Here is a 57671-nt window from a genome sequence, read left to right as displayed (position 1 = left end):
TGCTTGTCGACGCCGATCTGGAGCGATCCGTCATCGCCCGCCTGCGCGAAAATGGCGCGCTGCCTCGGGATGTGGCAATCGTCGATATTCGATCGCATCGCCGCAGTGGGCTCGCCACAGTGCATGCCCTGAGAGCCACGCGATTCGCAGCCGCGCTCATCGGGGTCGGCGCCTTTCACTCCATCGATGATCGAATCGCGTTGCTCGATGCCGGCGCAGATCAGGTCCTACACGGCCCGTGAGCACAGCAGAACTTATCGCCTGGATTCGATCATAACTTCGCCAGACGAGGACCAGACGGCCGGGCGCGCGGGAGGTGAGCACTGCTGATCTTCTCTTGCGAGGGGACCAACCTCCCCCAAGGTCGTTCGACACTAGCACCAGTTCGTGAACACCGGCAATAGCCGATGCCCCTGAAAAGCACATGCAGCGCAGGGCAGTACGGCGCTATACAGGAGATCGCGCACGCCTGCCTGCGCCGAGGAATGGAGAAGTAGTTGCCCACGAATGCCGCACCGGATCCGATGACCCTGCATCCCGTTTCGGGTCAGCCTCGGGTGGTCCTGCTGAAACCTCTGATCGAGAATCCACTGATCGAGGTCGGGGAGTACAGCTACTACGATGATCCCGAGTTCGCGGACGAGTTCGAAACGCGCAATGTCCTGCACCATTACGGGCCGGACCGGCTGATCATCGGCAAGTTCTGCGCGTTCGCGACCGGGACGACGTTCATCATGAACGGCGCAAATCATCGGATGAGCGGAGTCTCGACGTTCCCGTTTCCGATCATGGGCGGGTCGTGGGCCCAGCACGCCGATCTGCTCGCGGATCTACCGTCGCGGGGCGACACCGTCGTCGGCAACGACGTGTGGATCGGAGGCAACGCGACGATCATGCCTGGCGTCCGCATCGGGCACGGCGCGATTGTGTCGACCGGTTCGGTGGTGACGCGGGACGTGCCGGACTATGCGGTCGTGGGCGGGAATCCGGCCGTCCACATCAAGGACCGCTATTCGGAATCCGAGATCGCCGCACTGGTGCGGATCGCGTGGTGGGACTGGCCGATTTCCGTCGTCACCGAACATGTGCGAACCATCGCTGCAGGCACAGTCGAGCAACTTCAGGATGTCGCCGACAGGCTCGGCTGAATCAGCCACGCGCCGCCTGCGGTGCTTCGGCGTCGAGGTCGAGTTCGCCGTCGTCGGCGAACACGAGGCGTCCGTCGTCGAGAGCGACGGCCCAGCGGTGCACGGGCGCCCAATCACGTCCGAGGAGTCCCTCCGACTGGGACAGGTCCGCGAAATCCTCGATCACGACACCGGGCGCGGGAGCGTCGGAGTCGCGGCGGACCCGAACGCGAGCGCCGACGACGACGTCGGGGCTGTGGGGCTGGGCGGCACTCTTCTGATCAGACATGGGTTCATTCCGCTTTCTGCAGGGTGATGCCAGGGCAAGGGATCATCCGGGCCCGCTGCCGAGAACTCACTACAGACGATTGGCAAATTTTGAGCAAGCCTTGGGTCGCAGTTGTGGGGATCATCACCGAGGCCTTGACGCCCGAAGAACTGCCCGGCCGTTGTCCACAATTTGTACACCAGAGGCATTGACGTCAAGAGGTTACTTCGACATGATTAGGTGTAACTGCTGGTCACACTGACATGGAGGATTTCATGGCACGCTCGACGCTCGCTCTCCGCAATCCAAAGATCACGGATCGCCAGGACACCGGCGCCCGGCTTCTCCAGTCCTCCGCACGCATGTCGTACGACCCGACCGTCGAGGTGGACTGGGACGCACCGGTCCCCGACGATTTGTACGGCCTCACCCCAGAGTGGTCCTCGCTGTACGGCACGCCGATGTGGGACGAGATGACGTTCGAACAGCAGATCACGCTGACGAAGCACGAGGTGTCCTCGATCATGGGCACCGGAATCTGGTTCGAGATGATCCTTCAGCAGATGGTCATCCGGGACATGTACGCCAAGGACGCATCGCAGGCCCACTTCCAGTTCGCGCTGACCGAAGTGGCCGACGAGTGCAGGCACTCGGTGATGTTCGCTCGCACCGCCGAGAAGTTCGGATGCCCCTCCTACGTTCCGCGCAAGTCGGTGGTCACCCTGGGCCGCGGGTTCAAGGCGCTCGCCTCGGGAGAGGTCGCGTACGCCGGCATTCTCGTCGCCGAAGAGATCCTCGACGTCATGCAGCGCGACTGGATGAAGGACACACGCGTCCAGCCGATCGTCCGCGTCACCAGCAAGATTCACGTGGTCGAAGAAGCCCGGCACATGCGCTTCGCCCGGGAGGAGACCCTGCGACGGGCCCAGGGCATGAGCAAGGCGCACCGTGCTGCGAGCCGCGCCTGCATCGCTATCGCGTCCAATCTGATCGTCTCCAGCATGATCAATCCCGCCGTCTACGCGGCAGCCGGACTGGACACCGAACGCGCGCTCCGCGAGGCGAAGAACAACCGATTCCGGGCCGAGAAGATCCGCGAGAGTTCGCAGCCGCTCATGCGGTTCCTGGACGACGCCGATCTGCTGGGCGGTCCTTCCCGGCACCTCTACAAGCGCGTGAACATGCTCTGAGGCGCTCCGCACCCGTGCGCCTTTCTGGTAGCACCCACTACCAAAAAGGCGCACGGGCGGCGAAGCCGCCTACCCACGCAACCGCGGCGCCAGATCCCGCTCGAAGAGTTCCAGGAACCGCTTCTGATCGTGGCCGGGAGCGTGGAACACCAGGTGGTTCAACCCCGCATCGAGATACGGGCGGATCTGCGCCACCGCCTCATCCGGATCCGACGCCACGATCCACCGCTTCGCCACCTGCTCGATCGGCAACGCATCCGCTGCCTTCTCCATCTCGATCGGATCATCGATGCTGTGCTTCTGCTCCGGCGTCAACGACAACGGCGCCCAGAACCGCGTGTTCTCCAGCGCCAACTCGGGATCCGTGTCGTACGAAATCTTGATCTCGATCATCTTGTCGATCTCCGCCACATCACGGTCGGCCTTCTCCGCCCCCTCCGCGACCGCAGGCATCAACTTCTCCGTGTACAGCTCCATGCCCTTCCCGGACGTGCAGATGAACCCGTCACCGCTCCGACCGGCGTACCGGGCCACCACCGGACCACCGGCCGCGATGTACACCGGAATCCCACCCTCGGGCACGTCGTAGATCGACGCCCCCTTCGTGGTGAAGTACTCCCCCTCGAAATCGACCCGATCGCCGAGCCACAGCTCACGCATCAATCGGACCGCCTCCCGCAGCCGCGCGAATCGCTCCTTGAACTCCGGCCACTCCCCCGCGAAACCCGTCGCGATCTCGTTCAGCGCCTCTCCGGTGCCCACCCCGAGCATGATCCGCCCCGGGTACAGACACCCCATCGTCGCGAACGCCTGCGCCACCACCGCCGGGTTGTACCGGAACGTCGGCGTCATCACCGACGTCCCCAACTGCAACCGCTCCGTCCGCTCCCCGACCGCCGTCATCCACGCCAACGAGAACGGCGCATGACCACCCTCGTGCCGCCACGGCTGGAAATGGTCCGACACCGTCGCCGAATCCATACCGTGTGCCTCCGCCAGAACACCCAGCTCCACCAACTCCCGCGGACCGAACTGCTCCGCGGACGCCTTGTAACCGAGCTTGAGTTCGTGGGCCACCGTGTACTCCTTCGTCTTCACGTCCGGTTCGCGAGATGCAAACCTCTTCTGCAGGTTAGAGCGCAGCCACCAGGCTGGCGAGCGCCGCTCCCAGTGCCACCACCGTCAGTGTCACCGCGAACAGCCACAGCTCGTGGGGCGGCGGCATCGGTGCGCCGTCGCGCAGGGCCTTCTCGACCTGCGACCACCGCCGCATGCCGACGAGGGCCGCGGCTGCGGCGAGACCGATCAGGATCAGGCCGAGGGTCGTCCGCACCCACCCCGTGCTGAATTCGGGGACCAGGTGGATCATCGCGATGCCACCGGCCAGAAGTGCAAGCGAACTCCGCATCCAGGCGAGGAACGTCCGCTCGCTTGCGAGGGTGAAACGTTCGTCGGGCCGGTCGTTGTCGGTCACCGAATCATCTTTACACCGGTTCGCTGGAACCGCACCAAGCAGGTACCCCGCAGACCTAGATTGGAAGGGCAGGCCACAGCCAGGGGGCGTCCATGCGAACGTTCGAAGCTCTGCGATCCTCGATCTCTCTGCGTGTACTGGCGGTGATACTGCTGGTCGTATCCGTGTGGGCGGTGCTCGGCCCGCCGTCGGCGTCCGCCGAGCCCCGCATCACCAGGGTGGACGTGTATTCGGAGTCGATGGGCCGGTGGGTGGCCAACGACGTCATCTCTCCCGCATCGGGCGCTCCGGCGCCCACCTTCTACCTGCTCACCGGGATCGGCGGCGGGTCGGACGGGATCTCCTGGTTCAACAACACCGGTGTGCGGGACTTCTTCGCCGACAAGCACGTCAACGTGGTAATGCCGATCGGCGGCCAGTACAGCATGTACACCGACTGGGATGCCGACGACCCGGTCCTCGGCCGGAACAAGTGGCAGACGTACCTGACGACCGAACTCCCCGCCGCCATCGACAGCCGCTTCGCGACCACGGGGGCGAACGCCATCGGCGGGGTGTCGATGGCAGGCGGCGCGGTACTCGACCTCGCCATTCAGGCTCCGGGTTTCTATCGTGCCGTCGGCTCGTACAGCGGGTGTGCCGCGACGAGCGGACTGCTGGGCCAGGCGATGGTGCGGTCGATGGTGGAACTGCGGGGCGGCGGCAATGCGGCCAACATGTGGGGCTCCGCCATGGATCCGCGGTGGCGGGTACACGACCCGATTCTGAATGCCGAACGACTGCGCGGCACAGAATTGTTCGTCTCGAGCGGCAACGGGCTTCCCGGCAGCATCGACAACCACGACCCCGTGCTGGTGGTGCCCCAGACGATCGGCGGCAGCGTCGTCGAGATGGTGACCAACGTGTGCGCGGCCGCGTTCCAGTCGCGGCTGCACTCGCTGGGGATTCCCGCCACGTTCGCCTATCTGTCGCAGGGCACGCATTCGTGGGGGCTGTTCGAGACCGAGTTACGGGAGTCCTGGCCCGTCATCGGCAGTGCGATCGGGGCGTGACCCCAGGGAGCGCTCCAGGATCGGCCCGATGACCGCGAGGGCTTCCGGTGTGGTCATCCGCAGGTGGTCGCACTCCACCTTGTGTTCGACGATCACGCCGGTGATCGCGGGCTGCCAGACACTCGGCGACGGCCGTTCGCCTTCCTCCCCGTCGGCGGACTGCGCGGCGCTGAAGAACAACAGGTCGCCGTCGAACACTCGCGGCCGGTATCCGGTGGAGATCTGCTTCGAGTTCTCCAGGCCGGTGCTGATGCGACCGAGGAGGGTAGACGCGAAAGCGGGGTCGCGGCCGAAGGATCGTCCGAGCATCTCGACCAGTTGCTCGCGGTACGACATGCCGGTGTCGCCCTCGCCCTCGAACTCGACACCCAGCCCGTGCAGCCACTCCTCGGCGTTCACCTCGAGGTCACCGAAGTTTTCGCCCTCCGCGACGTAGCTGTCCATCATCGCGAGTGTGCCGACCTCGGCGCCGGACTCACGGAGTTCGACGGCGACGGCCTGGGCGATGACACCGCCGAGGGACCAGCCCAGCAGGTGGTAGGGCCCCTGCGGCTGCACCGCGCGCATCTCGACGACGTATCGGTGGGCGAGCTGCGCCATCGACTCGAACGTCGTTCCGCCACTGAGGACCGGCAGCTGCAGCCCGTACACCGGGCGGTCGGGCGAGACGTATTTCATCAGTCCGGCGTATCCCAACGCGAGTCCGCCCGCCGGGTGCAGGCAGAACAGCGCGGGTTGCGCACCGGACGCCCGGAACGGAACGACGACGTTCAGCACGTCGTCCGCCGGCATGCTTCCGAGCGCCGACGGGTCGACGATGCGGCGAGCCAGGCCCTCCGGGGTGGGGTTGCGGAAGATCCATTGCAGCGCGACGTCGGTGCCGAGCAGGTCGCGGAGCGCGGACGCCACCCGGGTCGCGACGAGCGAGTTCCCGCCCAGTTCGAAGAAGTCGTCGTCGGCTCCGACGCGTTCGATGCCGAGGACGTCGGCGAAGACCTCCGCCACCGCCTCCTCGACCGGGGTGGCGGGTGCCCGGAATTCTCTGGGCGCGAGCACCGGTGCGGGTAGCGCTCGCCGGTCGAGCTTGCCGGTGCGGCCGACGGGCAGCCGGTCGAGCACCACCAGCTGGGCGGGCACCATGTACGGGGCGAGGTGGGATCCGGCGTACCGGAGTACCCCGGCGGTGTCGATGCTCGCCCCGGCTTCGGCGGTCACGTATCCCACCAGCCGGTCGCCGGTGCCGCTGTGCACGGTGACCGCCGCGCGGCCGACGCCGTCGCAGCGGGCCAGCACCGATTCGATTTCACCGAGTTCCACCCGCTGGCCCCGGATCTTCACCTGGAAGTCGTTGCGTCCCACGTACTCCAGTCTGCCGACCTCGCTCCACCGCACGAGGTCGCCGGTCCGGTACATGCGGGAGCCGGGTTCGCCGAACGGGTTCGCCACGAAGGACGCGGCCGTCAGCGCCGACCGCCGGTGGTAGCCGCGCGCGAGCCCCGGCCCCGCGACGTACAGTTCCCCGATCACCCCCACCGGAACGGGCTGCAACCATGTGTTCACCACGATCACGTCGACGCCCCGCCCCGGGCCTCCCACGTTCACCGGTTCGTCCGGCGACAGCACCTCGCTGATCGTGGTCTGCACCGTCGCCTCGGTGGGTCCGTATCCGTTGAAGACGAATCGTCCCGGGGTCCAGCGGTCGGCCAGTTCGGGTGGGAACCGCTCGCCCGCGACGGCGAGAATCCGCAGGGACGGAACGTCCTCGGGGCGGAGGGTGTCCAGGATCGTGGGTGTGAAGAATGCGTGCGAGACGTGTTCGCTCGCGAGGAGTTCGGCCAGTTCCCGTCCCCCGAGGACCGTCGGTGGCACGACGACCAGTGTCGCGCCGACGGCGAACGCCATCAGCAGTTCGAACAACGACGCGTCGAAGCTCGGTGACGCCAGATGCGACACCCGCGCACCGTGCATGGATGCGAACCGTTCCCGTTCCTCGACTGCGAGATTCGCGAGTCCGCCGTGCGTGAGCACGACCCCCTTCGGTGTTCCCGTCGACCCCGACGTGTAGAGCAGGAACGCGGCGTGGTCGACTCTCAGCGGACGCGGACGGTCGGCGTCGGTCACCGGGTCGCTGGAGTACCCGTTCGCCACCTCGGGATCGTCGAGCAGCAGCCACGGCACCACGCCGGGCAACCGGTCACGGTGCGCCGTCACCGTCAACCCGACCACCGCGCCCGAATCCTCGAGCATACTGCCGGTGCGCGCGGGCGGCAGGGCGGGATCGACCGGCACGTACGCCGCCCCCGATTTCGCGACCGCCCACACCGACAGCACCCATTCGAGCGATCGCGGCACGCCGATCGCGACGAAGGCGTCCGGTCCGGCACCCCGACGGATCAGCGCCCTGGCCAGTCGGTTCGACCGCTCGTCGAGTTCCCGGTAGGACACGGTGACGCCTTCGCACGACACTGCGGTCGCCCCCGGTGCGAGCGCAGCGCCCGCGGTGAGGACGTCCGGGAGCGTGCGTTCCGCGGCCGCGGGAAAGCCGCGCATGGGTACGAGTTCGTCCCGTTCGAGGGCGTCGAGGATCTCGAGGTCGCCGACCCTGATCGACGGGTCGGTGACGGCGGTGTCGAGCATCCGGACGAACCGGTCGGCCAGGCCGGCGACGGTTTCGGCGTCGAAAAGGTCGGTGGCGTAGGTGAAACCGGCCGTGATGCCGGCCGGTGTTCCGTCGTCCGTGTACTCCTCGGACAACGTCAGCTGCAGGTCGAACCTGGCGATCGTCGCACCGAGGTCGATGCCCTCGACCTCGACGCCGGGCAGCGAAAGGTCGGGGCGCTCGACATTCTGGAACTCGAGCAGCACCTGGAACAGCGGTGAGTGTGCCGTCGAGCGGGGCGGATCGAGCGCTTCCACGACCTTCTCGAACGGCACCTCCGCGTGGGCGTACGCACCGAGATCGACGTCGCGCACCTGCTCGAGCAGTTCGGAGAACCGGCTCGCGTCGGAGACGACGGTCCGAAGCACCACGGTGTTGACGAACATCCCGATCACGTCGTCGAGGGCGGCCTCGCCGCGCCCGGCGACCGGGGTGCCGACGGCGATGTCCTCGGTACCGGACATCCGCGCGAGGAAGGCGGCCAGGGCGGCGTGCGCGACCATGAACACGGTCGACTGGTGCGTGGACGCCGTCGCCAGCAGCCGGCGGTGCAGAACGGCGTCGATCTCGAATCCGACCCTGCTCCCGTCGGGTGTGCGTTGCATCGACCGCGGGCGGTCGGCGGGCAGGTCCAGGGCGGCGGGGAGGCCGGACAGCGTGGTGCGCCAGTAGTCCAGTTGCTGCGACACCATCGACTGCGGATCGTCCTCCGACCCGAGGAGCTGACGCTGCCAGAGCGTGAAGTCGGCGTACTGGACCGTGGGCGGGTGCCACTCCGGGGTGTATCCGGCCGCCCGCGCGGTGTACGCCACCATCATGTCGCGGGCGAGCGGGACCATCGACACTCCGTCCGCAACGATGTGGTGGACCACGACCAGCAGCACGCGATCGGTGCCGGAGATCTCGAACACGGCGGCCCGCAACGGGATCTGCGCAGTGACGTCGAACCCCTCCGAGACCGCCGCCGACAGCCGTTCCCGCAACTCCTCGTCGCTCGGCACCGGTGTGACGGGCAGGTCCGGCACCGAATCAGCAGCAGGGAGGATCACCTGCACCGGTTCGTCGCCGGCCATCGGGAAGCGGGTGCGGAGCGATTCGTGGCGCTTCACCACATCGGATACCGCGGCCCGCAGTGCCCCGAGGTCGAGTGCGCCGGTGAGCCGGAACGCCATGGCGATGTTGTAGGCGGGCGAAGAGGTGTCGAACTGGTTGAGGAACCACATGCGGGTCTGCGCCAGGGACAGGGGAATGCGTTCGGGGCGCGGCGCTGCCCGCAACTCCGGCCGGTGCGTCAGCACACCCGCTTTCGCCGCGCGCGCGGCGAAAGCCGTCACGGTCGGTGCCTCGAACAGGGCGTGCACGCCGACGTCGACGCCGAGAGCGGCATCGACCCGGGCGACGACCCGGGTGGCCGACAGCGAGTCTCCGCCCAACCGGAAGAAGTCGTCGTCGGCACCGACGCAATCGACACCGAGGACGTCGCCGTACACCTCGGCGACAACGGACTCGAACGGGGTTGCCGGAGCGCGGAATCGACGCGCCGGAGCTTCCGGTGCGGGGAGTGCGGCACGATCCAACTTCCCACTCGCCGTCACCGGCAACTCCCCCAACACCACCACCACCGACGGCACCACACCCCCCGGCAACACCGACCCCGCAAACTCCACCACCACACCCGGATCCACCCGCACCCCCACCTCCGGCACCACATACCCCACCAACCCACCACCCTCACCCACCACCACCGCAGCAGCCACCACCCCCGGACACCGCACCAACACCGACTCCACCTCCCCCAACTCCACCCGCTGACCCCGCACCTTCACCTGAAAATCAGCACGCCCCACAAACACCAACGACCCCAACCCATCCCACCGCACCAAATCCCCCGTCCGATACAACCGCGACCCCACCACCCCGAACGGATTCGCCACAAACGACCCCGCCGTCAACCCCGCCCGCCCCAAATACCCCCGCGCCAACCCCGCACCCCCCACATACAACTCCCCCACCACACCCACCGGCACCGGCCGCAACCACCCGTCCAGCACCACCACCTCCACACCCACCGCCGGACCCCCCACCGTCACCACACCCCCCGCCACCAACGCACCACTGACCGTCGCCTGCACCGTCACCTCCGTCGGCCCATACGCATCGAACAACTCCCGCCCCGGCGCCCACCGCGCCACCAACTCCGGCCCCAACACCTCCCCCGCCACCACCAACACCCGCACCGACCCCAACACCCCCGACTCCACCGACGCCAACACCGACGGCGTCACAAAACAATGCGTCACCCCCTCCACCTCCAACCACTCCCCCAACGCCGCACCCCCGAACACCCCCGCCGGCGCCACCACCAACCGCGCCCCCACCGAAAACGCCATCAACCACTCGTACACCGACGCATCAAAACTCGGCGACGCCACATGCGACACCCGACACCCCGACCACAAACCAAACCGAACCCGCACCTCCTCAACCAAATTCGCCAACCCCCCATGCGTCACCACCACCCCCTTCGGACGCCCCGACGACCCCGACGTATACATCACATACGCCGCATCCCCCACCCACAACCGCCGCACCCGATCCCCATCCGACACCCCCACCCCCGACACCCCCACCACCACACCCGGATCATCAACCCGCAACCACTCCACCACCGACGGCAACACCACCCCCGACACCGACAACCCCACCACCGCACCCGAATCCACCAACAACTCCCGCACCCGCACCTCCGGCAACCCCGGATCCACCGGCACAAACGCCGCCCCCGACTTCACCACCGCCCACACCGCCACCACCAACTCCACCGACCGCGACACCCCCACCCCCACCACCACCCCCGGACCCACACCCCGCCCGATCAACACCCGCGCCCACCGATTCGACCACTCATCCAACTCCCCATACGACAACTCCACACCCCCACACGACACCGCCACACCACCCCCACCCAACCCCACACCCCCCGCCAAAATCTCCGGCAACAACCGCACCCCCACACCAGCCCTACCCCGCACCGGCACCAACACCCCCCGCTCCACCACACCCAACACATCCACACGAGCCAACGGTGTATCCGGATCGGAGGCCATCACCTCGAGCACCCGGGTGACCCGGCCGGCCATCGCGTCGACGGTGGCCCGGTCGACGAGGTCGGGTCGGTAGTGAAACGTCATGCGCAGCTGCGTGTCCACCGAGAAGGCGACGCTCAGCGGATAGTGCGTGGCGTCGACGCCGCTCACGTCGACCACCCGGATGCCGGCGAGGTCGGTGTCTTCGGTCAGGCCTCCCCGGTCGATCGGGTACGACTCGAAGACGGTTGCCGTGTCGAAACCGATGTCGGGGCCGGCTGCTCGCTGGATGTCGGCGAGACCGAGGTGGTGGTGGTCGAGGAGGGCTGCCTGTTCCGCTTGTGTCCGGTCGAGCAGCCGGCCGAGCGTTTCCCGGGGGTTCAGCGTGATGCGTGTGGGCACGGTGTTGACGAACAACCCGATCATCGATTCGACGCCGGACAGGTGCGGCGACCGTCCGGACACGGTGCTCCCGAACGTCACGTCGTGGCGGGACGTCGCTGCGCCGAGCACGATGCCCCACGCCACCTGCGTCACCGTGTTCAGTGTCGTGTTGCGGGTACGCGCGAGGGTGGTGAGGTCGGCGGTCAGTTCCTCGGACACAGCGTACCGAGCACTCTCGGGAGGAGCCGACAGCGGCCGTCCCCGTGCGTCGGGAAGGAGCAGCGTCGGACCGTCGACGCCGGCGAGCGCGGTCGCCCACGCCACTCGCGAGTCCGCAGGGTCCCGGCGATGCAGCCACGACAGGAAGTCTCGGTAGGGCCGGGGTCGCGGCAACGCCGAAACATCGTCGTCTCCGACCACATAGAGCGCGAGCAGCTCGCGGATCGCCAGCGGCATCGACCATCCGTCGAGGAGGGTGTGATGATTGGTCCACACGAGCCGGGATTCGTGGCTGCCGGTCGTCACGAGCACGAACCGCACCAGTGGTGCCCGGGACGTGTCGAACGGCGTGGCCCGGTCGGCGGTCAGGACCCGGTCCAGTTCGGCGGACCGCGCGGCCTCGGGCAGATCCGTGAGGTCGATCTCACGGAACGGGAGGTCGACGTCCGCGGGTACCACCTGGACGAATGTTCCGTCTCGGGCGGGAACGAACGCCACCCGCAGATTCGCGTGCCGATCCAGCAATGCGGTGGCGGCCCGGCGCATCCGGGCCGGGTCGACGGCACCCTTCAGGTGCAGTGCCACCTGGACGGTGTACGCGTCGATCGACGGTTTCGCGAGCAGGGCGTGGAACAGCAACCCGGCCTGCAGGGGTGCGGGCGGCCACACGTCGGTGAGCGCGCCGAAGCGCTTCTCCCACGTGTCGAGGTCGCCCTGGGTCACGTCGACGAGGGGGACGTCCGACGGTGTGAGTCCGCCTGCGTCCCCACTGTGCGCGTGGGACACCAACGCGGACACACACTCCCGCCACCGTTGTGCCAGCCGCTCCACGTCGGCGTGCGCGAGCAGAGTGTCCGGGAAACCGAACCCGACCCGGAGTCGTCCGCCGATCACGATCGCGTTGACCTCGACGGCGGCGGACGCCGGCATGTCGGGGTCCGGGACGTACCGCAGGTCGCCGAACCCGTCGGCGGGACTCCAGCCGACCGCGGTGTCACCGTCCGCCGAATCCGGAACCTGACCGAGATAGTTGAAACTGATCTGCCCCGGTTCCGTTCCCGGCAGGCTGCCCGCGGTGTCCGGGTTCAGGTAGCGGAGCAGTCCGTAACCGATGCCCATGTCGGGGACTTCCCGGAGCTGTTCTTTCACGCGCTTCACGGCGCTGCCGATGTCGTGGCCGCCGACGAGTGCGTTGTCGAGGTCGATGCCGCGGAGATCGACGCGCACGGGGAAGACCGTCGTGAACCAGCCGACCGTGCGGGACAGGTCGGCACCGGGCACCACCTGCTGCTCCCGGCCGTGCCCTTCCAGCCGGATCAGCATCGACGTTCCCGGGATCCCCCGCTCCGCTCGCCACCTCGACGCCGCCACCGCCAGCGCCGTCAGCAGGACGTCGAGGACACCCCCGTGATACAGCTCCGGGAGGCGTGTGAGCAGAACGGACGTGTCGTCGCGGGAGGTCTCGACACTCACGTCCTGCAACGCGGTCGCGAGGTCCAGGCCCGGATCGAGGGGGCGTTCGGTGATCAGCGGGTCGGGTCCGGCGACGACGTTCTGCCACCACCCCAGCTCGGCGGCCCTGTCGCTGCGGACGGCTTCTTCGGCCAGCGCGTGCGCCCACCGGCGCATCGACGTCGCCGGTTCCGGGAGGGCCGGTACGCTCCCGGAACTGATCTGATACCAGGCAGCTGCGAAGTCGGGCAGCAGAATCCGCCACGACACCCCGTCGACCGCGAGGTGGTGTGCCACCACGATCAATCGTCCGGTCCGTGCCGGGTGCCCGGCGGCGGACTCCGGGTCGAGCCAGACGAACTGGACGACCACCCCGTCGGACGGGCGCAATCGCTCCACGGCCGCTTGGTGCTCGGCCGCGATCAGGTCTGCCAGCGTGCCGGGATCGGACCCCGGGTCGACGACGATGCGACGGACCAGTGAGTCGGTGTCGATCTCGGTCGCGGCACGAGTCTCCATCTGCCACTGCCCGTTTGCGTCCTTACAGAGCCGTGACCGCAGCATGTCGTGTCGCGCGAGCACCGCGGTGACGGTCGCGAGGAGCCGGCCCGAGTCGATGCCGCCCGGGAGGTCGAGCAGCACGCTCTGGCTGAACCGCTCGAAGTGCCCGCCGCGCTCGATCAGGTACCGGACCACCGGGGTCGGCGGGAACGTACCGATGCCGCCGCCCGCGAGTTCGGCGAGCGTAACTGTGGTCTCAGCGTCCGCGATCGCCGATTCCGCCGCGAGCGCGGCCGCGGTCCGGTGCTCGAACACCTGCTGCGGCGTGAACACCAATCCTCGTGCCTTGGCACGGGACACCAGCCGGATCGACAGGATGCTGTCGCCGCCCAGCGCGAAGAACGACTCGTCCAACCCGACCTGGTCGAGCCCGAGGACTTCGGCGAACACCGACGCCAGTGTGTGTTCCGCAACTGTTCGTGGCGCGCGGTGGGGTCCGCGCGCCACGACGGGTGCGGGGAGTGCGGCACGATCCAACTTCCCACTCGCCGTCACCGGCAACTCCCCCAACACCACCACCACCGACGGCACCACACCCCCCGGCAACACCGACCCCGCAAACTCCACCACCACACCCGGATCCACCCGCACCCCCACCTCCGGCACCACATACCCCACCAACCCACCACCCTCACCCACCACCACCGCAGCAGCCACCACCCCCGGACACCGCACCAACACCGACTCCACCTCCCCCAACTCCACCCGCTGACCCCGCACCTTCACCTGAAAATCAGCACGCCCCACAAACACCAACGACCCCAACCCATCCCACCGCACCAAATCCCCCGTCCGATACAACCGCGACCCCACCACCCCGAACGGATTCGCCACAAACGACCCCGCCGTCAACCCCGCCCGCCCCAAATACCCCCGCGCCAACCCCGCACCCCCCACATACAACTCCCCCACCACACCCACCGGCACCGGCCGCAACCACCCGTCCAGCACCACCACCTCCACACCCACCGCCGGACCCCCCACCGTCACCACACCCCCCGCCACCAACGCACCACTGACCGTCGCCTGCACCGTCACCTCCGTCGGCCCATACGCATCGAACAACTCCCGCCCCGGCGCCCACCGCGCCACCAACTCCGGCCCCAACACCTCCCCCGCCACCACCAACACCCGCACCGACCCCAACACCCCCGACTCCACCGACGCCAACACCGACGGCGTCACAAAACAATGCGTCACCCCCTCCACCTCCAACCACTCCCCCAACGCCGCACCCCCGAACACCCCCGCCGGCGCCACCACCAACCGCGCCCCCACCGAAAACGCCATCAACCACTCGTACACCGACGCATCAAAACTCGGCGACGCCACATGCGACACCCGACACCCCGACCACAAACCAAACCGAACCCGCACCTCCTCAACCAAATTCGCCAACCCCCCATGCGTCACCACCACCCCCTTCGGACGCCCCGACGACCCCGACGTATACATCACATACGCCGCATCCCCCACCCACAACCGCCGCACCCGATCCCCATCCGACACCCCCACCCCCGACACCCCCACCACCACACCCGGATCATCAACCCGCAACCACTCCACCACCGACGGCAACACCACCCCCGACACCGACAACCCCACCACCGCACCCGAATCCACCAACAACTCCCGCACCCGCACCTCCGGCAACCCCGGATCCACCGGCACAAACGCCGCCCCCGACTTCACCACCGCCCACACCGCCACCACCAACTCCACCGACCGCGACACCCCCACCCCCACCACCACCCCCGGACCCACACCCCGCCCGATCAACACCCGCGCCCACCGATTCGACCACTCATCCAACTCCCCATACGACAACTCCACACCCCCACACGACACCGCCACACCACCCCCACCCAACCCCACACCCCCCGCCAAAATCTCCGGCAACAACCGCACCCCCACACCAGCCCTACCCCGCACCGGCACCAACACCCCCCGCTCCACCACACCCAACACATCCACACGAGCCAACGGTGTATCCGGTGCCTCGACCGCGGCGGCGAGAATGTGGGAGAGGCGCTGCGCGTCACCGGGACCGTGCACGTCGACGGTCCAAGAACCGTCCCGGTCGTCGACCTCCACGAACACCCCGTCACCGGCGGAGTCCCACCGCTTCACGACGGCGACGGCACCCGTACCGATGCGCTCGACGCCGAGCGGTTCCCGCATGCCGCCCGCGACGGACCACGAGTTCACCGGACCATCTGTGGAAGCGAGGAACCGGTGTCTCCGGGATCTCCGCAGTTGCAGACCCACGTGCCGTGTCAGCGCATCGAACGTGAGTTGCGGTGCGAGGGAGAGCCTCACGGGTGTGGTGGACCCGTGCGACCGGTGCCCGACCACCACGTCGTCGACGGCCGTGCGGCTGTGCCGGTACACCGCCAGCGCGGCGAGTAGGACGGCGGCGGGACCGCCACCGCTGCGGCGTGCGAGCCGCACGAGCGCGCCGTCGGCGGGAATGGTGAACGGGCCGAGGTTCTCATTCTCGGAGACCGGACCGGGCGGGGTCTCGTGTCGCGGCGCTCCGGCGAGCAGGTGCTCCCAGTAGCGGCGGTCGTCCGCCCACGAGTTGCTCTCGCGGTACCGCGCATCGGAGGTCAGCGGGACGGAGGGCGACACGAACGGCCGGGACTCCGGCGGCGGGGTGGGGGCGGATTCCCCCGCCTCATAGGTCTCGGCGGTGCGGTGGACGATCGCCGTCATGCCCGGTTCGTCGTTCACCAATCGGTGGTAGCGCTGGAACCACCCGTATCGGCCGTGCGGCAATCGGAACAGGGCGTGCACGTACAGCGGTCCGGTGCCGGGGTCCATCGGGCGGGTCAGCTCGTGGTCGATCCATGTCGTCACGAGTCGGCCGGGGTCGTCGGACGCGGCGGCGTCGAGGACGTCCGGGCCGGTCACCGGGGCGCCGGTAACCTGCCCGGGTTCCGGGCCGTCGAGCACGAAAGTGCTGTGCAGTCCGGTGCATTCGGCCAGCGTCTGCTGCAGCACCCGGGAGAACCGGTCTTCGTCGAGCGGGCCGTCGAGTTCGAGATACTGGCCGAAGGAGGCGTCGGGAACACCGGCGCGGAGCACCGCGAGCTGGTCGTAGGTGAGGGGCAGCACCTCACCGGTACTCATGGAATCCTCGCCCGGTCTTACGCCCGAGATGACCGGCCTCGACCAGGGCGACGAGCGGCTCGGGCGGGCGGTAGTGGTCGTCACCGGTCAACTCGCGCAGCGCGGTCATCGTGTCGTGGACGTTGTCCAGGCCGATCAGGTCGGCGGTCCGCAGTGGTCCCATCGGGTGGCCGAGGCAGCCTTCGAACAACGCATCGGTGGTGTCCGCGTCGGCGATACCGTCGCCGAGGGCGGTCGCCGCCTCCGCGATACACAGCATGAGGACACGGTTCAGCAGGAATCCAGGTCCGTCGCCGACGACGATGCCGGTCTTGTCCAGTGTGGCGAGGAGCGTCAGCGCACGGTCCAGCGACTGCGGCGACGTCCGCGGCCCCCGCACCACCTCCACGGTGTCCTTGAGCGGGGCGGGGTTCATGAAGTGCAGTCCGACAACCTGTTCCGGTCTCGTGGTACTCGCGGCGAGTCGGTCGACGGGGATGCCGGAGGTGCACGACGCGAGTAGCGCGTCGGGTGCGCACACACGGTCCAGTTCGGCGAAGACCTTCTCCTTGAGGTCGATTCGCTCGGGGACGCATTCGATGACGACGGCGGCGTGCCGCAGATCGGTCAGCTGCCCGGTCCAGTGCACCCGCGCGGCGGCTTCGGCGGGTTTCGGACCACCGGCCCGGCCGAGGAGTATCGCGAGCCGCAGCGAGTCGCGCATCCGAGACCGCGCCTGTTCGACGGCCCGCGGGTCGGGGTCGACGACGATCACGTCGTGGCCGGCCTGCGCGAGACATTCGGCCACCCCGGCGCCCATGGTCCCCGCCCCCACCACACCGACGCTCATCGCACTGCCTTCACTCATCGCGCCGCCTCCGTCGAAAAGCCTGTGTCGTCCTGGTGCACGTACTCCATCGCCACCTCCTGGGTGGGCAGGTCGGGATGAGCCACGAGTCCGGCAAGCAGCCGCCGGAGGTCGGTGAGCATCGCGGTAGCCGTGCTCCGGTCGAAGAGGTCGGTGGCGTAGTCGAGTTCGAGGGTGAGTGCCGTCGGACCGCGGGTCCACGACAGCCCGAGTTCGACGGGCGACAGGTCTGCCCGTTCGGCGCTGTCGTCGCGCTCCCCGTCGCAGCGCACGGGGAAGTGCTGCGCCGCCGTGTCGGCCGCGCGAGGATCCGAAGACAGCTCCCGGCGTACGGTCTCCACCAGCTCCGGGTAGGTGGGATCTCCCGACAGGTCCGCGACCACGAGCCGCGGCGATGCCCCCGGTCCCGGGGCGGTGCCCACGGCCACCTCGTCCTGCGCCGTGTACCAGGCGAGGAGCGTGAGCCAGGCGGCGAGCAGTTCCGGGTGGCCCGGTTGTCCGTCGAGTGTCGCCGTCACCCGTGCGGTCGAGTAGCTCGGCGGTTCCGCGCCGGTCGAGGGTTGCCGGGGCCGGTCGGCCGGGACCAGGGGTGGCGCCACCAGCCGCGCCACCGGGGCGGGGGCCGCGTCGGTCAGGAACACGGAAACAGGTTGTGTGCGAGGCGCATCCGCGACACCTTCGAGGATCCGGACGTATTCGGCGCACAGCGCGGCGGCAGTCTGCTCGGTGAACAGTTCCGTGCTGAACTCGAGCCCGGCCGCCATGCCGTCCTCGCCGCCCCGCTCCGTGGTGACGAGGGTGAGATCGAACTTGGCCGTGCCGGACGGCACCCCGCCGAACGCGATGGCCGCGGGATCCTCCTGGTCGAACAGCGTCTCGGTGAGTCCTTGCTGCGACTGCAGCGCCGGCAGTTCCTGGTGGACGTGGCAGACGTCGAACAGTGGTGTCCGGCTCAGGTCCCGGTCGCCGGTGAGTGCGGTCACGACGCGGTCGAACGGGATCTCCTGGTGTTCGAGGGCGCCGAGCACGACATCACGCACGCGTGCGCACAGCTCCGTGATGTTCGGGTCCCCGGACAGGTCGGCGCGCAGTGCCACCGTGCTGTTGAAGTACCCGATCATGCCGGACAGTTCCGGCCGGTTGCGTCCGGTCGTCGGTGTCCCGACCACGAGGTCGCGCTGGCGGCTGCGGCTCGCCATGAGGAGGTAGAACGCGGAGAGCAGCACCACGAACAGCGACACAGACTCCCTCCGGGCCACGGCCCGCAGGCTCCGGGTCAGCTCCTCGGAGACGGTGAACGTGTGGAACGCGCCGGTGAAGTTCTTCCGCTCCGGACGCGGGAAGTCGGTGGGCAGCCGGAGCAGCGGTACGTCCTCCAGAACGGTTCTCCAGTATTCGAGTTCGGAGTCGAGCGCGGCACTCGCGATGAGTTCCCGCTGCCACAGGGCGTAGTCCCAGTACTCGATGGGGAGCGGTGCGAGGTCGGCGCGGCGGCCGGCGCGGCGTGCCGCGTACAGGGCGGGCAGTTCCTGCTCGAAGATCCTCGGCGAACCCCCGTCGTTGACGGAATGGTGGGTGGTGACCTGCAGGACGTGCTCGTCGGGGCCGATCCTGATGAGCAGTGCCCGCACAAGCGGGTCGGTGGCCAGGTCGAACGGTGCCACCGCGGCCTCGTGCACGAGGGCCCGGGCCGCGGCCACCGGATCCGGTTCGCCCGACACGTCGGCGGTACGGAAGAAGTCGCCGAGGGTTTCGCGGATCCGCAGTTCCGGCTCCCCGTCGACCTCGACGTAGTTGGACAGCAGCACCCGGTGCCGTGCGGCGAGGTCGTCCCACATTCCCCGGACGGCGGATTCGTCGATCGGCCCGTGCAATTCGCTGACCATCGGCAGGTTGTAGATGGTCGTCGCGGCGTCGAGTTGGTGATGGAACCACATGCGTACCTGACCGAACGACATCACGTGCCGCCCCCGCGGCATGATCGGGGGCAGCCCACCGGACGCGGACGTGCCGTCCGCGAGGAGTGCGGCGAAGTCTGCGACCTTCGGCCGCTCGTAGAGGTCGATGAGTTTGGGCCGGACCCCGTATCGGTCCGACACCCGGTCGACGAGTTGCATGCCGATGAGCGAGTTTCCACCGAGGTCGAAATAGTCGTCGTCGGCGCCGACGTCCCTCTCGCTGTGGAGCAACTCGCGCAGTGTCGTCTGCAACCAGTCGAGGCTGTCTTCCGGCGCGTCCGTCACCGATCGGGGGCTCGGTTCCGCCGACGGATTGTCCGGGGCGTCGTCCCAGTCGGGTTGGCCCGGGAGGTCGAACCAGCACCGCGAACCGCGCATCGGGTGGCCGGGTAGCCGCACTCGCCAGGCCGAGTCGTCACCGCGGTCGACGGCCGCCCAGTCGAGGTCGACTCCGCGCTCGTACAGCCCGGCGAGGAGGTGCGTGACCGCGTCGGACGTGTTCGGCGCACGGAGCATGTCGGCGTCCGCCGTGTCGCGGAGAGCGTCGGCGAGCAGTGCGCCGAGGCGTCCCTCCGGGCTCGGCTCCACGAAGACGACGGGTCCGTCCGCGAGCATTCCCTTCGCGACGGCGACGAGCCGGTCGGTGTCGATCGAGGGGTCCGCGGCCGCGGCGGCGATGTCGGCAGCCTCCACCGCCGACAGTGTGTCCCGCAGATACCGGGCCGCGTACCGGGACACGCCGCCACTGAGGACGGCGTCGACGGTGACTCCCGCGGCCCGGAGTTCCCGGTGGACGGCGATCTGGCCGGCAAGGAGGTCCGCCTCGTCGCCGGTGGCCGGAAGCTCCGACGGCAGGGTGCGGCCGCGCAGTGCGGGCGGCATCCGGTCGGGCGACAGCAGCAACGCCACGGCGGGGCGTTGCCGGGTGGTCGGTGCGGAGCCCTCGCCGCGGACGTCGAGTTCGGCGGCACGGGCGGCGAGCGACTGCGCGAGTTCTGCGATGCTGCGTGCGTGCACCGCCACCCGGTGGTCGTGGTGCGGGCGGCCGCGATTGAGGGTGAAGACCACATCGTCGAGGTCGTGCCCGCGCACGGCCGTCGCCAGTTCGGTACACAGCGCAGCGAGGGCGCCCACGCTCTTCGCCGACACCCCGACCAGTCGACTCGTGGTGCCGCCGCGCGATCCGGTGGCACGCGCGGGCGGTTGTTCGACCACGCAGTGCGCGTTGATGCCGCCGAGGCTGAACGAACTCACCCCCGCCCGCCGGGGTCCGGTCTCGTCGCTCCACGTCCGGGCCTCGGTGACCACCTCGATCCCGTTGCCCGCGAGGTCGACTCCACCGGTGGGCCGTTCGAAGTGCAGCGACGGGTACAATTCGCCGTGCTCGACGGCCAGGATCGCCTTCACGAGGCCGGACACCCCGGCGGCGTGGTCGAGGTGACCGATGTTGGTCTTCACCGAACCGATCGGCAGTACGCCGGGACGGCCCCGGAACGCGGACGTGATCCCTTCGAGTTCGACCGCGTCGCCCAGCGGAGTTCCCGATCCGTGGGCCTCGAGGTACCCGGCATCGTCCGGGGTGAGACCCGCCTTCTGCCAGGCCCGGGAGATGACGGCCACCTGCGCCCGGGCGCTCGGGGAGCTGATCGTCGCGGACGAATGACCACTGGACACCGTTGCGGTGCCACGGATCACGGCGTGGACCGGGACGCGGTCGGCGCGGGCGCGGGCCATCGTGGTCAGGAGAAGCGCCGCCCCACCCTCCCCGACCGCGGTGCCGTCCGCGTTCGCGTCGAACGCGCGGCAACGCCCGCCGGGTGACATCAGTTCCGCGGATCCCTCCGCCATGTCGGCGCGGAGACCGTTCACCCGCAGACTGACTCCGCCCGCGAGGGCGAAATCGGCGTCACCCGACCGCAGCTCCCGGCAGGCGTGGTGCACCGCGATCAGCGATCCGTTGCAACCCGAGTCGACGGCGTAGCAGGGGCCGGTGAGGCCGAGTTGGTACGCGATCCGGGCCGGCACGGCGAACGGAACGTTGCCCAGTGTGCTCAGCACACCCGGTTCCGCCCACATCGCCGGATACGTCGAGGTGGCGGCGCTGAACACCACCGCCGTCGCGCTGTCGCGGAACTCCGCCACCGAGTATCCGGCGTCCTCGACCGCCTGATATGCGAGGACCAGTGCGATCCGCTGTTGCGGGTCGATCAGCGACGCTTCCCGTTTCGACAAGGTGAAGAAGGCGTAGTCGAACGTGGAGATGTCCTCGACGAAACCCATCGCGTGGTAGTGCGAGGGAGGTCCCAGCCCGGTCGCCTTCGCCCGTGACCGCGACAGCGGGCGCACCGAATCCCGGCCCGCCGCGAGATTGGCGCGGAACTCCGCCAGGTTCGCGGCCTCGGGGTAGCGCGCGGCGATGCCGACCACGGCGATGTCGTCGTCGCCCGGTGTGGGATGTCGCACGGTCACGGTTGCCTCCTCCCGGCTGGTCAGAACTCGTAGGTGGCGGGCGCGGACGCCTCGCTCGTGTCGGTGGACTGCGAAATCGCCTCGGCCTGCGCCGCCACGGTGACGAGGTCGAACAGCTGACCCACCCGCAGAGCCCCGGGCCAGCGTTCGTCGAGACGACGCTGCAGTTCCACGACGCGATGCGAGTTTCCGCCGACGTCGAAGAACCCGTCTTCGGGACCGAAGTCGTCGTGCCCCAGCACCGCCGTCCAATGCTCGGCGACCGACCGTTGCAGCGTCGTCCAGCGGTGCCGCGACTCGCCGGGCGCAGGCGCTGCCTCGGAGACGAGTGCGCGCAGCGCGTTCTCGTCCACCTCGCCGTCCGCTGTCCGCGGGACGGCACCGAGTGCGACGAACCGTGTGGGAACCGATCGGGCGTCGAGCCGCCCGGCGCTGAACTCCCGCAGGTCGTCCGCCATCGGTAGCACGGCCGCCGCGGCTGCCGGCACCCAGAAAGCGGTGACACCGGTCGCGGTCGTGAGGACCACCGCTTCGCGGACCGCCGGGTGACTCGCCACGACCTCCGTGACCGACCGCGACGGAGGCCCGGTGGCGCCCACGCTCAGCAGTCGTCCGGACCGGTTCCACCGCGCGAGCGCGCCCGTCCGGACCATCCGGGAGCCCGGGGCGCCGAACGGATTCGCCACGAACGTCGCGGCCGCCGCCGGCGCCGAAATGTGGTGCTCCCGTGTATCGGCCACGTACACCGCACCGGTCACGCCTTCGGGGCTGAGCTCCAGCCGGGGATCGAGCACGACGGTCTCGGCCGCCGCACTCCATTCGCGAATCCGGGTGCGCTCGTCCGGGGCCAGCACGTCGACGTCTCCGACGGCGACTGTCGGATCCGCGACGAACGCGGCGAGGATCCTGGTGAACCGATCGGCCAGGGCCTGCACGGTCGCCGCATCGAAGAGGTCGGTGGCGTAGGTGAATCCCGCCGTCATCCCTTCCGGTGTTCCGGACTCGTCGTACCGCTCGCGCACCGTCAGCTGCAGGTCGACGAGCGACACTTCGACGTCGGGTTCGAGAACTTCGGCCTCCAGGTGCGGGAGGGCGAGATCGGGATGTTCGGTGTTCCGGAACTCGAGCAACACCTGGAACAGCGGTGAATGCGACTGGGACCGAGGCGGGTTCAGCGCCTCCACCACCCGTTCGAACGGCACGTCCGCGTGGGCGTAGGCCGCGAGGTCGGTCTCGCGGACCCGGGCGAGCAGATCGTCGAAAGTCCCCGACACGTCGGTCCGCAGCACCAGTGTATTGACGAACATTCCCACCACGTCGTCCAGGACGGCCTCGCCGCGGCCGGCGACCGGCGACCCGATCACCACATCGTCGGTGCCGCCCGAACGGGCCAGCAACGCGGCAAGGGCCGCGTGCACGACCATGAACACGGTGCACCGTCGAGCCCGCGCCAATGCCACCGCGCCCCGGTGCAGGTCGGCGCCGATCCCGAACGTCACCCGGTCACCGGTGGCCGATCGCCGCGACGGGCGGTCACGGTCAGTGGGCAACGCGGTCACCGCCGGCGCGTCGGCGAGAGCGGATCGCCAGTAGTCCAGCTGCCGCGACAGCAAGGAGTCCGCGTCGTCCTCCGAGCCGAGGAGTTCCCGCTGCCACACGGTGTAGTCGGGGTACTGCACCGGCAGCGGCTCCCATCCCGGCGCACAGCCCTCGGACCGCGCGGTGTACGCCGTCATCACGTCGCGGGCGAGCGGAACCATCGAGAACCCGTCGGCCGCGATGTGGTGCACCACGACGACGAGGACGTGCTCCCGGTCGCCGAGTTCGAACAGCCTGGCCCGCATCGGGACTTCGGTGGCGACGTCGAAACCCGCCGACACGAGTTCCGAGATCTGTTCGCGTACCGGATCGTCGGACGTCGACACGGTGAGCTGCGCGACGTGGCCCGCACCGACGATCACCTGGGTGGGTCCCGAATCGCCGTACGGGTAGCGGGTGCGGAGCGATTCGTGCCGGTCCACCACGTCGGCGAGGGCGGCGGTCAGCGCGTCGACGTCGAGGTCACCCGACAGCCGGACGATCATCGCGACGTTGTATGCGGGCGAGGACGGGTCGAACTGATTGAGGAGCCACATCCGGTGCTGCGCCCAGGACAGCGGCACCGCGTCGGGGCGCCGGGGCCCCGCGATCGCAGGCCGAGCTTCGCCGCCCGCGGTCTCGCGCGCGATCCGTGCCGCGAGCGCCCGAACGGTCGGGGTCTCGAACACGTCCCGCACACCGACGTCCGTGCCGAGCGCGGAGTTGATCCGCGCGACCACCTGCGTCGCGGTCAGCGAGTTGCCTCCGGACGCGAAGAAGTCGTCGTCGGCTCCGACGACGCCGGTCCCGAGTACCTCGGCGAACACGTCGGCCACCGCGGATTCGAAGGGGGTGCCGGGCGCCCGGAAGATGCGGGGCGCGAATTCGGGCTCCGGCAGCGCGTGCCGGTCGACCTTGCCGTTGGCGCCCAGCGGCAGTCGATCGAGGATCGTCACCGAGGCAGGCACCATGAACGGCGCGAGGACGGACCCGGCGAACTGCATCACCTCGCTCGTGTCGAGGTCCGCGCCGTCCTCCGCCGTGACGTATCCGGCGAGGACCGCCTCGGCAGCGGGTGTGTGGCGGACCACGACCACCGCCTGCGCGACGCCGGGGCAACGGGTGAGCGCCGCCTCCACCTCCCCCGGCTCGACCCGCTGGCCGCGCAATTTGACCTGGAAATCGTTGCGGCCCAGGTATTCCAGCCGACCGTCCTTCGTCCAGCGCATCAGGTCGCCGGTGCGGTACATGCGTGATCCCGGGTGGTCGAACGGGTTCGCCACGAACGAGGCAGCGCTCACCCCCGCCCGCCGGTGGTAGCCGCGCGCCAGACCGTCTCCCAGCACGTACAGCTCACCCACCACACCGACCGGCACCGGACGCAACCACTCGTCGAGGACGAGTTCGCGGACACCGCGCATCGGGTGGCCGATCCGCACGGGGTCGCCGGGTGTCATCGGGTCGCCGATGTTCGACATCACCGTCGTCTCGGTCGGACCGTAGCCGACGAGCAGGGTGCGCCCGGACGCCCAGCGGGCCAGCAACTCCGGCGGGCAGCGTTCGCCCCCGACGACGAGCGTGCGGAGCAGGCGCAGACCACGCGGGTCGATCGTGGCCAGGACCGCGGGGGTGGCGAACGCGTGCGTGATCCTCTCCGCCGCCAGCAGTTCCGTCAGTGCGGCGCCGCCGTAGACGTGCGGCGCCGCGATGACCAGTCGCGCACCGGCGCCGAACGCCGCGAGGTATTCGAGCATCGTCGCGTCGAACCCGGGCGACGCGAGATTCAGGACGCGCGAGGCATTCGTCGTCGCGTACCGGGTGCGCTGATCGATCGTGAAGTTCTGCAACCCCGCATGGGGGATCACGACGCCCTTCGGTGCCCCCGTCGATCCGGACGTGTACATCAGATACGCCGGATGGCCCGGTCTCAGCGGCACGACCCGGTCGTCGTCGGTGATCGGACGGGACTCCCATCGCCGCGTCGGGCCCGGATAATCGAGGAGCAGCCACTCCACGCCGTCCGGCATCCGGTCGCGCTGTTCGGCGACCGTGAGTCCCGCCACCGCCCCGCAGTCGGCGAGGATGTCGGCGATCCTCCCCGGCGGCAGACTCGGATCCACCGGGACGAACGACGCACCCGACTTCGCCACCGCCCACACCGACACCACCAGTTCCACGGATCGGACGAGCCCTATCGCCACGTGATCCTCCGGTCCGATTCCGCGGCGGATCAACACCCAGGCCAGGCGGTTCGACCAGTCGTCGAGTTCGCGATACGACATCACCGCGTTGCCGTACGACAGCGCCACGGCGTGCGGGTCCCGGGCGGCCGCGGCGGAGAGGATCTCCGGCAGCAACCGGGTCGTGCCGGTGGGCCGCCCGCGCACCGGGACGAGTGCCTCGCGTTCGCCGGGCGACAGCAGATCGAATCGGGCCAGGGGAACGTCCGGGTCGGCGACCACCGCGTCGAGGAACCGTACGTATCGTTCGGCGAACTTGCGGACGGTCGCGGCATCGAAGATATCGGTGGCATAGGTGAATCCCGCGCTGATCCCGGCCGGCGACCCGTCCTCTCCGAATCGTTCGGCCAGGGTCAGCTGCAGGTCGAAGGTGGAGACGGAGACACCGAGGTCGATCTCCTCCACCTCCAGTTCCGGCAGGCTCGGGGTCGGCCGCACGACGTCCTGGAATTCGAACAGCACCTGGAACAACGGCGCGTGCGCCGTGGTGCGCGGGAGAGCGAGCGCCTCGACCACCCGCTCGAACGGCACCTCCGCGTGCGCGAACGCCTCCAGGTCGCGGTCCCGCACGGCGGCGAGCAGCGCGGTGAACGAGTCGGCGCCGTGGACGGGGGTGCGCAGTGCCAGAGTGTTGACGAACATCCCCACCACGTCGTCGAGGACGGCCTCACCGCGTCCCGCCACCGCGGATCCGATCACCACGTCGGTGGCGCTTCCCAAGCGGGACACCAGGACCGCGAATGCCGCGTGCGTCACCATGAACACGGTCGCATCGTGTTCGCGCGCAAGGGCGACCACCTTCCGGTGCAGGCGGTCCCCGATGTCGAACGACTCCCGCGCGCCGGCGAGCGACCGGTGTTCGGGACGTGGCCGATCCATCGGCAGGTCCGTCACGACCGGCGCGTCGGCGAGCGCGGAACGCCAGTACCCGAGCTGGCGGGACATCAGGGAGCCGGGATCGTCCTCCGATCCGAGCAGTGCCCGCTGCCAGATGCTGTAGTCGGCGTACTGCACCGGAAGCGGCACCCAGGCCGGCGCATGTCCCCGCGCCCGGGCGGTGTACGCGGACGTGATGTCCCGGGCCAGCGGGCCCAGCGACAGCGCGTCCGCAGCGATGTGATGGACCACCAGGGCGAGGGCGTGATCGCGCGGACCGACCTCGAACAGGTGCGCCCGCAACGGAACCTGCGCGGTCACCTCGAAGCCCGCGGACAGGGCCGCCGCGAGCCGGCCCCGGAGGTCGCTCTCCCCCGACACCGTGACCGCGCGGAGACCGGGCACCGCCTCCGCCGCCGGGATCACCGACTGCACGGGCGTGTCGCCCCGCATCGGGAAGATCGTCCGCAACGCCTCGTGCCGGTCCACCACGTCCGTCAGCGCCGTGTGCAGCGCCGCGACGTCGAGGTGGCCGCGCAATCGGAAGGCCGCCGCGATGTTGTAGGCGGGCGACGTCGTGTCGAACTGGTCGAGGAACCACATCCGCGTCTGCGCCAGGGACACCGGGGCCGCCGCGGACCGGTCCGTCGCCACCAGCGGCGGCCGGTCGGCCGATGCCGCTCGGCTCACTCGAGCCGCCAGCGACCGCACCGTCCGCGCCTCGAAGACGTCGCGCACACCCACGCCCGCACCGAGCACACCGTGAATCCGCGCCACGACCTTCGCCGCGATCAGCGAGTTGCCGCCGAGCGCGAAGAAGTCGTCGTCGACCCCGACCGCGGGCACGCCGAGCAGCGCGGCGAAGATGACGGTGAGCGACTCCTCGGCGGGAGTCCCCGGTGCCACGAATTCGGCGCGGGAAGCCGTGACGGGCGCCGGAAGTGCCGCCCGGTCCAGTTTCCCGTTGACGGTGAGCGGGAGCCGCTCGAGGACCGTCACCGAGGCCGGGACCATGTACGACGGCAACGCGGTTCCGGCGAATTCCAGCACGGCCTCCGTGTCGACGATCGCACCCGCCTCGGGCACCACGTACGCCGCCGGAGCCGGGCCGGTCACCGGATCCTCGTGCAGGGTCACCACTGCCTGCGCGACCCCGTCGCACCGGCCCAGCACCCATTCCACTTCGCCGAGTTCCACCCGGAATCCTCGGATCTCGACCTGGAGGTCGTCGCGTCCGAGGTAGTCGAGACTCCCGTCACGTCGCCACCGGACGATGTCCCCGGTCCGGTACATCCGGGCGCCCGACGCATCCGCGACGAAGCGGGACGCCGTGAGCCCGGCGCGGCCCAGGTAGCCGCGCGCGACCTGCGGTCCCGCCACGTACAGTTCGCCGGCCACACCGACCGGCACCGGATGCAACCGCGCGTCCAGCACCGACACCCGGAATCCGGGGATCGGCCGCCCTACCTTGCTCGTCCACGCGGCGGCGGCGAGCCCGCGCCCGAGCGGGAGGTGCGTGACGTGCACCGTCGTCTCTGTGATGCCGTACATGTTCACCAGCACGGGCGCGTCCTCGTCGTGGCGGGAGTACCAGCGTTCGAGTTGCCCGAAGTCGAGCGCCTCGCCGCCGAGCACGACGTAGCGCAGCAGCGGCGGGCCCGCGTCGTCCTCCGCGTCGGTGGCCTCGATCAGCTGCGAGAACGCCGTCGGCGTCTGGCTCAGCACCGTCACCCGCTCGCGGCGCAGCAGCGCGAGGAACGCGGCGGGCGACCGGGTGGTGTCGAAGTCGACGACGACCAGGGTCCCGCCGTGCAGCAGCGCGCCCCACAACTCCCAGACCGAGAAGTCGAATGCCGGGGAGTGGAACATCGTCCACACGTCGGTGTCCGCGAACCGGAACAGGTCCCGGGTGCTCGTGAAGAGCGAGACCACGTTGCGGTGCGACACCGCGACGCCCTTCGGCCGTCCCGTCGATCCCGACGTGTAGACGACGTAGGCCAACGAGTCCGGATCGACCGGTGTCCGGTCGGCGTCGGTCAGCGGGTCCGCAGAGCTGCCGTCGAGATCCGTGTCCGTCGAATCGAGGAGCAGAACAGGAATGTCCGACGCCGGCAGTGCGACCGCGGTGTCCCGGGTGGCCAGAATGCACACCGGGTGGGCGTCGTCGAGGACGCGCGCCGAGCGCTCCCCGGGATGGTCCGCGTCGATGGGGAGATAGGCGGCCCCGGCCTTGACGATCGCCACGAGTGCGACGACGAGCGCCGCCGATCGCGGCATCGCCACCGCGACCGACGACTCCGGGCCCACACCCCGCGAGAGCAGGTGCCGTGCAAGGCGGTTCGACCGGGCATCGAGGTCGCCGTAACTCGTGCGCTCGCCACCCGACACGACGGCGGTGGCGTCGGGGCTCCGCGCCGCCCGGGCGGCGAACAACTCACCGAGTGTCGTCTCGTCGGCGGCATCCCCCGGACGGATCGACCAGTCGTGCTGCACAGCGCGTTCGGCCGGTTCGACCAGGTCGAGGTCGCCGATCACGACAGACGGATCCGCGGCGGCGGTCGCGGCGGTCCGCACGAACCGCCGGGCGATTCCCTCCACGGTGGCGGCATCGAACAGGTCTGTCGCGTAGGTGAATCGGGCCGTCGTGTCCGACACCGTCACGCGCAGGTCGAGGTCGCCGAGTTCCCCTGCCTGGTCCGCGAATTCGAGCAGTACCTGGAAGAGCGGTGCGTGGGACGTGGACCGCGGCGGGTCGAGGATGTCCAGAATTCGCCGGGCGGGCACACCGCGGTGCGCGAACGCCTCCGCGTCGGCGTCCCGCACCGTGCCGACATACTCGCCGAAGCGGTCCGAACCGCACACGTGGGTCCGCAACACCACCGGGTCGGTGTCCGTCCCCGCGCCGAGGACGACGTCGTCGGTCCGAGCCGACCGTGCCAGCACCAGCGCCAGCACCGCATGGATCACGGTGGCGGCGACCGCGCGGTGTTCGGCGGCAAACGCTTCCAGGCTGCGCCGCAGATCCGGGTCGAGTGCGACGTCGACGGCGGCGCTGCGGTGGGACGGCCGCGCGGGCCGCGGACGGTCGGTGGGCAGATCCAGCACCGGGGGCGCGTCAGCCAATGTGCGCGTCCAGAAATCGAGCCGGGCCGTCTCCTCGTGGACGGTGGTGAGCGCGGCGTTCGCGTCGGCCGTGACGAAGTCGCCCAGCAGTTCCAGGAATTGCCGGTGATGCGCGCCGACCTCGTCGGCGTCGTACCGGTTGGGGTTGGCCAGGAAGTGGACGAAGGTCCTTACCCGTGTGCCGCTCCGGTACACGTTGACGAGCAGGTCCTCGACCGGCCCGGACGTGACGATGTGATACTCCCCGACGAGCGGCCCCAGAGCGAGTTCCTGGTGGAAGAGCATCACGTTGACCATCGGACCCGACAGTGACTCCGTGGCACCGGCGCCCGCGTCGCGCCGGATGTCGCCGAGCCCGAAACGCTGGTGTCGCAGCGCCCCCATCAGGTCGAGTTGCACCCGCTCCACCAGCTGCCCCACCGTGTCCTCGGGGCGGATCTGCACGGGAAGCGGCACGACGCCCGCCACCATTCCGCCGGACCGTCGCAGGGTCGCGGTGGTGCGCGCCGACACCGGGATCTTCACGAGCACGTCCCGGCGTCCCGTCGTCCTCGACAGGTAGCAGGCGAACGCGGCGATGATCTTCGCGGTCCCGTGGGCCCCGGCGTCGCCGAGCGCTCGCTCCGCCGCGTCCGGCAGGGGCGCGGTGACGTCGGTGCTCGTGGCGACCGCGGGCCCGGTCCGTCGGGCCAGGCTCGATCCGGGTCCGAGGCCGCCGACCCGTTCGGCCCAGAACTGCCGGTCCGCGGCGAAGCGGGTCGACGACCGGTACTGCTGATCGGCCTCGTACAGCTGCCGGGGGTCCACGGCCTCGTTGGGCGGCAGTTCCCGGTCGAGCACCTTCGCGGTGTACCGGGCCGCGATGCGGTTGAGCATCGTCATCGCACCGTAACCGTCCAGGGCGACGTGGTGAATCTTGCTGTACCACAGGTAGTGCGTCTCACCGACGCGAAGAATCGACGATTCGACGAGGCGGTCGCGAGTCGGATCCAGTGGGGTCTCGCAGTCGGCGCGCATCCATCGGCGGGCGGCGTCCACCGGTTCGGCGTCCCCGCGGAAGTCCAGCAGGCCGATCGACCGGTCCGTCGACGGGTCGACCAGTTGGAACGGCTGACCGTCCCTGTCGATCAACCGGAGGAAGGGCGATCCGAATTCGTCGGCGGTCGCGACGGTGGCCTCGCGCAGGAGGTCGACGTCCAGATCGCCGTGTACCTCGACGTACTGGGCGATGCACAGCGGCACGTCGGGGGCCAGTTGCTGGGCCAGCCACGCCTCGTATTGGGCCGACGACAGCGGGAACGGTACTTCCGCGCCGCCGACGGCCTCGGTATGGTGCTCACGCAACGCCACCACCTCCGCTGGGCAGCAGCCGGCGCAACGCCGCCTCGTCCACCTTGCTGCTCGGTGCGAGCGGAAGGGCGCCGAGCGCGAGGAAGCGGTCGGGCACCGCCTGCGCGACGAGCCGCGCGGCGCAGTGCGCGATCAGGTCGCGCGGCGTGGGTAGTACGGTCGCCGCGGCCGCGGGCACCCAGAACGCGGTCAACATCGTCTCCCCGTGTTCGTCGGCGGTCGCGAGAACCACCGCCTGGTGTATCGCGGGGTGACTCTCCAGCACGGCCTCCACCGCGTGTCTCTCGACCCGGGCGCCGCGCACTTTCACCTGTCCGTCGAACCGGCCGCGGAATTCGATGTCGCCGTGCGCATCGACGCGTGCGAGGTCACCCGTGTGATACATCCGCGCACCGGGCCGAGCCGCGAAGGGGTCGGCGACGAAGCGGGCCGCGGTGGCGGCCGGGCGGGACGCGTAGCCCTCGGAGATCTGCGGACCGCCGACGTACAGGTCCCCCACAGCTCCGTACGGCACCTCGACCAGTTTCGCGTCGAGGACGTAGGCCGTGCTCGCGCCCAGTGGTCTGCCGATCGGCGCGATCGAGGCGGGCACGTCGCGCACCGGATGAGCCAGGCAACTGACGGTCGTCTCGGTCGGACCGTACTCGTTGCTCAGCGGGACCCCGGGCAGCACCGCACGATGTTGTTCGACGAGCGTGCCCGGAAGCGCCTCTCCCGCAAGCGTCACCAACCGCAGACGTTCGCGCAGCGGGGTGAGATGCGGCAGCAGCAGCCGATAGAAGGACGGGGTCGCGACCAGATGGGTGCTCTGCCACGTGCGGGCGAGCGCGGCGACGGCCTCGGCGTCCATCAGTTCGCGAGCGTCCGGGAGCACGCTGGTGCCGCCGGTGCACAACGCCCACAGGGTCTTCAGCAGGGAACCGTCCCACGTGAGGCGGAACGCGGAGAACGTGACGAGGTCGCCGTCGTCGTAGTCGTAGTTGCGGCCGTCGACCATGCTGGCGAGGTTGGCGCGGCTCGCGACGACGGCCTTGGGGACGCCGGTCGACCCGGACGTGGTGATCACGTAGGCGGCGGTGCCCGCGGGCACGTGTTCGGGTAGATCGGCCGGTTCGGCGACGGGCCGGTGCTCGGCGTCCCGGTCGTGCAGTGCGGGAACACGTCCGACCGCGCTGCGGGCCAGGTCGCGGATCCACGCCGGCGACGTCTTCGGATCCGCGGACCCGAAGACGATGGCACCACAGTCGATGTCACCGAGGAGTGCGCGGAGCTGACCCACCGGATGTCCGGGTTCGATCACGCACCACGCCGCACCCAGTCGCAGCGCGGCGATCATCCCCACCACCGTCTCGACGCTCTGCCGCTGGTGGATCAGCACAACCTGGCCCGGCCGCACGCCACGGGCAGCGAGTTGCCGCGCCAGTGCCTCGCTCGCCGAATCGAGTTCGCGATACGTCAGCGACCGGTTGCCCACGACGATCGCGATCCGGCCGGGAACCCGCGCGCACTGGCGGAGAATCCCGGACATCACCCCACCGTTCGCGACCACGTCCGTCATGGCGCCACGTCTCCCGAGAGGACCGCGACGTGGTCGGCGTTCGACGCCGCCGCACTACGAAAGTCATTGCACAGCAGCAGTATTCGATCGGGGTTCGGGTCGACGACGTCGAAGCCCGCGAATCGCAGGGTAACCAGCATGACCCGGTTGACGTCCGTCGGCACGAACTCGGCGAGCGCCCGCCTGCTGTGGGCGCGGGCCCGCTCGACGACGTGCCGGATCAGCGCCGTCCCGACCCCACGGGACATCACCCGGCACGACATCAGCAGCAGTTGCAGGACGGAATCGTCGCCGCGGATCTCCGACACCGCGAGACCGATCGTGCCGTACCCGCCGAATCGGTCGCCGAGCGACGCCACGAGCACCTCGTGGTCGTCCGAGGCGCACAGCCGGCGCAGTTCGTCGATGCCGAAAGTCCGGCCCGTCGTGTTGAGTTGATGAGACCGGACGGTCAGTTCGTGGGCGCGTTCGAGGTCGTCCTCGGTCGCGCGGCGGACCGTCATGACCAATTCGAGCGAGGCCAGGAACTCGGAGTTGGACCCGTGGAACTCCTGTTCGCTCACCTGACGGATCCGTTCGGCGCGGTACAGCGACCTCCGCTGCCTCGCCTCCTCGGTGACGGCGGGCGGAGTCAGCTCGGGAAGGTCGGGGAACGACGCGATCTGCTCGGCGGGATAACAGCGCACCGGGGGAAGCGCCTCGGACACCTCGGCCCGCTCGACGGGATCGTTGTCGACGAAGGCGATGGTGTCGAGACCCAGATTCAGTGTCTCCGCGATGCGGCGCACGGCCTCCGACTTCGGGCCCCAGCCGACGTCGACGGCGCAGAACAGTTCCTCGATCCCGTGCATGCGCAGGTGCGCGGCGGCGGGTTCGTATTCGCCGCGGCTCGCCACGGCGTGCAGAATGCCGCGACGGTCGAGCACGTCCAGGGCGCGGAGGGCGTCGGCTTTCGGTACGGGGGCGTCCTGTTCGAGGACGACACCCTCCCAGATGGTGTCGTCGAGATCCCAGACCACGCACTTCACCGTCTGCTCCATCGCGATCACTTCCCGTGCCCGGGTCGATCCGGCAGGCGTCGGAGCAGCGCGCTGCTCCACGCCGCGACCGGGCTGCTGTTCATGATCACGCAGTAGTCGCCGGGCGCCTGTACGGACGCAGCGTGCTCGAGGTTCGCCGCGACGTCGACGGATCCGAGGTGGCCGAACCGGGCCAGGTTGTCGCGGCAGACGGGATCGATGGTGACGTCGAGTGCCTCCTGCCAGAACGTGAACGCACCGAGCGACAGGTTCTGCATGAGGAACACGCCGATCGCGTCCTGCTGCAGCCCGTTCCGGGCCAGCAGGTCCGCGTTGATCTCCGTGAACCGCTTCCGGCTCTCGACCGCGAGACGGAACGAGTATGTGGGTTCGTCGGCGCATTCCTCGACCCAGTCGGCTTCGCGGACGTCGCGGTAGTCGATGTGGAACAGGTCGGCGTATTTTCCGTCGCTGCGGATCATCTGGTCGACGAGTTCGTACCGGCCGGTCCCCGACGTCGTCAGCAGGACCGCGGCGGCGCCGTCACCCAGGAGCGTCATCGGCGACCGGTACCGCGACCGGGTAGGTGTCTTCGCCGCCGCGACGACGAGGACGTTCTGGCAACGGGGGTCGCCGCGGAGCAACGCCGACGCGAGCGCGAACGCCGCCGAGACGGACACGCACCCGAGGTCACCCACACCGGTGGTGAACGCCTGGGTCGCACCGAGCAGGTGCTGCAGCCTGGTCGCCTCGGACGCGAGCAGGTACTGCGGAACCCGGCCCTGGACGAGCAGCAGCGCGTCGAGTTCGGTGGCGTCGAGGCCCGCCTTCCGGAGCGCCTCGTCCGCCGCGGCGTGCGCCAGATCCACCTCGGAGAGCCCGATTCCGATCCGCACCGTGTCGATGCCCAGTGACAATGCGTGCTCGCGCTGAGCGATCGGCAGTTCGTCGAGCTCGGGCAGGCCGGCCACGGTCACCTCGTCGTCCGGGAACCAGAGCGCGACCGAGTCGATCGTGACCGGTCGGTCGGCCGTCATGGCGCACCTCCCCCGAGCACGTAGTCACCGATCTGGAGTTCGGCGACCTCCGTCGCGCCCTCGATGATCTGCATGACCTTGGCGTCGCGGAAGAAGCGCCCCACCCTGCTGCCGGGGGCGCACCCGACGGCCCCGAGCACCTGGACCGCCTGCTGGCTCACCGACGCGGCGACCCGGGCAGCGGCGTATTTCGCGGCGATCGTCGTGAAGAGCGCGCTGGGCTCGTGGGCATCGCGTTGTTCGGCGGCCCGTTCGCACAGTGCGCGAGCCCCGGCGGCATCGACCCAGCTACGACCGACGATCGCGCGGACCGAGTCGTGCTCGGACAGCACGGCGCTGCCCTGCACGCGGGTGGACGCGTGCGCGGCGGCGTCGGCGAGACACCCGCGCGCCATCCCGGCGCACCCCCAGGCGATGGTGTACCGGCCGTGGTCCAGGGCGGTGCCGACGACGTGGGACAGCCCGAATCCCGGCGGTGCGATCAGGTGGTCGGCGGGGACGACGACGCCGTCCAACGCGATGTGCGCGATCCGGGCGCCGCGCATGCCCAGCTGCCCGTGGATCGGTTCGACGGACACTCCGGGTGCGTCCGTTTCGACCAGCGCGGTCGTCAGCCCGGCCGGCGACCGGCCGAGGACGAGCAGTACGTCCGCGACCTCGCCGAACGTGACCCACAGTTTCCGTCCGGAGATCCGGTGATCGGAGCCGTGCGCCTCGAAACTGGTAGTCACAGAGGAGAGGTCGCTGCCTGCTCCGGATTCGGTGGCGGCGAATCCGGCGAGGAGTTCACCGGTCGCCAGGGCCGGCACCCACTGCGCCCGCTGTTCGGCGGTGCCCCACCGATCGAGGGCGGCGTTCACCATCCCCTGCACGGTCAGCAGCGAGCGCAACGACGTGCAGACCGCTCCGAGTCTTTCTGCGACGGAGCCGAGTTCGGCCGCGGTCAGGCCGAGTCCCCGGCAGTCCGTCGTCCGGTCCAGCCCGAGGACTCCCGCCCGTGCGGCGGCCTCGATGACGTCGACCGGCAGTCCGGTCTCGTCCCAGGTGGCGGCGTCCGTCTCGGCGGAGGCGACGAGTGTATCGATACCGATCACGGCGCCGCCCCGTCCGTCGCACGAAGCTGCTCGCCCCGCTTTCTCCGAATGAAGCCCGCTACCCGCGCTGCGGTACGGAAGTTGTCGAGATCGAGATCCTCCACCTCGACCACGACGTCGTGGGAGCCTTCGATGTACGTGACGATCTCCAGGGCCCGCAACGAACTCACCAATCCCAGGGTGAAGTAGTCGTCGTCGGGTCCGAGTTCCGTCGACGTGATCGAGCTCAGGTACTTTCGTAGCTGCTCGACCAGCTCGTCACGGGACTCGGGCACAGGGGCATGTGCTGTGTCCATGGGCGTGGGATTCCCATTTGGACCAGCGTTCAATCATCGTGCTCTCAGGCGGCCAGCAGGCCCGGCAGTCCCCACTCCGCTGCGAGCAGCTCGTAGGAGCGCAACCGGTCGCCGTGATCGTGGGTGACGCTGGTGATCACCAGTTCGTCGGCGTCGGTGAGCCTTCGCAGACTGTCGAGTCGGTCCGCGACGGTGGCCGGTGCGCCCACGAACTGGGTGATCAGCCGGTCCTCGACCGCCGCGCGTTCCGTCTCGCCGAGCGGTGCCGTGTGCGCGGGGTCCGGATACGGGATTGCACCGTGTCCACTGCGGATGCTGTGCGTCCAGTGCGCGAACGTCGACGCCAGTTCCTTCGCGGTCGCGTCGTCCTCCGCCACGACCGCGTCGGCGGAGACGACGACGTACGGCTTCTGCAGCTGCGACGACGGGCGGAACGCGGCGCGGTAGGCCTCGACCGCCTCGAGCGTCGTCGACGGGCTCACGTGGTAGTTCGCTCCGAAAGGCAACCCCAGCCGCCCGGCCAGTTCGGCGCTCGGTCCCGCGCTGCTGCCGAACACCCACACCTCGACGTCGGCGCCCTCGCCGGGGCTGGCGTGGAGCTCGATCCCGTCCGGGGTGCGGTACGTGCCGTCGAGCAGTGCCAGGATGTCGTCGACCTGCTGGTCGAATGCGGGCGACAGCGCGCCCGGCTGCTGCAGTACCGACTGCGCCGCTGTGAGCCGCGGAGACAGCAGGAGCCCGGACGGGTCGAACGGTGCCGGGATCACGACGCCGTCGCGGATCTCCGTCTCCCGGCGGGGCGGGGCCGGCTGGTTGTTGCGTTCCGCAACGGCTTTCAGCGCCTCGGCCCGCCGCTGGCCCGACCGCCCGAGCCCGAGGTCCAGGCGACCCGGGTACAGCGCGTCGACGGTGCCGAACGCCTCGACGACGGCCGCTGCGGTGGTGTGGCCCAACTGCACCGCGGCGGCGCCGACCCGGAGGGTGCTGGTCGCTGCGGCCAGGATCCCGACGAGCACGGCCGGCGAGGAACTGGCGACGCCCACGAAGTGGTGTTCGGCAACCCAGTACCGCTTGTATCCCCACGCTTCGGCGTGCCGGGCGAGGTCGACGGTGTTCCGCAGCGCGGTGCGGGCGGTGGTGCCCTCGCTGACGGGCGACAGATCGAGGACGGACAACGGAGTGGTCATGAGGGCACCTTCTGGAGAGAGCGGGGATTGACAGCGCGATGGCTGCGCGGGGCACCGAGTCCGAGGTGCTGCCGCAGCGTGGCGGTGGTGTATTCGGTGCGCAGAACGCCGCGGTCCTGCAGCAACGGCACCACCGCGTCGGCGAACAGGGCAAGTTCGTCCGGGGTGAGGTGGGAGGGCAGGACGAACCCGTCCGCTGCGTCCTCGCGGACCCACCGGACGATCCGGTCCGCGACGGACGCGGCGGTACCCACGAACGTCGCGGCGGACAGAACCTTCACCGCGCCGGCGGGCCTGCCGGCCTCGACCGTGCGGCGCGCGAGGTCGTCGTAGAACGCGCGACCGGCCTCGAACGTGCCGAGCGGCGCGATGATCACGTCGCCGTGCCGGGCGGCGAGATCCCGGGCCTCCGGGCCGTCACCCGACACGATCACCACCGGTTGCGCTTGCGGGCTCCGCGGGACGGTGAAGCGTCCACCGATGTCGAAGTGCCTGCCCCGGTGGTAGAACGCGCCCGCGGTGGGGTCCGAGACGAATCGCCCCGCATCCCGGTCGACGGTCACGACCCCCTCGGCCCAGGAATCCCACAGCGTGCGGGCGGTGTCGACGAACTCCGCGGCCCGCTCGTCGCCGGGCGCCACGGAGTTCCATGCCGCACGGCCGCCGGACAGGTGATCGAGTGAGGCCAGCCGGCGGGCCACGTCGTACGGTTCGGCGGAGGTCGTGTCCAGCGTCGCCGCGAGCCCCACCCTGTCGGTGAACCCGGCCAGCGCGTTCGCCGCGGTGACGCCTTCGGCGAGGAAGAAGTCGAATCTCCCCCGCTCCGCGGTGCGGGCGGCATCCGCGAGGACGGCGAAGTCCGTCCGGCCCGCGGGCGCCGCCGCCCCGAGCACGACCTGCTTCTCGGCCATGCCTACCGCGGGTTCTTCTCGCCGGCCTCGACCGCGAGCGTCAACCGGTTCTCGGCGGGCGCGACCGGGCAGGTGGCGTAGTCGGTGAACGCGCACGGCAGGTTGGCCGCCCGGTTGAAATCGAGGATCACCCGGCCGTCGGCGGCGGGGGCGTCCACGGCCAGGGACCGCGCCGCGGGGTACGTGCTGACCCCGCTGGTGGCGTCGGTGAACAGGACGTGCAGGCCACCGTTCTTTCCTGCGAACGCGACGAGTTCGTGTGCGGCGCCGTCGTACTCGAATGCGAGTGAGCCCAGCGCCGTGTGGTGGTGCTCGAGTCCCTCGACGACCGCACCCGTCGTCACGACGCGGGACTGCGGGAACGGGGTGAACGTTGCCGGCACGGCCCACTGCCGCGCGGGCAGGAACGTCGGGATGCCGGTGAACGCGGCGAGGGTGCCTGCCTCGGGATCGTGGATCCGCAGGGCGACGTCACCGGTTCTCCGGATCACCTCGATGTTGCGGCTCCCGTGCCGCACGAGCAGACCGGGTGCACCCTCCAGAGGTGCGAGGGTCGCCGTGCCGTCGACCGCGTCGCCGTCGACCTCGAGACCGGCGTCGGCGGTGGCCGTGATCACCACCCCGTCCGCGTCGGCCCGCCACTTCGCGGGCAGGTCGGGGAACGTGGTGTCGGTCTCGACGAGCCAGTGGAGGGCGGTGAGACTCAGCCATCCCAGCGGGTCGCGGAAAGACTCCTCCCGCGCCGAATGCCAGTCCTGCCAGTCCTGCTCGAATGTCGCGCCTGCCGTGACTGCGGTCATGATGCCCGAACTCCTTCTGTCTGGTGATGCGGATGGCGCAGTCCGAGATGGCTGCGCAGGGTCGTCCCCGAGTACTCGGAGCGGAAGCTGCCGCGGTTCTGCAATTCCGGGACCACCGTCTCGACGAACTCGTCGAGCCCGGCCGGAGTGAGGTGCGGTACCAGGATGAAGCCGTCGCACGCGTCCGCCTGCACGTAGCGGTCGATCTCCTCGGCCACCTGGGCGGCGGTGCCGACGAATTGCTGGCGGGTGGTGACCGCGATGATCAGTTCACGGATGCTGAGCTTCTCGCCTTCGGCCTTCGCCCGCCACGCGGCGGCGATCTCGCGGGGGTCCTTCGCGTGCCGGACCCGGCCGCGGGTGATGTTCGTGTCGTCGGCCGGTTCGACGTCCGGTAGCGGACCGTCCGGGTCGTATGCGGAAAGGTCACGACCCCAAACCTGTTCGAGAAACGCGATCGCCGTCTGCGGGCCCACCTGCTGGTGCCGGATGTGATCGGCGCGCTCGGCGGCGTCCGCCGCGGAGTCGCCCAGCACGAAGGTCGCCGCGGGCAGGACCTTGAGATCGTCGTGGCTGCGCCCGTACTTCGCCAGCCTGCCCTTGACGTCCGTGTAGAACTTCTGGCCGTCCTCGAGCGACCCGTGGATGGTGAAGATCGCGTCCGCCTCCGCGGCCCCGAATTCGCGGCCCTGATCGGAGTCGCCGGCCTGCAGCAGCACCGGGTGCCCCTGCGGGCTCCGGGGAATCGTGAATCGTCCCCGGATGTCGAACTGGGAGCCGGAGTGGGTGACGTCGCGGATCGAGTTGTCCGCGGCGAACACTCCCCGGGCGCGGTCGATCTGCAACGCATCCTGATCCCAGCTGTCCCAGAACTTGCGGGCGCCCTCGATCAGTTCGCCTGCACGGACGTACCGGTCGGCCTTGTCGAGGTATCCCCCGCGCCGGAAGTTCTCCCCCGTGAACGCGTCCGAGGACGTCACCATGTTCCACGCGGCCCGGCCGTCGGACAGGTGGTCGAGCGAGGCGAATTGCCGTGCCAGCTCGTACGGTTCGTTGAACGTGGTGTTGATCGTCCCCGCCAGGCCCAGATGCGTGGTGACTCCGGCGAGTGCGCCGAGCACCGTCAACGTGTCGGGGCGGCCCACCACGTCGAGGTCGTGGATCAGGCCCCGGTGCTCACGCAGGCGCAGGCCCTCGGCGAGGAAGAAGAAGTCGAACAATCCGCGTTCGGCGGTCTCCGCGAGGTGCACGAACGAGTCGAAGTCGATCTGGCTTTTCGATTCGGGGTCGCTCCACACGGTGGTGTTGTTGACGCCGGGGAAGTGGGCCGCGAGATGAATCTGCTTGCGCTGGTTGCTCATGATGTCAGTCCTGTCCGGCGAAGTGATTGACGGGACGGGTGAAGCCGAGCCGCTCCCGGAGCACTCCGCTGTCGGACGCTCGGCCGCCCGGCCGCAGCAGCGGCAGGACGCGTTCGGTGATCTCGTTCAGGCCGGACGTCAGCGCCAGCGGCCGGAGGGTGACCCCGTCGACGCTCGCGGTGTCCACCACGTCGGTGATCAGCCGGGACAGTCCCGGCGCGTCGCCGCGGTGGAGAATCGACGCCGGCTCGTACCGGCTGCCGGACCAGTTCTCGAGCTGGGCGAGGTCGCGTTCCGCCGTGTCGGCGGTCTCGGCGATCACCACCTCGACGTCCAGCAGGATCCGCAGCGCGGCGGGGGCCCGGCCGGCCTCGGCCGCGGCACGTCGCACCCGGTCCGCGACGTCACGCGCCGCGTCCACGGTGGGTGCGCCGATGCGGATCACGTCGGCGCGCGCCGCGGCGACGCGGGTGGAGTGCTCGTCCCGCGCACCGATCACGATCAGCGACTGCCCCTGCGGCGACCGCGGCGTGATCGAGGGACCCTTCACGGAGAAGTGCGTGCCCTCGAAATCGATGTAGTGCAGCTTGTCCCGGTCGATGAAGCGGCCGGTGGCGACGTCGCGGATCTCGGCGTCGTCCTCCCAGCTGTCCCACAGCAGACCGACGACCTCGATCGCGTCGGCCGCCTCCGCCCACAGACTCTCGGCCTCCTGTGCATCCTTGCGTCCGAACAGATTCGCCTGCGCCTGGCCAGCCGACACGTCCACCTGCCACCCGGCGCGGCCACGCGACGCGTGGTCGAGGCTCGCGATGGCCTTGGACACGTGGAACGGTTCGGTGTGGGTGACGGTCACCGTGGGAACCAGGCCGATGCGCTCGGTGGACGCGACGGCCCGTGCCGCGATCGCCACGGCGTCCAGTTGCCCACGCTGATCGGCATGTCCCGTCGTGGCGATCGCGAAGGTATCGCCGACGAAGGCGAGGTCCACTCCGGCCGAGTCGGCCTGCCCGAGCAGACCGGTCCAGTAGCCGGCGGTGAAGAGGTCCTCGGCGCGCGAGTCCGGACGGCGCCAGGACTGCGGATGGATCCCCGTGCCGTACAGATCGACGGCGACGAGCGGGTCGCGTGGCTCAAGCATGAATCGATTCCTCCAGCTGTGCAGAACGTGGGCGCACGACGGATCGTCCCGGGATCGCGTCGAGCAACTGTCGGGTGTAGTCGTGGCGGGGATTGTCGAATATTTCTGCCGCGGTGCCCGATTCGACGATGCGTCCGGATCGCATCACCGCGACCGTGTCGCTGATCTGCCGGACCACGGCAAGGTCGTGTGAGATGAAGAGGTAGCTGAGCCCGAGTTCCCGCTGCAGGCTCTCGAGCAACCCGAGGATCTGTGACTGCACCGAGACGTCCAGCGCCGACACCGGTTCGTCGAGCACGACGAGTTCGGGGTGCAGCGCCAGCGCGCGGGCGATGGCGACCCGCTGCCGTTGCCCGCCGGACAGCTCGGCCGGTCTGCGTTCGAGGTAGGTGCGCGGCAACGCGACCTGTTCGAGCAGTTCGGCGACTCGGGCCGTCCGTTCCGCCCTGGTGCCGACACCGAACGCACCGAGCGGTTCCGCCACGATGTCCGCGATCGCCAGCTTCGGATCGAGGGACGCATACGGGTTCTGGTACACGATCTGCACTCGGCGGCGCAGGGCGCGCAGCGCGCCGCCGCGCAGGGTGGTGATGTCCCGGCCGTCGAACTCGACGCGGCCCGCGGTGGGAGATTCCAACCGGATCGCGATCCGGGCCACCGTGGACTTGCCGGACCCGGACTCCCCCACCAGCGACAGCGTGCGCCCGCGCGGGACCTCGAACGACACGTCCTGCACGGCGTCGATGGCCGTGCGCCGATCGATCCGGAACGTCTTGGACACCCCGGAGACGCGCAGCAGGACATCGGGTTCGGCTCCGCCCGCCGCCGCGGCGCGGCTGCGCCCCCGCACCACCGAGAGACTCGGCGCAGCGGCCAGCAGGGTGCGGGTGTACTCGTGCTGTGGATTCTCCAGGATCTCGCGGGTGGGACCGGCTTCCACCACCTCACCCTGGCTCATCACCACGATCCGGTCGGCACGGTCGGCGGCGACACCCAGATCGTGCGTGATCAGCAGGACCGCCGTGCCGGATTCGGCGATCCGCGCGTCGAGGTGATCGAGAATCCGGCGCTGCACCGTGACGTCGAGCGCGCTGGTCGGTTCGTCCGCGATGACGAGTTCGGGGCTGCACGCCAGCGCGATCCCGATCAGGACGCGCTGCCGTTGCCCGCCCGACAGGTCCTGCGGGTACTGCCTCGCCCGCACCTCGGGCTTGTCGATCCCGGCCTCGGCGAGAATGCGCACCGCCTCGATGCCTGCCGTCCGCCGGTCGGCGAGACCGTGGATCCGGAGCACCTCCGCCACCTGGGCGCCGACCCGCAGGACAGGGTTGAGCGACGTCGTCGGGTCCTGCGGAACCAGGCCGATCCGGGCGCCGCGAACCCGGCCGAGTGCGCGCTCCGACTTGGTGTCGAGACGCTCACCGTCGAATGTGACGGTGCCGGCGACGGCCCGTCCGGATCCGCTGAGCAGTCCGAGGATGGCGTGCGCGGTGGTGGATTTTCCGGAGCCGGACTCGCCGACCACGGCCACCACTTCGCCGCGCGAGACCGTGAGGTCGACGCCCTTCACGGCCACGACGGGATCGCTCACGCTCCCGTACGCCACCCGCAGTCCGGAGACCTGGAGGAGCGGCGCCGTGGTGCCTGCCGCAGCAGTAGTCGAACTCATCGCACTTCCCTCTGTTCGAGTGCATGTCCGAGTCGGTGCGCCGACAGCACGACGGCCACGATCACCAACCCGGCCAGGGTTGTCATCCACCACGCGGTGGCGAGGTAGTTCCGGCCCTCGGAGATCAGCGAGCCCCATTCCGGGGTGGGCGGCACCGCACCGAACCCGAGGAAGCTCAGCGACGACACCGCGAGGACCGCCATCCCGAACTCGACGGCGGCGAGTGCCACGACGGGCGCGTACGAGTTCCGCAGCACGTGGCGGCGCAGCACCGTGTGCCAGCGGACACCCGACGCGAACGCCGCCTCGACGTACAGCGACCGGCGTACTCGCAGCACCTCCGAACGCATCACGCGGGCGAAGTTCGCGATCAGCGACACGCCCACCGCGATGGCCACGTTGACCGTGCCGAACCCCAGCGCGGTCACCAGCGCGAGCGAGAGCAGCAGGGCGGGGATCGACAGGAGGACGTCGACGACTCGCATCAGGACGGCATCCAGCGCACCTCCGACGGCACCGGACAGCAGGCCGATCAGCGAACCGACGACCAGTGCGATGCCCACGGCCAACAGCGTTGCGGTCAGCGACAATCCGGCACCGTGGACCACGCGGGTATACACGTCACGGCCGATGTTGTCGGTGCCGAACCAATGCGCGGCACTCGGCGCCTGCAGTTTCTGGGCGGGCACCCCGACCAGCGGGTCGCCGCTCGCGAACACCGACGGCGCCACCGCGAATCCGACCGCGACAAGGAGCAAGGCGGCCGAGGCCACGAGCGCGAGATTGCGATGCAACCACGTCACCACGCGGCGTCCGCGGCTGTCCGACTCGGACACGATCACGGGAGGCGGGTCGATCGGTGGAGTGCCGAAACCCTCGGCCTCGTCGATCAGTTCCCTGGTGAGGATGTCAGACATGAACCTTCTCCTCCACATCCGCGGTGGCGCTGCGCACATGAGCGACGCCGTCGCTGGTGTCAGAACTGCGTCTGCCCTCGACGATCCTCGGATCGATCAGCGGGTAGAGCAGATCGACGGCGAGATTGACGAGTACATAGACGACGGAGCTCAGCACCACGATTCCCTGGACCACTGGAATGTCCTGCGCCATCACGGAAGTCTGGGTGAGCCGCCCCACTCCGGCGCGCGAGAACACCGTCTCGACGACGACCGATCCGGCCAGCAGATTACCCACGAGCACACCGGCGATGGTGAACGCGGGAATGCTCGACAGGCGCAGCGCGTGCCGGGTCTGGATCTGCCAGCGGGACGCGCCCTTCGCCCGCGCGGCTTCGATGAACGGCTGCCGCCACGTGGTCTGCAGACTCGCCGCGAGCACCTGCGCGATCACGGCGCCGGTCGGCAGCGCGAGCGTCACCGCGGGGAGCACCAGCGTCGCGATCCCCTGGTCACCGAACGCCGGGAAGGCCTTCAGCCGGAACGAGAACAGCTGCAGCAGAATCAGTCCCACCCAGAATGTCGGTACCGCGACACCGAGCGGAGGAAGTGAGAACAGCAGATTCCGCACCCAATGGACCCTCGTGTAGGTGGCGAGGAACGCGACCGCTGCCCCGAACACGACCGCGAGAACCAGCGCCGCGGATGCCAGCGCGAGGGTGCTGGGCACCGCGTTCCCGATGGCCTCGGTCACCGATTGCCCGGTGGCGATCGAGTACCCGAAGTCACCGCGGACGGCGTGGCTCAGGGAGTTCCAGTACTGCACCCACACCGGCTGGTCGAGGCCGTACCGGGCCTGCAACTCCGCGACGGCGGCCGCGTCGACCGTCGTTCCGGTGGTCGCCGAGTCGACGGCGATGCTCACCGGGTCGGACGGCAGCAGGAACAGCACGGCGAACGACACGGTGAACGTCGCCCACAGGACGGCGATCGCCTGCAGCACACGTAGTCCGAGGTAGCGAATCATGGCTCAGCGTCCGCTGATCCAGGTGTCGAAGAACTGGAGCCGGGCCGAGGCCTCGAACTTCAGGTCCTGCACGTTCGGGCCGGCGCCGATCGCCTGCGACAACTCCACCGTGGGGATCCACAGGCCGTTGTCGAGCACCTGCTGCTGGGCGTCGGCGACGAGCGCGCTCCGCTCGGTGGTGTCGGTGGTGGCGAGCTGCTTCGCGAGCACGTCGTCGAGCGCGGGAATCGGTCCGCGGTTGTTCAGGTTGCGGCCCTCGAGGCCGAACTGGGTGCGGAGGATGTCACCGTCGGCGCGGGTGCTGTTGTAGTAAGTGGCGTCGAAGTCCTTGGCATTCTGGCGGGCGGTGGCCTCAGGAGTGGACACGAGATTCAGCTGCAGATCCACTCCCACCTCTTTGAGCTGCTGCTGCACCAGTTCGAGAATGGCCTGGTTGCCGGCGAACACCGAGCTGAACAGAACGGGGAAGCTCAGCTTCTGACCGCCCTTCTCCCGGATGCCGTCGGCACCGGGAACCCAGCCCGCCTGATCCAGAATCGACTTCGCCTTCTCCGGGTCGTACGTCACGTCCGGCAGCGACACGTAGCCGGGGGTGCGGCTGGCCAGCGTGCTGGTGGCGGGCTTGAAGTTGGGCCCGAGCACGGTGTCGACCAGTTCCTGCCGGTTGATCGCCGGGACCAGCGCGCTGCGCACGACCGGATCGACGAGCGGTCCGCGAGTCACGTTGGGCTGGAAACCGAACGGGGTCCCGGGGTTCGACGTGGTGAGCACCTGCCCGCCCGCGCCTTCGATCTGCGGGGCGTCCTGCGGCAACGCGTCGCTGATCGCGTCCAGCTGTCCCGAGGACAGGCTGCCCGTGCGGACCCCGGATTCGGGCACGACACTGAACTCGATGGTGTCGAGGTAGGCCTCGCCGTCGTGGCCGAACACGTCCGAACCCCAGTTGTATCCGGCACGCTTGGCGAGGGTCACCGACTTGTCCTGCTGGTAGTCGGCGTACGTGAACGGCCCGGTGCCCGAGATGTTGCCGGTGCACCGCTCTTCGGCGGACCTCGCGACGGACGCATCGGACAGGATGCCCAGTTGCGGGGTCGACGACGCCTGCAGGAACTGCGCGTTGGGTGCGGCGAAGTCGACCTGCGCGGTAAGCGGGTCGATCACAGTGGTACCGGTGTAACCGGCGAGGTAGCTGGCACCGAGCGGGGCCTTGGCGCCGGAGAGGGTGTTCACGATGGCGTCGAGATTCTTCTTCACCGAATCCGCGGTGAAAGGTGTTCCGTCGCTGAACGTCACCCCCTCCTTCAGGTGGAACGTGAAGGAGGACGCGTCGGCGTCGGTTTCCCAGCTCTCGGCGAGCCACGGCTTCAGTTCACCTGTTGCCGGGTCCTGGTCGGTGAGCGAGTCCACCACCTGACGAGCCACGTAGATCGTCTGGTTCGTGCCCGACTGCGCCGGGTCGGCGCACGTGGGTGCCTGGGAGAGGCCGTAGCGGACTGTGCCGCCCGGCTGTGCGGGGCCCGCATCTGCGGAGGAACTGCTGGAACCGCCACCGCAGGCGGTGAGCGCCGTGGCCAGCACGGCAGCGGCACCGATACCTGCTGCGATGCGGTAGGGCGAGGACAAAAGCACTGATGGCACCGAGAACTCCGTGATCTCGAAGAAGTGCGGTGCGCGCTGCCGAGACTATTCGGCAGCGCTCACGCGCACAGGAACGTGAGGGACACCGGATCCGACGCGGATGCGGTGTGAAGAGCCGGAACCCCGACGGATCGGGGTATCAGGTCAGCTGTGACAGATCGAGGTGGACAGTCGGCAGAGATCGACGTGGAGACGCCCCCAGGCGCTCACGAAACCTTCGGTCAACATCGTTCCTCCATCGATCCCGGCGGTAGCACCCGCACCCGCAGGGCGGGGGGTTGCTGCGACGTCAACGAGCCAGGTCTCTCGGTCGCTCTGGATGGTCGTTACCGAGTGTAAGAGATCGCCGGTCGCCGCGCCACACGGACCCCGTTACCCCACTGCCTGCCGGGGCGGGAGTTCCCGCCGCGACAGAGCGGGCCGGAGACCGAGATGTTCGCGCAGAGTGGAGCCTTCGTATTCCGTTCGGTACGAGCCTCGCTCCTGCAATTCGGGCACCAGCAGGTCGACGATCTCGTCGAGTCCGGTAGGCACCAGGTGGGGCGAGATGTTGAACCCGTCCGTCGCGCCGCTGCGAACCCACCGGGTGAGTTCGTCGGCGACCTGCCCAGGGGTGCCCGCGAAACCGGAGCGCTGGGTGGTCGCGATCGCGACCTGACGCAGCGACAGGTTCTGCGCCTCCGCCAAGGCTCGCCATTCCCGCGCGATGGCGAGCGGATCCTTTCCGTCGCGCGCCGCCCCGCGGGTGACGGAGATCGGCGCGGGCACCGGATCGAATTCGGGCAGTGGACCGTCCGGGTCGCGATCGGACAGATCACGGCCCCACACCTGACCCACCAGCGACAACGCCGTCTGCCCGGTGTACTGGCCCTCGAGAACCCAGCGCACCTTCTCCTCCACCTCGGACGCGTTCTCCGCGAGCACGATCTGCGTGCCCGGCAGAATCTTGACGTCGTCCTCGGGGCGCCCTGCACGACGCAGTCTCGCCCGGATGTCCTCGGCGAAGGTGAGCGCCTCGTCGAAATGCGTTCCGTGCCGGGAGAAGATCACGTCGGTGTGCGCGGCCGCGAAGTCCCGGCCCCCCGGTGAGTCGCCGGCCTGGAAGATGACGGGATGCCCCTGGGCGCTGCGCGGCAGCGTGGGAGTGATCGTGACGTCGAACTGCGACGTCCGCCGGGACACCTCCCGCACCCCGTCCGGGGTCGACCACGACGGCGCGTCGGTGCTCGTCGCGACCGCGCCGTCGGCCCACGCATCCCAGATCACCCGGGCGGTGTCGAGGAACTGCCCGGCCCGCTCGTATCTGTCCGCGTGATCGAGGAAGCCGCCGCGCCGGAAGTTCTCACCGGTCCAGGCGTTGTCCGTGGTGACGGCGTTCCAGCCGGCACGGCCACCGGACAGCAGGTCCAGCCCGGACAGCCGCCGGGCGAGGTCGGCCGGCTCGTTGTAGGTGGTGTTCTGGGTGGCCACCAACCCGATGTGCCGGGTGATGCCGGCCAGCGCCGCGAGCTGGGTGATCGCGTCCGGCCTGCCCACGATGTCGAGATCGAGGATCTTGCCTTCCTGTTCCCGCAGGCGCAGGCCCTCACCGAGGAAGAAGGCGTCGAACAGGCCCCTCTCGGCGGTCAGTGCCACCCGCCGGAACGTTTCGAAGTCGATCTGCGATCCGCTCGACGGATCCGACCAGATCGTCGTGTGATTGACGCCCTGGAAGAAGACACCGAAGTGCACCTGGGCGCCGGGCCTGGCGTACGAGTTGTCGGTCATGTTCTCCACAACCTTTCAGCGAGAAGAGTCTTCGAGGCGCTCGGCCTGGAATCGGGTGACGGGACGGTCGAGGCCCAGCGTGCTGCGCAGGGTCGAACCGGGGACGGGGCGGTGGGCGATGCCGGCGCGCAGGAGTGCCGGGACCACGGACCGCGCGAGCACCGGAAGATCCTCGTCGACGACTGCGGGATGCAGGCGCACACCGTCGACGTGCGCATCCAGGGCCCGCAGCAGTTCCAGCAGCCCGGTGGCATCGCCGGCGAACGACAGCCGTCCGCTCGGCGGGGCAGACGGGGACGAGCCGAGTGCCACATCCAGTTCGGCGAACACCAGCGGTGCGCCGCCTGCCTTCGCGCGCCCGGCGGCCGCGGTGGTGTCCTCGAGTGTCGGTCCGGACACCAGCACCACGTCGACCAGGGAGGGATCGGTGTTCGCCTCGGAGCCGAACACCACCAGGCGCCCCTGCGGCGGTCGTGGCACGATGGCCGGACCCTTCACCGAGTAGGTCTCGCCCTGGAAGTCGATGTAGTGCAATCGGTCGCGGTCGACGAAACGCCCGGTGGCGTGGTCGCGGATCACCGCGTCGTCCTCCCACGAATCCCACAGGTCCCGGACCACGGTGATCGCGTCCCGTTCCTCCCGCGCGAGGTCGTCGGGTGCGGTGACCTCGGGCCGGCCCAGTGCGCTCGCGACCCGCGGGTCGGTGTCGCGTGCTGCGATCCAGCCGCCGCGACCGCGCGACGCGTAGTCGAGCGTCGCGAGCTGGGAGGACGTGTGGAACGGCTCGGCGTATGTGGTGCCGACGACCGGTACGAGACCGATCGTGCTGGTGGTCGCCGCGACGAACGCTGCGCGGTTCACCGCGTCGATCCGGCCCACGGGTCCCTCGTCGGCGCCGGGAGGCAGGAGCGAATCGTCGAAGGACGCGAACGTGAAACCGGCGTTCTCCGCGGCCGCGACCCGGTCCGCCACCGTTCGCCCGGTCAGCAACCGGTCCGGTGTGTGCGCGGCTCGTCGCCAGGCTTCGGGATGCGCACCCTCGCCGTCGAGTTCGATGCCCAGCACCAGTCTCATGCGTCTTCCTCCTCGGTGCCGGCCGTGAGGGGTCGGCTCGGAATGGTCTCGCGCAGCGCGGGCGCCACGTCGGCCTGGAACAGCTCCAGGCTTTCGCGGTGCTGCTTGTCGCTGCCGACGCGGTCGGCGCTCAGGTGGATCACCTCGTGGCCGAACTGCTCGTGGTAGCGCTGCACCTTGTCGATCACCTGCTGTGGGCTGCCGATCAGTGCGGAGCTGCGTTCGACGAAGTCCTCGACGGTCTCGAACACCACCGGAAGTCCTGCCCTGCGAGCGAAGTCGAGGCGAGCGGCGTGAATCGGCCGCCACACGTCGAGCGCATCCTGCGAGTTCGGCGTCACGTAGAACCCGGCAGTTCCGGCGCCGACGAGGGCGTCGGCGGGATCGTGACCGTAGTGGGCCCACCGTTCGCGGTAGTGCCGGACGAGTTCGGCGTACGAGTCGATGGGGTACGTGACGTTCGCGGAGAAGATCGGATCACCGTAGCGGGCAGCGAGATCCACCGATTCCTTGCTCGTCGCGCTGCCGTGCCAGATCCGGATCCGCCGCTGCAGCGGGCGCGGCAGTGCGACAGCGTGCTCGAGAGACGGCCGGAACGTGCCTTCCCAGGTGACGTCCTCGCTCTCCCACAACTGCCGGAACAGTTCGTAGCCCTCGCGGTTGCGGTCCCACTGATCGTCCGGGGCGACGTGGAACAGCTCCGCCTGCGCGGTGCCGTTGCCCTTGCCGATGATGAGCTGCAGCCGGCCGCCCGACAGGTTGTCCAGCGTCGAGTAGTCCTCGAATGCACGGACCGGGTCGAGCAGGCTCAGCGTGGTGACCGCCGTCCACAACTGCAGCGTGCTGGTGCGCGCCGCGATGGCGCTGAGCACCACGGGTGGGGACGAGGACAGGAAGGGATGTTCGTGGCGCTCACCCACCGCGAACCCGTCGTACCCCAGTTGCTCGGCGAGGACGGCGGACTCCACGACCTCCTGCAGCCTGGCCGCAGTGCCGATCTTCTCCCCGGTCGCCGGATCCGGTTGGTGAGTGATCAGGCTCATCAGCAGAAACTTCATACGGACTCGTACTCCTTTGCGGCACAGGCGGAAGGCAGAGCGGTAGCGGTGTGCAGGATCTTCTCGAATCCGTGGATTCCGACGTCCTGCGGTGGGAGGGTGCGGTCGAACAGTGCCGTGTACCCCGCGGCCAGATACAGGGCCACCGCCTCGGGCTGCCGCGGCCCCGTGGTGAGGAAGATGCGGGAATAACCGGCCCGGACGATCTCGGCCTCGAGCTCCCGCAGCACGATTCGTCCGAGGCCGCGGCGGCGGTGCGCCGACGAGGTCCAGATCCGTTTGAGCTCGGCAGTCGTGTCGTCGTAGCGGCGGAAGGCCCCGCCCGCCACGGACGTCCCGTCCTCGACCACGACGAGCAACGCGCCACCCGGTGCGGCGAACTCCTCCGCCAGGTACGTGCTGAGATCGTCGTAGATCTCGTCGCGGGTGCGCCCGTACCGAGTGCTGTACTCGATCGCCAGGTCTTCGAGCAGCGGCGCGGCAAGTGGATCCGCCTGGTCGACGAACACGGTCTGCACGGATTCGGTCCTCTCGGTCACTGGTCCTCCTGTCAGCTGGTCTTCGGGAGTCCGGGCGGGTTGACGACCGACGTGCCGACTGCCTCGCTCGCGATGTTCCAGCGGTCGAGAACCTGTGCATACGTGCCGTTCTCGATGATGTGGTTGATGGCCTCGTTGACTGCGGTCACCAGTCCGTTGTCTTTCTTGGTGAGCACGGCGATCTCACCCTGGAGGGCGTCGCCTGCCCCCGAGAACGTTCCGGCGATCTCGCTCTCCCCCGCCTGCGCCACGTGGAACGACGAGGACGGGTTGGGCCCGAAGTAGGCGTCGATCCGGCCCGACGCGAGGGGAAGGTAGTAGTCGGTGACGTTCTGGTAATAGGTGATGTCGGTGGGTTCGAGCCCCGCCTCGACGTTCTGCTCACTCCACTTCACCAGCAGCGCTTCCTGATTGGTGCCGGAGGAGACCGCGATCTTCAGGCCCGCGACGTCCTTGGGCTCCTTGATCTGGATGCCGCTGTCCTTCTTCGTCTCGAACGCGACCGTGTCGAGGCGGTACGTCGAGAAGTCGTATTTCTCCTTCCGCTCCTCGGTGACGGTGACGTTCGAGATGAACGCGTCGGCCTCCCCCGAGTCGATGCGAACGAAGTTCTGCGCCCAGTCCGCGGCCTGGAGGTCGACCTTCAACCCGAGAACGTCGCCGATCAGGTACGCGAAGTCGGTCTCCGAGCCGATGAGCGTCTTGTCGTCGTCGGCGTAGAAACGCAGGGGCGGAGCGGAACCGGCGCTGCCCGTCACGATGAGCGTGCCGCGGTCGCGGATCTGCTGGGGAACCTTCGCGGCGATCGACTCGACCTCGTCGGTGGTGATGCGATTCTGGTCGGCGGTGAGGTTGTATCCGGCGGCCGAGGTCGGCCCCGATCCCTCGTCCTCGACGTCGCCGCCCCCGCACGCGGCAGCGAGCAGCGCGACGGTGGTGAGGGCCGAGGCCAGAATCTTCGTACGGAACCGTGCGGTGGACATGTGTGCCTTTCGGGGATCCACACCGAGGTGTGGAGAATCAGAGAACTCGGGAGAGGAATGCTGTGGTGCGGTCGTGCTGCGGGTTGTCGAGGACCTGCGAGGGCGGGCCCTGTTCCACGACGACGCCGGCGTCCATGAAGACCGCCGTGTCGGCGACCTCCCGCGCGAAACCCACCTCGTGGGTGACGATCACGAGGGTCGCGCCGTCCCGTGCCAGTTGTTTGATCACGGCGAGGACCTCACCGACGAGTTCGGGGTCGAGGGCCGACGTGGGCTCGTCGAACAGGATCACCGCCGGGCGCAGTGCGAGGGCCCGGGCGATCGCGACCCGCTGCTGCTGGCCGCCGGACAGTTGTCGCGGGTACTCGTGGGCCTTGTCGCGCACGCCGACCCGTTCCAGCAGCGCGATCGCCTCGGCCTCGACCTCGGCGCGGTCGCGGCCCTGCGCCGACACCGGCGCCTCGATCACGTTCTCCAGCACCGTGAGGTGGGGGAACAGATTGAAGTTCTGGAACACGAATCCGATCCGGGAACGCTGCTTCAGGATCTCGCGTTCACGCAGTTCGTGGAGTTTGTTGCCCTTGCGCCGGTAGCCGATGAGGTCGCCGTCGATGCGGATGGTGCCCCGGTCGACCTTCTCCAGGTGGTTGAGCGTGCGCAGCAGCGTCGACTTGCCGGAACCCGAAGGCCCCAGGATCACCGTCACCTCGCCCTTGCGGACCAGCAGGTCCACACCCTGCAGGACGTCGAGTGCGCCGAAGGACTTGTGGACTCCGCGAACTTCCACCGCGAACTCCGCCGGAGTGGCTTCGACCGTCATTTCGTGGCACCTCTCGGTACGGAGACACCGGCGTCACGGATCTCGGCGAACTTCCGGGTGAGCTTCTGCCACGGAGTCGGCGGCAGTGCCCGAGCCGATCCGCGCGCGTAGTGCCGCTCGACGTAGTACTGGCCGATCGACAACAGCGTGGTCAGGATGATGTACCAGATCGTCGCGACCATCAGCAGCGGTACGACACGGCCGTTGCGGCCGAAGATCACCTGAACCTGGTAGAACAGTTCGGCGATCGCCATCGTCGACACGATCGAGGTGCCCTTGAACAGGCTGATCACCTCGTTCGCGGCGTTCGGCAGGATGCCGCGCATAGCCTGGGGCAGAACGATCTTGAAGAACTGGCGTCGGCGCGGGATGCCCAGCGACTGCGCCGCCTCGATCTGCCCGTGGTCCACCGAGATGATGCCGGAGCGGATGATCTCGGCGGAGTACGCGGCCTGGTGCAGGGCAAGCCCGATGACGGCGGCGGTGAAGCCGCTGATGACGCCGTTGACCTCGAACGTGAAGAACCCCGGTCCGAACGGAATGCCCAGCGACAGAGTCTGATACAGGTAGGTGATGTTGAACCAGAACAGGAGCTGCACGATCAGCGGAATCGACCGGAACGCCCAGATGTACACCCAGGCGATCACCTGCAGGACCGGGTTGTGCGACAAGCGGCTGACCGCAAGCACCACGCCGAGTGCGAATCCGAGGACCGTCCCCCACAGCGTCAGCTTCACCGTCATCCACAGCGCCTGCAGCACGGAGCCGGCGGTGAAGTACTTGGCGAACGTGGCCCAGTCCCATCCCGGGTTGGTGGCGAGGCCGTGGACGAACTGGGCGAGCAGTACCAGCACGGCGGCGCTGACGATCCACCGCCACGGATGCCACGTCCGCGCCACTTCCAGCGCGGCGTCCGCGTCGCCGGAGGGCACTGAATCGAGGGGCGCGGCCGAACGCGCCCGAACGGGGGCGCTCACGCTCCCTCACCACTTACGACAGACATCACTGAGGCGGCCTTTCACCTGGAACGGGACGGGAGGAGGGCGCGTCTTCCGCGGGATGCGGGCGCGCGTCAGGCGCTCACCGGGCGAAATGCCCGGTGAGCGTGCTGTGAGACCTCGTCAACAGTGGCAGGAGGTGGTCCGGCACAGGTCGATGTGCCGTCTGCGCCACGCAGGGCGCGCAAGGTAGTTCATGTGCTGCCTTCCATCGATCCCGGCGGTAGCACCCGCACCCGAAGAATTCGGAAGGGTTGCTGCGACGTCAACGAGCCAGGTCTCTCGGTCGCTCTGGATGGTTGAAGCGAACACTAGCCGCATTCCCGAAGCCCGTCAACACGAGGTATTTCCCTGCAACACAGGGGAAATGGTGTCGAGCGGATTCAAGAATCACCGTGCGCAGAAGTACTGACAGGCAGCGAATCATGCGGTTGGATTGTGCGTGCAGCCCTGCGTTTCCGCGGCGGTATGACCCGGCTGCCGGGCCTTCCGCGGCCCTTGTAACGTCGCCTCGGTGACACCATTCGAAGTCATCGCGATCCTGGTAGCCGGCGTGGGCGCGGGGGCGATCAACGCCATCGTCGGCAGCGGCACGCTCATCACCTTCCCCACCCTGGTGGCATTCGGGTTCCCTCCGGTGACCGCCACGATGTCGAACGCGATCGGCCTGGTCGCCGGTGGCGTATCCGGCACGTGGGGTTACCGGAGGGAACTGGCCGGGCAGGGACCGCGACTGCGGTGGCAGATACCGGCGTCACTGTGCGGTGCAATTCTCGGCTCGTGGCTACTGCTGCACCTGCCCGAAACCGTGTTCGAACTCGTCGTCCCGGTGCTGCTGATCCTCGCACTGATCCTGGTGGTGCTGCAGCCGAAGATCCAGGCCTGGGCAAAGCAGCGCGGCAGCCACGAGGCCGGCTTGAGCCCGGCGCGCCTCACCCTGCTGACCGTCGGGACGTTCGCCGTGGGCGTGTACGGCGGATACTTCACCGCGGCGCAGGGCATCCTGCTGATGGGTGTGATGGGCGCGATCCTGCCGGAGAGCCTGCAACGGATGAACGGCGCGAAGAACCTGCTCTCGCTGATCGTCAACGTCGTCGCCGCGACCGCGTACACGCTCGTGGCCTTCGAGCGGATCAGCTGGGCGGCCGCCGGCCTCATCGCGGTGGGTTCGCTGCTAGGAGGCGTCCTCGGGGCCCGCTACGGCCGCAGGCTGTCGCCCACCGCGTTGCGGGGAACCATCGTCGTCGTCGGCCTCATCGGTCTGTTCCGGCTGCTCGCATAGTCGCGCATGCACCCTCCCACTCCCTCATACTGAGTCGGTGAGCAACGACGTAGAGCACCCGGGCTGGACCTATCTCATGGACATGGACGGCGTTCTCGTCCACGAAGAGCACCTGGTCCCCGGGGCCGACCTGTTCCTGGCAGAACTCCGGGAATCCGGTACCCCGTTCATCGTTCTGACCAACAATTCGATCAGGACTCCGCGTGACCTCCGCGCCCGCCTGCTCCGCACCGGCCTGGACATTCCCGAGGAATCGATCTGGACGTCCGCCCTGGCCACCGCGACGTTCCTGGCGAACCAGCGCCCCGGCGGCAGCGCGTACGTCGTCGGCGAATCCGGGCTCACCACCGCACTGCACGACATCGGGTACGTTCTCACCGAGAACGATCCCGACTACGTGGTCCTCGGCGAGACCCGCACCTACTCCTTCGAAGCGATCACCACCGCAATTCGTCTGGTGGAGAGGGGCGCTCGCTTCATCGCCACCAACCCCGACCCCACCGGCCCGTCCCGGGAGGGTTCCCTTCCGGCCACGGGATCCGTTGCAGCACTGATCAGCAGGGCCACCGGCCGCGACCCGTACTACGTGGGCAAGCCGAATGCGCTGATGATGCGCTCGGCGCTGCGGGCCATCGGCGCGCACTCCGCGAACACGCTGATGATCGGCGATCGCATGGACACCGACATCGTCTGCGGGCTCGAGGCCGGGCTGCAGACCATCCTGGTCCTCACCGGAATTTCGACGCGGGATTCGGTGGAACTGTTCCCCTACCGCCCCACCGCGGTGCTCAAATCGGTCGCCGATCTGGTCGGCCGCACGTCGGATCCGTTCGGCGATGCGGCTCCGCCGCCCGTGAGTACTTCTTAACCGCGGGACGTTGACAAGTACTCACGGGTGGCGGCAGCCGGTGACGCCCCTGATGGTCGCTGCCCTGTACGTCCCGAACGTGATCCGGTTCCCGTCTCCACCGGCGAACGTCACGTCGTGGCGTCCGGGTCGGTCGGCGTGCACGTCGAGCCGGTCCATTCCGGCGTCGGTGGCGATCGCACGGGCCGCGGCCAGCACGGCGGGCCAGTCCGCGTCGCCGATCGGGGTGTCGGACAGCAATACCTGCGTGGTGACGGATTGCCCCTCCGCGTACGCATACGGTCCCGGGCATCCGCCGCCCTGGCTGCGTTCGCGAAGCCACCGCCACCGGACATCCGGTGCAATCGCAGCGACGGCCTCGCTGATCCGCACCAGTGCATCGGTGACCTGCCGCTCGGTGACCGCGAGTGTCGGCCGGTCGCTCAGGCTCGCGGCCGCCGCCGCGATCTCCTCGTCGCTGAAGTTGTACGGGTTGTCCGTCACGCCACCACATCCGCTCGTCAGGATCGCCGCACCGATCACGGCGACCGCCTTCACTGCCCACCCGCCGCGGTCCGTCACCGGATCGCGAGTTCCGGCATGCCCGCGACGATCACCGCCATGTTGTAGCCGGACGTCCGCAGCTCTCCGTTGCCACTCGGCCGTGGATACTCGCTGTGCCCGTTGGCATCTTCGCGCTGCACGCCGTCCGGGGTCGCCGCCTCGCGCACCGACAGTTGTTCGAGGTGCGTCTGCACCGGATCGGGCCCGAGCCTGCCGAACCCGTCTGCCACGGTGATGGGGTCGTCGTGCGCGCGCATCACGAACCCGTGCCGGGGTGCCAAACCGAGATCCGATTCGTCGTTCGCGTCGAACCCGGGCGACCCGTAGAACACGGCGTCGTCGACCGGTTGCCGCGGTCCCGCGTCCTGCAGGGCCAGTCCCTGGGTGTACGAACCATACGAATGGCCGAGCGCGGTGATATGCGGATCGGGCGTCCGGGAAGCAATGTCGAGACCCTCGTAGAACGAGGCGAGCTTCGGGGCACCCGCGGTCGCGCGGTCGGACTGCCAGGAATCGAGGAGCCATCCACGCCCGAGATTCTGGTCGAGGAACGGCACGTCGTAATTGCCCGGACCGGTGGTGGCCGGAGGCTGATACCCCAGCCACGCGATCGTCGACACCGTCTCACCGGTGCGGCCGGCCAGGTCCAATTGCCGTTCGGTCTCGGCCTTCAGCGCCGCCGCCTCGTCGGTCATCCCGCGCAGCGAGGCGACCGTCGTCCAGGGTCAAATACAGCAGTACACCCAGGAGATGAGAACGATGATCGACAGCATCACTCGCGCAACGGAATTGGTCACTTGCGGTAACCACAGCAACACCATCGACCCCCTCGCCGCTCGGCGGCTTCTGTTGACACTCAACGCCGTTGCCGGACTGGAAAGCGACGGAGGCAGCACTACGGCCTGGTCCACGTCGGCACCGATGCGACGGACGGCAGGCTACCTCGTCGCCGTGGGCGAACCTGCTACCCGACTCGTCACCACGACGGATTCAGACGAACTGTTCTTCCACGTGTTCGAGTTCGTAAACCGTTGGTACGAATACGGTTCCACGCAGTACC

General features: G+C 69.1%; 38 protein-coding genes, 1 pseudogene and 2 riboswitches (2 of these 41 running past the window's edge). Of the genes and pseudogenes, 7 read left to right on the top strand and 32 right to left on the bottom strand.

What is annotated here, in order from left to right; genetic code table 11:
- Together QM806_RS14465 and QM806_RS14460 are read left to right on the top strand one after the other, a co-directional pair.
- Nucleotides 1-242, top strand: the 3' portion of a protein-coding gene (locus QM806_RS14465; RefSeq protein ID WP_064080993.1) for a response regulator transcription factor. It extends 43 nt beyond the left edge of the window; only the last 242 of its 285 coding nucleotides appear in the window; its start codon lies beyond the left edge, outside the window; it ends in the stop codon at nt 240-242.
- A gap of 282 nt (nt 243-524) precedes the next feature.
- Complete coding sequence (locus QM806_RS14460) at nt 525-1148, top strand: CatB-related O-acetyltransferase (RefSeq protein WP_063710642.1); 624 nt, start codon at nt 525-527, stop codon at nt 1146-1148.
- A gap of 1 nt (nt 1149) precedes the next feature.
- On the opposite strand, the gene QM806_RS14455 is transcribed toward QM806_RS14460, so the two are convergent.
- Nucleotides 1150-1416 carry a hypothetical protein gene (locus QM806_RS14455; protein ID WP_005264836.1) on the bottom strand — a complete coding sequence of 89 codons (267 nt, stop codon included), beginning with the start codon at nt 1414-1416 and terminating at the stop codon, nt 1150-1152.
- 254 nt (nt 1417-1670) lie between these two features.
- On the opposite strand from QM806_RS14455, the gene QM806_RS14450 reads away from it, so the two are divergent.
- The gene (locus tag QM806_RS14450) at nt 1671-2585 is read left to right on the top strand and encodes an AurF N-oxygenase family protein (protein WP_005251692.1); all 915 of its coding nucleotides are present in this window, start codon (nt 1671-1673) and stop codon (nt 2583-2585) included.
- Nucleotides 2586-2654: 69 nt separating this feature from the next.
- On the opposite strand, the gene fgd is transcribed toward QM806_RS14450, so the two are convergent.
- Together fgd and QM806_RS14440 are read right to left on the bottom strand one after the other, a co-directional pair.
- Nucleotides 2655-3662, bottom strand: a complete 1008-nt coding sequence (gene fgd, locus QM806_RS14445) for a glucose-6-phosphate dehydrogenase (coenzyme-F420) (RefSeq protein WP_054247883.1) — start codon at nt 3660-3662, stop codon at nt 2655-2657.
- Nucleotides 3663-3717: 55 nt separating this feature from the next.
- Complete coding sequence (locus QM806_RS14440; RefSeq protein ID WP_005264833.1) at nt 3718-4059, bottom strand: YidH family protein; 342 nt, start codon at nt 4057-4059, stop codon at nt 3718-3720.
- A gap of 92 nt (nt 4060-4151) precedes the next feature.
- Between QM806_RS14440 and QM806_RS14435 the strand changes: the two genes are divergently transcribed.
- Nucleotides 4152-5111 carry an alpha/beta hydrolase gene (locus tag QM806_RS14435; protein ID WP_283291849.1) on the top strand — a complete coding sequence of 320 codons (960 nt, stop codon included), beginning with the start codon at nt 4152-4154 and terminating at the stop codon, nt 5109-5111.
- On the opposite strand, the gene QM806_RS14430 is transcribed toward QM806_RS14435, so the two are convergent.
- From QM806_RS14430 to QM806_RS41685, 27 genes are all read right to left on the bottom strand, one after another.
- Nucleotides 5067-16604 carry a non-ribosomal peptide synthetase gene (locus QM806_RS14430; protein WP_283291847.1) on the bottom strand — a complete coding sequence of 3846 codons (11538 nt, stop codon included), beginning with the start codon at nt 16602-16604 and terminating at the stop codon, nt 5067-5069. The two genes, QM806_RS14435 and QM806_RS14430, sit on opposite strands and share 45 nt — an antisense overlap.
- A complete protein-coding gene (locus tag QM806_RS14425) occupies nt 16591-17451 on the bottom strand; it encodes a 3-hydroxyacyl-CoA dehydrogenase family protein (RefSeq protein ID WP_054248597.1) in 861 nt (286 codons plus the stop codon). The genes QM806_RS14430 and QM806_RS14425 overlap by 14 nt, the downstream gene beginning before the upstream one ends.
- A complete protein-coding gene (locus QM806_RS14420) occupies nt 17448-21878 on the bottom strand; it encodes a condensation domain-containing protein (RefSeq protein ID WP_054248596.1) in 4431 nt (1476 codons plus the stop codon). Before QM806_RS14420 ends, QM806_RS14425 begins: the two co-directional genes overlap by 4 nt.
- A 20-nt stretch (nt 21879-21898) precedes the next feature.
- Complete coding sequence (locus QM806_RS14415) at nt 21899-31045, bottom strand: non-ribosomal peptide synthetase (RefSeq protein WP_169695127.1); 9147 nt, start codon at nt 31043-31045, stop codon at nt 21899-21901.
- Nucleotides 31032-32603, bottom strand: a complete 1572-nt coding sequence (locus QM806_RS14410; RefSeq protein ID WP_169695125.1) for an amino acid adenylation domain-containing protein — start codon at nt 32601-32603, stop codon at nt 31032-31034. The genes QM806_RS14415 and QM806_RS14410 overlap by 14 nt, the downstream gene beginning before the upstream one ends.
- Nucleotides 32600-33652: an HAD-IIIC family phosphatase gene (locus QM806_RS14405; RefSeq protein ID WP_054248546.1), complete on the bottom strand. Its 1053-nt coding sequence runs from the start codon at nt 33650-33652 to the stop codon at nt 32600-32602. The genes QM806_RS14410 and QM806_RS14405 overlap by 4 nt, the downstream gene beginning before the upstream one ends.
- The gene (locus tag QM806_RS14400) at nt 33649-34659 is read right to left on the bottom strand and encodes a 3-oxoacyl-ACP synthase (protein WP_005568985.1); all 1011 of its coding nucleotides are present in this window, start codon (nt 34657-34659) and stop codon (nt 33649-33651) included. The genes QM806_RS14405 and QM806_RS14400 overlap by 4 nt, the downstream gene beginning before the upstream one ends.
- On the bottom strand, nt 34656-35753 hold the full coding sequence (locus tag QM806_RS14395; protein WP_007296433.1) for an acyl-CoA dehydrogenase family protein: 1098 nt from the start codon (nt 35751-35753) through the stop codon (nt 34656-34658). Before QM806_RS14395 ends, QM806_RS14400 begins: the two co-directional genes overlap by 4 nt.
- Nucleotides 35750-36049 carry an acyl carrier protein gene (locus tag QM806_RS14390; protein WP_039950770.1) on the bottom strand — a complete coding sequence of 100 codons (300 nt, stop codon included), beginning with the start codon at nt 36047-36049 and terminating at the stop codon, nt 35750-35752. The genes QM806_RS14395 and QM806_RS14390 overlap by 4 nt, the downstream gene beginning before the upstream one ends.
- A 44-nt stretch (nt 36050-36093) precedes the next feature.
- Complete coding sequence (locus QM806_RS14385) at nt 36094-37236, bottom strand: LLM class flavin-dependent oxidoreductase (protein WP_054248549.1); 1143 nt, start codon at nt 37234-37236, stop codon at nt 36094-36096.
- On the bottom strand, nt 37233-38147 hold the full coding sequence (locus QM806_RS14380) for an LLM class flavin-dependent oxidoreductase (RefSeq protein ID WP_054248550.1): 915 nt from the start codon (nt 38145-38147) through the stop codon (nt 37233-37235). Before QM806_RS14380 ends, QM806_RS14385 begins: the two co-directional genes overlap by 4 nt.
- A 2-nt stretch (nt 38148-38149) precedes the next feature.
- Complete coding sequence (locus tag QM806_RS14375) at nt 38150-38947, bottom strand: DUF1684 domain-containing protein (protein ID WP_164062563.1); 798 nt, start codon at nt 38945-38947, stop codon at nt 38150-38152.
- On the bottom strand, nt 38944-40308 hold the full coding sequence (locus QM806_RS14370) for an NtaA/DmoA family FMN-dependent monooxygenase (RefSeq protein ID WP_164062565.1): 1365 nt from the start codon (nt 40306-40308) through the stop codon (nt 38944-38946). The genes QM806_RS14375 and QM806_RS14370 overlap by 4 nt, the downstream gene beginning before the upstream one ends.
- A gap of 4 nt (nt 40309-40312) precedes the next feature.
- The gene (locus QM806_RS14365) at nt 40313-41449 is read right to left on the bottom strand and encodes an LLM class flavin-dependent oxidoreductase (protein ID WP_164062567.1); all 1137 of its coding nucleotides are present in this window, start codon (nt 41447-41449) and stop codon (nt 40313-40315) included.
- The gene (locus QM806_RS14360) at nt 41442-43118 is read right to left on the bottom strand and encodes a dipeptide ABC transporter ATP-binding protein (RefSeq protein ID WP_054245464.1); all 1677 of its coding nucleotides are present in this window, start codon (nt 43116-43118) and stop codon (nt 41442-41444) included. The genes QM806_RS14365 and QM806_RS14360 overlap by 8 nt, the downstream gene beginning before the upstream one ends.
- Nucleotides 43115-44035 (bottom strand): ABC transporter permease, encoded by a 921-nt coding sequence (locus QM806_RS14355; protein ID WP_169695123.1) that lies wholly within the window; start codon nt 44033-44035, stop codon nt 43115-43117. The genes QM806_RS14360 and QM806_RS14355 overlap by 4 nt, the downstream gene beginning before the upstream one ends.
- Nucleotides 44028-45041, bottom strand: coding sequence for an ABC transporter permease (locus tag QM806_RS14350; protein WP_005562435.1), 1014 nt, complete (start codon nt 45039-45041; stop codon nt 44028-44030). The genes QM806_RS14355 and QM806_RS14350 overlap by 8 nt, the downstream gene beginning before the upstream one ends.
- Before the next feature lie 3 nt (nt 45042-45044).
- Nucleotides 45045-46670, bottom strand: coding sequence for an ABC transporter substrate-binding protein (locus QM806_RS14345; protein ID WP_052023916.1), 1626 nt, complete (start codon nt 46668-46670; stop codon nt 45045-45047).
- A 153-nt stretch (nt 46671-46823) separates the two neighbouring features.
- Entirely contained in the window at nt 46824-46907 is an 84-nt protein-coding gene (locus tag QM806_RS41385) for a putative leader peptide (protein WP_310794466.1), read from the bottom strand.
- Nucleotides 46908-46911: 4 nt separating this feature from the next.
- Nucleotides 46912-47005: riboswitch (SAM riboswitch) on the bottom strand.
- 46 nt (nt 47006-47051) lie between these two features.
- A complete protein-coding gene (locus QM806_RS14340) occupies nt 47052-48446 on the bottom strand; it encodes an NtaA/DmoA family FMN-dependent monooxygenase (protein ID WP_043787708.1) in 1395 nt (464 codons plus the stop codon).
- A 15-nt stretch (nt 48447-48461) separates the two neighbouring features.
- Nucleotides 48462-49520, bottom strand: coding sequence for an LLM class flavin-dependent oxidoreductase (locus QM806_RS14335; RefSeq protein ID WP_005562430.1), 1059 nt, complete (start codon nt 49518-49520; stop codon nt 48462-48464).
- A complete protein-coding gene (locus tag QM806_RS14330) occupies nt 49517-50578 on the bottom strand; it encodes an LLM class flavin-dependent oxidoreductase (RefSeq protein WP_005562428.1) in 1062 nt (353 codons plus the stop codon). The genes QM806_RS14335 and QM806_RS14330 overlap by 4 nt, the downstream gene beginning before the upstream one ends.
- Nucleotides 50575-51117: a GNAT family N-acetyltransferase gene (locus tag QM806_RS14325; RefSeq protein WP_283291840.1), complete on the bottom strand. Its 543-nt coding sequence runs from the start codon at nt 51115-51117 to the stop codon at nt 50575-50577. The genes QM806_RS14330 and QM806_RS14325 overlap by 4 nt, the downstream gene beginning before the upstream one ends.
- 11 nt (nt 51118-51128) lie before the next feature.
- On the bottom strand, nt 51129-52100 hold the full coding sequence (locus QM806_RS14320) for an ABC transporter substrate-binding protein (RefSeq protein WP_133985068.1): 972 nt from the start codon (nt 52098-52100) through the stop codon (nt 51129-51131).
- Nucleotides 52101-52137: 37 nt separating this feature from the next.
- Nucleotides 52138-52920, bottom strand: coding sequence for an amino acid ABC transporter ATP-binding protein (locus tag QM806_RS14315; protein WP_169695120.1), 783 nt, complete (start codon nt 52918-52920; stop codon nt 52138-52140).
- On the bottom strand, nt 52917-53897 hold the full coding sequence (locus tag QM806_RS14310; protein WP_025433180.1) for an amino acid ABC transporter permease: 981 nt from the start codon (nt 53895-53897) through the stop codon (nt 52917-52919). The genes QM806_RS14315 and QM806_RS14310 overlap by 4 nt, the downstream gene beginning before the upstream one ends.
- Nucleotides 53898-54041: 144 nt before the next feature.
- A complete protein-coding gene (locus QM806_RS41685; protein WP_368681154.1) occupies nt 54042-54116 on the bottom strand; it encodes a putative leader peptide in 75 nt (24 codons plus the stop codon).
- A 7-nt stretch (nt 54117-54123) separates the two neighbouring features.
- Nucleotides 54124-54220: riboswitch (SAM riboswitch) on the bottom strand.
- A 212-nt stretch (nt 54221-54432) separates the two neighbouring features.
- On the opposite strand from QM806_RS41685, the gene QM806_RS14305 reads away from it, so the two are divergent.
- Complete coding sequence (locus QM806_RS14305; protein WP_005562418.1) at nt 54433-55200, top strand: sulfite exporter TauE/SafE family protein; 768 nt, start codon at nt 54433-54435, stop codon at nt 55198-55200.
- 76 nt (nt 55201-55276) lie between these two features.
- Entirely contained in the window at nt 55277-56068 is a 792-nt protein-coding gene (locus tag QM806_RS14300; RefSeq protein ID WP_005562415.1) for an HAD-IIA family hydrolase, read from the top strand.
- 21 nt (nt 56069-56089) lie between these two features.
- Here QM806_RS14300 and QM806_RS14295 read toward each other — a convergent pair whose 3' ends face one another.
- Together QM806_RS14295 and QM806_RS14290 are read right to left on the bottom strand one after the other, a co-directional pair.
- The gene (locus QM806_RS14295) at nt 56090-56629 is read right to left on the bottom strand and encodes an LppA family lipoprotein (RefSeq protein ID WP_169693532.1); all 540 of its coding nucleotides are present in this window, start codon (nt 56627-56629) and stop codon (nt 56090-56092) included.
- A pseudogene (locus QM806_RS14290) lies at nt 56626-57330 on the bottom strand (alpha/beta hydrolase); the annotation flags it as partial. The gene QM806_RS14295 and the pseudogene QM806_RS14290, both read right to left, overlap by 4 nt.
- A gap of 40 nt (nt 57331-57370) precedes the next feature.
- On the opposite strand from QM806_RS14290, the gene QM806_RS14285 reads away from it, so the two are divergent.
- Nucleotides 57371-57671: the 5' portion of a hypothetical protein gene (locus tag QM806_RS14285; protein WP_283291839.1), read on the top strand. The gene runs 182 nt beyond the window's last position; 301 of the gene's 483 nt are visible here — the first part of the coding sequence; it begins with the start codon at nt 57371-57373; the stop codon falls past the right edge of the window.

Origin of the sequence: Rhodococcus sp. IEGM 1351 (assembly GCF_030056875.1) — a bacterium.
GTDB classification, from domain to species: Bacteria; Actinomycetota; Actinomycetes; order Mycobacteriales; family Mycobacteriaceae; genus Rhodococcus_F; species Rhodococcus_F opacus.
Note: the sequence above shows the minus strand (reverse complement) of the source record. Positions and strands in the feature narration are given on the sequence as shown.

Excerpts from the sequence above, each read along its gene's own strand:
- QM806_RS14460 (WP_063710642.1), top strand. The coding sequence starts at position 525 with ATGACCCTGCATCCCGTTTCGGGTCAGCCTCGGGTGGTCCTGCTGAAA.
- QM806_RS14455 (WP_005264836.1), bottom strand. The coding sequence starts at position 1,416 with ATGTCTGATCAGAAGAGTGCCGCCCAGCCCCACAGCCCCGACGTCGTC.
- QM806_RS14450 (WP_005251692.1), top strand. The coding sequence starts at position 1,671 with ATGGCACGCTCGACGCTCGCTCTCCGCAATCCAAAGATCACGGATCGC.
- QM806_RS14435 (WP_283291849.1), top strand. The coding sequence starts at position 4,152 with ATGCGAACGTTCGAAGCTCTGCGATCCTCGATCTCTCTGCGTGTACTG.
- QM806_RS14430 (WP_283291847.1), bottom strand. The coding sequence starts at position 16,604 with ATGAGTACCGGTGAGGTGCTGCCCCTCACCTACGACCAGCTCGCGGTG.
- QM806_RS14425 (WP_054248597.1), bottom strand. The coding sequence starts at position 17,451 with ATGAGTGAAGGCAGTGCGATGAGCGTCGGTGTGGTGGGGGCGGGGACC.
- QM806_RS14410 (WP_169695125.1), bottom strand. The coding sequence starts at position 32,603 with ATGACGGACGTGGTCGCGAACGGTGGGGTGATGTCCGGGATTCTCCGC.
- QM806_RS14400 (WP_005568985.1), bottom strand. The coding sequence starts at position 34,659 with ATGACGGCCGACCGACCGGTCACGATCGACTCGGTCGCGCTCTGGTTC.
- QM806_RS14390 (WP_039950770.1), bottom strand. The coding sequence starts at position 36,049 with ATGGACACAGCACATGCCCCTGTGCCCGAGTCCCGTGACGAGCTGGTC.
- QM806_RS14385 (WP_054248549.1), bottom strand. The coding sequence starts at position 37,236 with ATGACCACTCCGTTGTCCGTCCTCGATCTGTCGCCCGTCAGCGAGGGC.
- QM806_RS14380 (WP_054248550.1), bottom strand. The coding sequence starts at position 38,147 with ATGGCCGAGAAGCAGGTCGTGCTCGGGGCGGCGGCGCCCGCGGGCCGG.
- QM806_RS14375 (WP_164062563.1), bottom strand. The coding sequence starts at position 38,947 with ATGACCGCAGTCACGGCAGGCGCGACATTCGAGCAGGACTGGCAGGAC.
- QM806_RS14370 (WP_164062565.1), bottom strand. The coding sequence starts at position 40,308 with ATGAGCAACCAGCGCAAGCAGATTCATCTCGCGGCCCACTTCCCCGGC.
- QM806_RS14365 (WP_164062567.1), bottom strand. The coding sequence starts at position 41,449 with ATGCTTGAGCCACGCGACCCGCTCGTCGCCGTCGATCTGTACGGCACG.
- QM806_RS14360 (WP_054245464.1), bottom strand. The coding sequence starts at position 43,118 with ATGAGTTCGACTACTGCTGCGGCAGGCACCACGGCGCCGCTCCTCCAG.
- QM806_RS14355 (WP_169695123.1), bottom strand. The coding sequence starts at position 44,035 with ATGTCTGACATCCTCACCAGGGAACTGATCGACGAGGCCGAGGGTTTC.
- QM806_RS14350 (WP_005562435.1), bottom strand. The coding sequence starts at position 45,041 with ATGATTCGCTACCTCGGACTACGTGTGCTGCAGGCGATCGCCGTCCTG.
- QM806_RS41385 (WP_310794466.1), bottom strand. The coding sequence starts at position 46,907 with ATGTTGACCGAAGGTTTCGTGAGCGCCTGGGGGCGTCTCCACGTCGAT.
- QM806_RS14340 (WP_043787708.1), bottom strand. The coding sequence starts at position 48,446 with ATGACCGACAACTCGTACGCCAGGCCCGGCGCCCAGGTGCACTTCGGT.
- QM806_RS14335 (WP_005562430.1), bottom strand. The coding sequence starts at position 49,520 with ATGAGACTGGTGCTGGGCATCGAACTCGACGGCGAGGGTGCGCATCCC.
- QM806_RS14330 (WP_005562428.1), bottom strand. The coding sequence starts at position 50,578 with ATGAAGTTTCTGCTGATGAGCCTGATCACTCACCAACCGGATCCGGCG.
- QM806_RS14320 (WP_133985068.1), bottom strand. The coding sequence starts at position 52,100 with ATGTCCACCGCACGGTTCCGTACGAAGATTCTGGCCTCGGCCCTCACC.
- QM806_RS14315 (WP_169695120.1), bottom strand. The coding sequence starts at position 52,920 with ATGACGGTCGAAGCCACTCCGGCGGAGTTCGCGGTGGAAGTTCGCGGA.
- QM806_RS14300 (WP_005562415.1), top strand. The coding sequence starts at position 55,277 with ATGGACATGGACGGCGTTCTCGTCCACGAAGAGCACCTGGTCCCCGGG.